The sequence below is a fragment of the Ruegeria sp. AH7 genome (assembly GCF_056541325.1).
Genome location: NZ_JBQFYF010000002.1, coordinates 507,402 through 562,011, shown reverse-complemented (window position 1 = coordinate 562,011; position 54,610 = coordinate 507,402). Strand labels below are relative to the sequence as shown.

The 54,610-nt window shown below is 59.0% G+C and carries 60 protein-coding genes (1 of these 60 running past the window's edge); 24 read left to right on the top strand and 36 right to left on the bottom strand.

Annotation, left to right across the window (positions count from 1 at the left end; genetic code table 11):
- The first annotated feature begins 302 nt into the window (after positions 1–302).
- The 3 genes from purF to ACR0JX_RS07375 all read left to right on the top strand — a co-directional run bounded on the left by purF (position 303) and on the right by ACR0JX_RS07375 (position 3,013).
- Positions 303–1,826: an amidophosphoribosyltransferase gene (purF, locus tag ACR0JX_RS07385; protein ID WP_480497799.1), complete on the top strand. Its 1,524-nt coding sequence runs from the start codon at positions 303–305 to the stop codon at positions 1,824–1,826.
- Positions 1,827–2,078: 252 nt separating this feature from the next.
- On the top strand, positions 2,079–2,327 hold the full coding sequence (locus ACR0JX_RS07380) for a hypothetical protein (RefSeq protein WP_480542708.1): 249 nt from the start codon (positions 2,079–2,081) through the stop codon (positions 2,325–2,327).
- 41 nt (positions 2,328–2,368) lie between these two features.
- Positions 2,369–3,013 (top strand): SDR family NAD(P)-dependent oxidoreductase, encoded by a 645-nt coding sequence (locus ACR0JX_RS07375; RefSeq protein ID WP_480542706.1) that lies wholly within the window; start codon positions 2,369–2,371, stop codon positions 3,011–3,013.
- Positions 3,014–3,074: 61 nt separating this feature from the next.
- On the opposite strand, the gene ACR0JX_RS07370 is transcribed toward ACR0JX_RS07375, so the two are convergent.
- From ACR0JX_RS07370 to ACR0JX_RS07355, 4 genes are all read right to left on the bottom strand, one after another.
- Positions 3,075–3,917, bottom strand: a complete 843-nt coding sequence (locus ACR0JX_RS07370; protein ID WP_480542704.1) for an ATP-binding protein — start codon at positions 3,915–3,917, stop codon at positions 3,075–3,077.
- Positions 3,918–4,034: 117 nt separating this feature from the next.
- Positions 4,035–4,910, bottom strand: coding sequence for a twin-arginine translocase subunit TatC (gene tatC, locus ACR0JX_RS07365; RefSeq protein WP_480542702.1), 876 nt, complete (start codon positions 4,908–4,910; stop codon positions 4,035–4,037).
- Complete coding sequence (tatB, locus tag ACR0JX_RS07360; protein WP_480497793.1) at positions 4,907–5,365, bottom strand: Sec-independent protein translocase protein TatB; 459 nt, start codon at positions 5,363–5,365, stop codon at positions 4,907–4,909. The genes tatC and tatB overlap by 4 nt, the downstream gene beginning before the upstream one ends.
- A gap of 6 nt (positions 5,366–5,371) precedes the next feature.
- Complete coding sequence (locus ACR0JX_RS07355; protein WP_170373887.1) at positions 5,372–5,587, bottom strand: twin-arginine translocase TatA/TatE family subunit; 216 nt, start codon at positions 5,585–5,587, stop codon at positions 5,372–5,374.
- 221 nt (positions 5,588–5,808) lie between these two features.
- On the opposite strand from ACR0JX_RS07355, the gene ACR0JX_RS07350 reads away from it, so the two are divergent.
- Both ACR0JX_RS07350 and ACR0JX_RS07345 read left to right on the top strand, forming a co-directional pair.
- The gene (locus tag ACR0JX_RS07350) at positions 5,809–6,114 is read left to right on the top strand and encodes a hypothetical protein (protein ID WP_480542699.1); all 306 of its coding nucleotides are present in this window, start codon (positions 5,809–5,811) and stop codon (positions 6,112–6,114) included.
- 21 nt (positions 6,115–6,135) lie between these two features.
- Positions 6,136–6,807, top strand: coding sequence for a helix-turn-helix transcriptional regulator (locus ACR0JX_RS07345; protein WP_480542697.1), 672 nt, complete (start codon positions 6,136–6,138; stop codon positions 6,805–6,807).
- A gap of 63 nt (positions 6,808–6,870) precedes the next feature.
- On the opposite strand, the gene ACR0JX_RS07340 is transcribed toward ACR0JX_RS07345, so the two are convergent.
- The 9 genes from ACR0JX_RS07340 to ACR0JX_RS07300 form a co-directional block, all read right to left on the bottom strand.
- Positions 6,871–8,052: a peptidoglycan DD-metalloendopeptidase family protein gene (locus ACR0JX_RS07340; RefSeq protein WP_480542695.1), complete on the bottom strand. Its 1,182-nt coding sequence runs from the start codon at positions 8,050–8,052 to the stop codon at positions 6,871–6,873.
- A 64-nt stretch (positions 8,053–8,116) separates the two neighbouring features.
- Complete coding sequence (locus ACR0JX_RS07335; RefSeq protein ID WP_353006871.1) at positions 8,117–8,767, bottom strand: protein-L-isoaspartate(D-aspartate) O-methyltransferase; 651 nt, start codon at positions 8,765–8,767, stop codon at positions 8,117–8,119.
- Complete coding sequence (gene surE / locus ACR0JX_RS07330) at positions 8,764–9,546, bottom strand: 5'/3'-nucleotidase SurE (RefSeq protein WP_480542693.1); 783 nt, start codon at positions 9,544–9,546, stop codon at positions 8,764–8,766. The genes ACR0JX_RS07335 and surE overlap by 4 nt, the downstream gene beginning before the upstream one ends.
- A gap of 112 nt (positions 9,547–9,658) precedes the next feature.
- Positions 9,659–10,702: an ABC transporter ATP-binding protein gene (locus tag ACR0JX_RS07325; RefSeq protein ID WP_480542691.1), complete on the bottom strand. Its 1,044-nt coding sequence runs from the start codon at positions 10,700–10,702 to the stop codon at positions 9,659–9,661.
- 121 nt (positions 10,703–10,823) lie between these two features.
- Entirely contained in the window at positions 10,824–11,873 is a 1,050-nt protein-coding gene (locus ACR0JX_RS07320) for a methyltransferase domain-containing protein (protein WP_480542689.1), read from the bottom strand.
- Between the two features lie 96 nt (positions 11,874–11,969).
- Complete coding sequence (locus ACR0JX_RS07315; RefSeq protein WP_480542687.1) at positions 11,970–13,082, bottom strand: DNA alkylation repair protein; 1,113 nt, start codon at positions 13,080–13,082, stop codon at positions 11,970–11,972.
- Positions 13,083–13,084: 2 nt separating this feature from the next.
- A complete protein-coding gene (locus ACR0JX_RS07310) occupies positions 13,085–13,864 on the bottom strand; it encodes an SDR family oxidoreductase (RefSeq protein WP_480542685.1) in 780 nt (259 codons plus the stop codon).
- A gap of 55 nt (positions 13,865–13,919) precedes the next feature.
- Complete coding sequence (locus ACR0JX_RS07305) at positions 13,920–14,387, bottom strand: hypothetical protein (RefSeq protein WP_480542682.1); 468 nt, start codon at positions 14,385–14,387, stop codon at positions 13,920–13,922.
- 279 nt (positions 14,388–14,666) lie between these two features.
- Entirely contained in the window at positions 14,667–15,029 is a 363-nt protein-coding gene (locus tag ACR0JX_RS07300) for a SnoaL-like domain-containing protein (protein ID WP_480542681.1), read from the bottom strand.
- Between the two features lie 110 nt (positions 15,030–15,139).
- Between ACR0JX_RS07300 and ACR0JX_RS07295 the strand changes: the two genes are divergently transcribed.
- The 4 genes from ACR0JX_RS07295 (at position 15,140) to ACR0JX_RS07280 (ending at position 20,021) form a co-directional block, all read left to right on the top strand.
- Positions 15,140–16,747, top strand: coding sequence for a peptide chain release factor 3 (locus ACR0JX_RS07295; protein ID WP_480542680.1), 1,608 nt, complete (start codon positions 15,140–15,142; stop codon positions 16,745–16,747).
- Between the two features lie 49 nt (positions 16,748–16,796).
- Positions 16,797–17,552, top strand: coding sequence for a hypothetical protein (locus ACR0JX_RS07290; protein ID WP_480542679.1), 756 nt, complete (start codon positions 16,797–16,799; stop codon positions 17,550–17,552).
- Positions 17,549–18,478 carry a glycosyltransferase family 2 protein gene (locus ACR0JX_RS07285; RefSeq protein WP_480542677.1) on the top strand — a complete coding sequence of 310 codons (930 nt, stop codon included), beginning with the start codon at positions 17,549–17,551 and terminating at the stop codon, positions 18,476–18,478. Before ACR0JX_RS07290 ends, ACR0JX_RS07285 begins: the two co-directional genes overlap by 4 nt.
- Positions 18,479–18,662: 184 nt before the next feature.
- On the top strand, positions 18,663–20,021 hold the full coding sequence (locus tag ACR0JX_RS07280; protein ID WP_480542675.1) for a DEAD/DEAH box helicase: 1,359 nt from the start codon (positions 18,663–18,665) through the stop codon (positions 20,019–20,021).
- Here ACR0JX_RS07280 and ACR0JX_RS07275 read toward each other — a convergent pair.
- The 3 genes from ACR0JX_RS07275 to ACR0JX_RS07265 are packed head-to-tail and all read right to left on the bottom strand — an operon-like array spanning position 20,018 to position 22,040.
- Positions 20,018–20,920 carry an EamA family transporter gene (locus tag ACR0JX_RS07275; RefSeq protein WP_480542673.1) on the bottom strand — a complete coding sequence of 301 codons (903 nt, stop codon included), beginning with the start codon at positions 20,918–20,920 and terminating at the stop codon, positions 20,018–20,020. The genes ACR0JX_RS07280 and ACR0JX_RS07275 overlap by 4 nt on opposite strands.
- Positions 20,921–20,941: 21 nt before the next feature.
- Positions 20,942–21,844, bottom strand: coding sequence for a fatty acid desaturase (locus ACR0JX_RS07270; RefSeq protein ID WP_480542671.1), 903 nt, complete (start codon positions 21,842–21,844; stop codon positions 20,942–20,944).
- The gene (locus ACR0JX_RS07265; protein WP_480542669.1) at positions 21,837–22,040 is read right to left on the bottom strand and encodes a DUF2061 domain-containing protein; all 204 of its coding nucleotides are present in this window, start codon (positions 22,038–22,040) and stop codon (positions 21,837–21,839) included. Before ACR0JX_RS07265 ends, ACR0JX_RS07270 begins: the two co-directional genes overlap by 8 nt.
- Positions 22,041–22,148: 108 nt before the next feature.
- On the opposite strand from ACR0JX_RS07265, the gene ACR0JX_RS07260 reads away from it, so the two are divergent.
- On the top strand, positions 22,149–23,021 hold the full coding sequence (locus tag ACR0JX_RS07260; RefSeq protein WP_480542667.1) for a helix-turn-helix domain-containing protein: 873 nt from the start codon (positions 22,149–22,151) through the stop codon (positions 23,019–23,021).
- A gap of 85 nt (positions 23,022–23,106) precedes the next feature.
- The gene (locus ACR0JX_RS07255) at positions 23,107–23,289 is read left to right on the top strand and encodes a hypothetical protein (protein WP_353006831.1); all 183 of its coding nucleotides are present in this window, start codon (positions 23,107–23,109) and stop codon (positions 23,287–23,289) included.
- A gap of 6 nt (positions 23,290–23,295) precedes the next feature.
- Here the strand turns inward: ACR0JX_RS07255 and ACR0JX_RS07250 are convergent, their stop codons facing one another.
- The 3 genes from ACR0JX_RS07250 to bcoG all read right to left on the bottom strand — a co-directional run bounded on the left by ACR0JX_RS07250 (position 23,296) and on the right by bcoG (position 26,552).
- On the bottom strand, positions 23,296–24,057 hold the full coding sequence (locus ACR0JX_RS07250) for an SDR family oxidoreductase (RefSeq protein WP_480542665.1): 762 nt from the start codon (positions 24,055–24,057) through the stop codon (positions 23,296–23,298).
- The gene (locus tag ACR0JX_RS07245; RefSeq protein WP_480542663.1) at positions 24,054–25,517 is read right to left on the bottom strand and encodes a carnitine 3-dehydrogenase; all 1,464 of its coding nucleotides are present in this window, start codon (positions 25,515–25,517) and stop codon (positions 24,054–24,056) included. Before ACR0JX_RS07245 ends, ACR0JX_RS07250 begins: the two co-directional genes overlap by 4 nt.
- Before the next feature lie 117 nt (positions 25,518–25,634).
- Positions 25,635–26,552, bottom strand: coding sequence for a 3-dehydrocarnitine:acetyl-CoA trimethylamine transferase BcoG (bcoG, locus tag ACR0JX_RS07240; protein WP_480542661.1), 918 nt, complete (start codon positions 26,550–26,552; stop codon positions 25,635–25,637).
- Between the two features lie 131 nt (positions 26,553–26,683).
- Between bcoG and ACR0JX_RS07235 the strand changes: the two genes are divergently transcribed.
- The gene (locus tag ACR0JX_RS07235; RefSeq protein WP_480543007.1) at positions 26,684–27,670 is read left to right on the top strand and encodes a GlxA family transcriptional regulator; all 987 of its coding nucleotides are present in this window, start codon (positions 26,684–26,686) and stop codon (positions 27,668–27,670) included.
- Positions 27,671–27,739: 69 nt separating this feature from the next.
- Here the strand turns inward: ACR0JX_RS07235 and ACR0JX_RS07230 are convergent, their stop codons facing one another.
- Genes ACR0JX_RS07230 through ACR0JX_RS07220 form a run of 3 tightly spaced genes read right to left on the bottom strand, consistent with a single transcriptional unit; the run spans position 27,740 to position 30,749 of the window.
- A complete protein-coding gene (locus ACR0JX_RS07230; protein WP_480542659.1) occupies positions 27,740–28,786 on the bottom strand; it encodes an aldo/keto reductase in 1,047 nt (348 codons plus the stop codon).
- 34 nt (positions 28,787–28,820) lie between these two features.
- Positions 28,821–29,279, bottom strand: coding sequence for a DNA polymerase III subunit chi (locus tag ACR0JX_RS07225; RefSeq protein WP_480542657.1), 459 nt, complete (start codon positions 29,277–29,279; stop codon positions 28,821–28,823).
- A 3-nt stretch (positions 29,280–29,282) separates the two neighbouring features.
- Positions 29,283–30,749 (bottom strand): leucyl aminopeptidase, encoded by a 1,467-nt coding sequence (locus ACR0JX_RS07220; RefSeq protein WP_480542655.1) that lies wholly within the window; start codon positions 30,747–30,749, stop codon positions 29,283–29,285.
- A gap of 229 nt (positions 30,750–30,978) precedes the next feature.
- Between ACR0JX_RS07220 and lptG the strand changes: the two genes are divergently transcribed.
- From lptG to rsmA, 5 genes are all read left to right on the top strand, one after another.
- Positions 30,979–32,079: an LPS export ABC transporter permease LptG gene (gene lptG / locus ACR0JX_RS07215; protein ID WP_480543005.1), complete on the top strand. Its 1,101-nt coding sequence runs from the start codon at positions 30,979–30,981 to the stop codon at positions 32,077–32,079.
- Positions 32,079–34,238 carry an LPS-assembly protein LptD gene (locus ACR0JX_RS07210; protein ID WP_480542653.1) on the top strand — a complete coding sequence of 720 codons (2,160 nt, stop codon included), beginning with the start codon at positions 32,079–32,081 and terminating at the stop codon, positions 34,236–34,238. Before lptG ends, ACR0JX_RS07210 begins: the two co-directional genes overlap by 1 nt.
- Complete coding sequence (locus ACR0JX_RS07205) at positions 34,229–35,482, top strand: peptidylprolyl isomerase (protein ID WP_480542651.1); 1,254 nt, start codon at positions 34,229–34,231, stop codon at positions 35,480–35,482. Before ACR0JX_RS07210 ends, ACR0JX_RS07205 begins: the two co-directional genes overlap by 10 nt.
- Entirely contained in the window at positions 35,479–36,444 is a 966-nt protein-coding gene (gene pdxA, locus ACR0JX_RS07200) for a 4-hydroxythreonine-4-phosphate dehydrogenase PdxA (protein ID WP_480542649.1), read from the top strand. The genes ACR0JX_RS07205 and pdxA overlap by 4 nt, the downstream gene beginning before the upstream one ends.
- 84 nt (positions 36,445–36,528) lie before the next feature.
- Positions 36,529–37,371, top strand: a complete 843-nt coding sequence (gene rsmA, locus ACR0JX_RS07195) for a 16S rRNA (adenine(1518)-N(6)/adenine(1519)-N(6))-dimethyltransferase RsmA (RefSeq protein ID WP_480542647.1) — start codon at positions 36,529–36,531, stop codon at positions 37,369–37,371.
- 200 nt (positions 37,372–37,571) lie between these two features.
- Here rsmA and ACR0JX_RS07190 read toward each other — a convergent pair whose 3' ends face one another.
- The 4 genes from ACR0JX_RS07190 to prfA all read right to left on the bottom strand — a co-directional run bounded on the left by ACR0JX_RS07190 (position 37,572) and on the right by prfA (position 41,094).
- The gene (locus tag ACR0JX_RS07190) at positions 37,572–37,898 is read right to left on the bottom strand and encodes a hypothetical protein (protein ID WP_480542645.1); all 327 of its coding nucleotides are present in this window, start codon (positions 37,896–37,898) and stop codon (positions 37,572–37,574) included.
- Between the two features lie 466 nt (positions 37,899–38,364).
- Complete coding sequence (locus tag ACR0JX_RS07185) at positions 38,365–38,955, bottom strand: DUF4167 domain-containing protein (RefSeq protein WP_480542643.1); 591 nt, start codon at positions 38,953–38,955, stop codon at positions 38,365–38,367.
- A 241-nt stretch (positions 38,956–39,196) separates the two neighbouring features.
- Complete coding sequence (gene prmC / locus ACR0JX_RS07180; protein WP_480542641.1) at positions 39,197–40,042, bottom strand: peptide chain release factor N(5)-glutamine methyltransferase; 846 nt, start codon at positions 40,040–40,042, stop codon at positions 39,197–39,199.
- Positions 40,039–41,094 (bottom strand): peptide chain release factor 1, encoded by a 1,056-nt coding sequence (gene prfA / locus ACR0JX_RS07175; RefSeq protein WP_480543003.1) that lies wholly within the window; start codon positions 41,092–41,094, stop codon positions 40,039–40,041. Before prfA ends, prmC begins: the two co-directional genes overlap by 4 nt.
- A 63-nt stretch (positions 41,095–41,157) precedes the next feature.
- Between prfA and ACR0JX_RS07170 the strand changes: the two genes are divergently transcribed.
- Positions 41,158–41,439 carry a hypothetical protein gene (locus ACR0JX_RS07170; protein WP_480542639.1) on the top strand — a complete coding sequence of 94 codons (282 nt, stop codon included), beginning with the start codon at positions 41,158–41,160 and terminating at the stop codon, positions 41,437–41,439.
- 7 nt (positions 41,440–41,446) lie between these two features.
- Here the strand turns inward: ACR0JX_RS07170 and ACR0JX_RS07165 are convergent, their stop codons facing one another.
- The 4 genes from ACR0JX_RS07165 to ACR0JX_RS07150 all read right to left on the bottom strand — a co-directional run bounded on the left by ACR0JX_RS07165 (position 41,447) and on the right by ACR0JX_RS07150 (position 45,086).
- Positions 41,447–41,842, bottom strand: a complete 396-nt coding sequence (locus ACR0JX_RS07165; RefSeq protein WP_480542637.1) for a DUF1499 domain-containing protein — start codon at positions 41,840–41,842, stop codon at positions 41,447–41,449.
- Positions 41,843–41,898: 56 nt separating this feature from the next.
- Positions 41,899–42,846: an agmatinase gene (gene speB / locus ACR0JX_RS07160; protein WP_480542635.1), complete on the bottom strand. Its 948-nt coding sequence runs from the start codon at positions 42,844–42,846 to the stop codon at positions 41,899–41,901.
- A gap of 89 nt (positions 42,847–42,935) precedes the next feature.
- Positions 42,936–43,910, bottom strand: coding sequence for an agmatinase (gene speB, locus ACR0JX_RS07155; RefSeq protein WP_480542633.1), 975 nt, complete (start codon positions 43,908–43,910; stop codon positions 42,936–42,938).
- A 12-nt stretch (positions 43,911–43,922) separates the two neighbouring features.
- Positions 43,923–45,086: a M20 aminoacylase family protein gene (locus tag ACR0JX_RS07150; RefSeq protein WP_480542631.1), complete on the bottom strand. Its 1,164-nt coding sequence runs from the start codon at positions 45,084–45,086 to the stop codon at positions 43,923–43,925.
- Between the two features lie 66 nt (positions 45,087–45,152).
- Between ACR0JX_RS07150 and mazG the strand changes: the two genes are divergently transcribed.
- From mazG to ACR0JX_RS07130, 4 genes are all read left to right on the top strand, one after another.
- The gene (mazG, locus tag ACR0JX_RS07145; RefSeq protein WP_480543001.1) at positions 45,153–46,010 is read left to right on the top strand and encodes a nucleoside triphosphate pyrophosphohydrolase; all 858 of its coding nucleotides are present in this window, start codon (positions 45,153–45,155) and stop codon (positions 46,008–46,010) included.
- Between the two features lie 61 nt (positions 46,011–46,071).
- Positions 46,072–47,013 (top strand): nucleoside hydrolase, encoded by a 942-nt coding sequence (locus tag ACR0JX_RS07140; RefSeq protein WP_480542629.1) that lies wholly within the window; start codon positions 46,072–46,074, stop codon positions 47,011–47,013.
- Complete coding sequence (locus ACR0JX_RS07135) at positions 47,010–47,459, top strand: GNAT family N-acetyltransferase (RefSeq protein ID WP_170530469.1); 450 nt, start codon at positions 47,010–47,012, stop codon at positions 47,457–47,459. Before ACR0JX_RS07140 ends, ACR0JX_RS07135 begins: the two co-directional genes overlap by 4 nt.
- Positions 47,460–47,618: 159 nt before the next feature.
- Positions 47,619–47,900 carry a hypothetical protein gene (locus ACR0JX_RS07130; protein WP_480542627.1) on the top strand — a complete coding sequence of 94 codons (282 nt, stop codon included), beginning with the start codon at positions 47,619–47,621 and terminating at the stop codon, positions 47,898–47,900.
- A 50-nt stretch (positions 47,901–47,950) separates the two neighbouring features.
- Here ACR0JX_RS07130 and eno read toward each other — a convergent pair whose 3' ends face one another.
- The 5 genes from eno to ACR0JX_RS07105 all read right to left on the bottom strand — a co-directional run bounded on the left by eno (position 47,951) and on the right by ACR0JX_RS07105 (position 53,077).
- Positions 47,951–49,225 carry a phosphopyruvate hydratase gene (gene eno / locus ACR0JX_RS07125; protein WP_480542626.1) on the bottom strand — a complete coding sequence of 425 codons (1,275 nt, stop codon included), beginning with the start codon at positions 49,223–49,225 and terminating at the stop codon, positions 47,951–47,953.
- Between the two features lie 138 nt (positions 49,226–49,363).
- Entirely contained in the window at positions 49,364–50,242 is an 879-nt protein-coding gene (locus tag ACR0JX_RS07120) for a DMT family transporter (RefSeq protein WP_480542624.1), read from the bottom strand.
- A 137-nt stretch (positions 50,243–50,379) separates the two neighbouring features.
- On the bottom strand, positions 50,380–50,793 hold the full coding sequence (locus tag ACR0JX_RS07115) for a Fur family transcriptional regulator (protein ID WP_480542622.1): 414 nt from the start codon (positions 50,791–50,793) through the stop codon (positions 50,380–50,382).
- A gap of 84 nt (positions 50,794–50,877) precedes the next feature.
- A complete protein-coding gene (locus tag ACR0JX_RS07110; protein WP_480542620.1) occupies positions 50,878–51,582 on the bottom strand; it encodes an endonuclease/exonuclease/phosphatase family protein in 705 nt (234 codons plus the stop codon).
- Positions 51,583–51,658: 76 nt separating this feature from the next.
- Complete coding sequence (locus ACR0JX_RS07105) at positions 51,659–53,077, bottom strand: protein adenylyltransferase SelO (protein ID WP_480542618.1); 1,419 nt, start codon at positions 53,075–53,077, stop codon at positions 51,659–51,661.
- Positions 53,078–53,163: 86 nt separating this feature from the next.
- Between ACR0JX_RS07105 and ACR0JX_RS07100 the strand changes: the two genes are divergently transcribed.
- Both ACR0JX_RS07100 and ACR0JX_RS07095 read left to right on the top strand, forming a co-directional pair.
- A complete protein-coding gene (locus tag ACR0JX_RS07100; protein ID WP_480542616.1) occupies positions 53,164–53,583 on the top strand; it encodes a cupin domain-containing protein in 420 nt (139 codons plus the stop codon).
- A gap of 4 nt (positions 53,584–53,587) precedes the next feature.
- The gene (locus tag ACR0JX_RS07095) at positions 53,588–54,478 is read left to right on the top strand and encodes a fatty acid desaturase (RefSeq protein ID WP_480542614.1); all 891 of its coding nucleotides are present in this window, start codon (positions 53,588–53,590) and stop codon (positions 54,476–54,478) included.
- Positions 54,479–54,542: 64 nt separating this feature from the next.
- Here the strand turns inward: ACR0JX_RS07095 and ACR0JX_RS07090 are convergent, their stop codons facing one another.
- Positions 54,543–54,610, bottom strand: partial view of a phage holin family protein gene (locus ACR0JX_RS07090; RefSeq protein ID WP_480542612.1) — the end only. It continues 394 nt past the right edge of the window; 68 of the gene's 462 nt are visible here — the last part of the coding sequence; its start codon lies off the right edge, out of view; the stop codon is at positions 54,543–54,545.

The following is a 54,610-nucleotide window of genomic DNA, read 5'->3' as shown; positions in this document are numbered from 1 at the left end:
TTCATATGTCATCAGACTTGCTGCGCGGTCGAGACAGCACAAATCTCACCTGCGGCATTGTGTAATTGTGATCCTTTGATGACAGGGGCGTCCTAAGGCAGTATGTGAGGGCCAACCCGCCACGGAATCGGAGCTGCCGGTCTTGTTCTTTGTGTTTTCATCTGCGTGCGTCGCATCGATGATTGGCCATTTGGCTTATGAAACACAGACAATCGCGCGCAAGATGCAGGTAGCATCCCCTTATCGATCCCGACAGTCGGTCAAACCTCTCGTCACAACGCCATAGGAATTGGAGCCCGTACATGTGTGGGATTTTGGGGATCGCAAGCCGGACACATGATGTGTTTGCGGAAATTTATGATGGCTTGCTGATGCTGCAACACCGGGGCCAGGATGCCTCGGGGATCGTCACATATAACGGTGAATTCTTCCGCGAGAAAAAGGCCAACGGTCTGGTCAAGGATGTCTTCAACGCCACGGATGCTGAAACCCTACTGGGTAAAGTCGGCATGGGGCATGTACGTTATCCAACCGCCGGTTCACTCAGCGCGGCTGAGGCGCAGCCCTTCTTCGTGAACGCGCCTTACGGGATCTATCTGGTCCATAATGGCAACATCACCAACACCGCCGAGCAGCGTGAGAAGGTGACAGGCAAATACAGCCGCCACCTGCGCACCACGTCGGATTCCGAGATTCTGCTGAACGTGCTGGCTGACAAGGTGGCCGATGCGATCAAGGTCAACGGCAATGTCGAACCCATCCGCAACATCTTCGCGGGCGTGAAGATGACGATGGAGCGGGTGCAGGGTGCCTATTCCGTCATCTGCCTGATTGCTGGAGTCGGGATGTTGGCCTTCCGTGATCCATACGGTATCCGCCCGTTGTCTGTCGCCGTTCGTGAGACCGAAGGCGGCGGCAATGACTACGCCTTTGCGTCCGAGGATGTAGCCTTTGGCATCAACGGGTTCGACAAGCTGCGCGATCTGCGCGCCGGTGAGGCGATCCTGATCGATCTGGATGGCAACATGCATGAATTCCAGGCGGTCGAGGGCAAGCTGACGCCCTGTATCTTCGAATATGTCTATCTGGCCCGCCCGGATTCGCTGCTGGATGGAGTATCCGTCTACAAAACCCAGATGCGCATGGGTCAGACATTAGCCAAGCAAATTCAGGACTCGGGGCTGGATATTGATCGGATCATTCCAGTACCGGACAGCGCCCGCCCTGTGGCGCTTGAGGCCGCGAAAATCACCGGCATCCCTTATCGCGAGGGTCTGGTCAAAAACCGTTATGTCGGCCGCACCTTCATCATGCCGGGTCAGGAAGAGCGACAGAAATCCGTGCGCCGCAAGCTAAATGCCATACCGCTGGAATTCAAAGACCACAATGTTCTGCTGATCGACGATTCAATCGTGCGCGGCAATACGATCAAGAAGATCGTACAGATGTGTCGTGAGGCCGGTGCCAAGAAAGTCTATATCGCCAGCGCGTCTCCTCCGGTCAAATACCCCAATGTCTACGGCATCGATATGCCCACAAAACATGAGCTGATCGCCAACGGCAAAGAGATCGAAGAGATTCGCGAAGAGTTGGGCGCAGATGCTCTGTTCTACCAGCATCTTGATGATCTGGTTTGGGCCGCCAAGGAAGGCAACCCCGAGATCGAGGCCTTCGATTGCTCGTGCTTCAACGGCGATTACATCACCGGCAGCGTCAGTGATGATTACCTCGACAGTCTGGAAAACAGCAGCCGTGTCAGTAAGAAGCGCGAGGATATGGAGGTTGTGGGCGGATCGTGGAACGGGGCCAAACTGGCCTCAGGCTAACCCGACGCTTCGAATCAGATGGGTTGGTTGAGACATCGCGTTTCGCGTTTTTCGCCAGCTCGCTATCATTCATGAAAACGTGACGCACGGACGTGATCGCGAAATCGTAGCGAATGCAAAGACTTCGCGAACCCTGAGTTTCATGTCAGGCCATGCGACGTTGCGGCAGTCTTTTGTTCCTTTCTGGCCTTTGTTAACCAACCCGCTGCTACCACTCACCAAAGGGGTTTGGGCCCTGCCCGACCGCAGCTTATGTCCAATGTCACCGTCAAAGGCGCGGCAACGCAAAAAGGCGCGCTCAAGAAAAACTCTGTGTCTGTGCTTGGGGTTTTTGGTCCCAAGGCGGAATTGCGCGCGCTGATGCGAATGTCTTCTGGTCGCGTTAAAGAGGTGAAAACCGGCAGCCGCCTTGGATCGGGCACCATCGTGGCGATAGACGAGCACGGTGTGATGCTGCGACAAAGCGGCCAGACCCGGCGGATCGCGATCCCTGGGGGCTGACGCCTCTTGACGGCCTGCACGATGGGGTCCAAACCGCAGCCATGACCGATCAGACCAAAATCGCCCTCATCACCGGGGCCTCACGCGGGCTGGGCGCAGCCCTGGCCGAGGCGCTGGCCCCCGAATATCACATCGTCGCTGTTGCCCGTACGACAGGCGGGCTGGAAGAGCTGGACGATCGGATCAAGGCCAAGGGCGGATCTGCAACCCTGGCCCCGATGGACATCACTGATCCCAATGCCATGGCCACCCTATGCCGGGGAATACATGATCGCTGGGGCAAAGTGGATCTGTGGCTGCACACAGCCGTCCATAGCTCGGCCCTGACACCCGCGCATTTTGTCGACCCGAAAGAATGGGCCAAGGCGATGAACACAAACGCCAATGCCACTTCGGTCCTGATCCCCTATGTGACGCCTTTGCTGGGCGAGGCGGGTCATGCGGTGTTCTTTGACGACCCCAAAGCGGGTGAGAAGTTCTATGGCATCTATGGGGCCACCAAAGCCGCGCAAATGGCTTTGGCCCGCAGTTGGCAGGTCGAGACCGAACGCACCGGGCCGCGCGTTTCGATCGTGGAACCCGCGCCGATGGCCACCGCCGTACGCGCGCGGTTTCATCCCGGTGAAGATCGGGATGTGTTGACCAGCACCTCGGATGAGGCTGCGCGGATTGTGGCGCTGCTTTAAGAAAATGGCCCCTTTGGGCCATGCCTCCGGCGGCGATATTTTTAGCCAGATGAAGCTGGGATCAGGCGATATGAACGCCGTTGCGCCCTGCCAGATCGACGAAGAATTGCCAGGCTACGCGGCCCGAGCGCGCGCCTCGGGTGGCCTGCCATTCAATGGCTTCGGCACGCAAGGTTTCCGGATCGACTGAAACCCCGTAGGCACCGCAGTAGCGGTCGATCATGGCCAGGTATTCATCCTGATCGCACGGGTGGAAGCCCAACCACAGACCGAACCGGTCAGAAAGGGAGACCTTTTCTTCGACTGCTTCCGACGGGTTAATGGCGCTGGAACGTTCGTTTTCAATCATATCCCGCGGCATCAAGTGGCGGCGGTTTGAGGTGGCGTAGAACACTACGTTTTCAGGTCTGCCTTCGATGCCGCCATCCAGCACGGCCTTGAGGGACTTATAGTGCTGGTCATCGTGGCTGAACGACAGGTCATCGCAGAACAGGATGAACCGATGCGGCGCCGCGCGCAGGTGATTCAGCAGGCGCGCGACCGAGCCCATGTCTTCACGCTGCAGCTCGACCAGTTTCAGGTCTGGGTGATCATCCTGAAGCGTGCCGTGCACGGCCTTCACCAGACTGGATTTCCCCATCCCGCGCGCGCCCCAGAGCAGAGCGTTATTGGCTTTGAAGCCTTCAGCAAAGCGACGGGTATTGTCCAACAACGTATCGCGGGAGCGGTTGATACCTACCAGCAGGTTCAGATCGACCCGGTTGACCTGTCTGACAGGCTCTAACCGATCCGGGCCGACATGCCAGACAAAGGCGGGGGCCGCGTTGAAATCCGGGGCAGCCAAAGGCGCAGGGGCCATGCGGTCCAGTGCGTCGGCGATACGGTTCAGGGCTTGGTCATCCATCGGGGCCTCCGGATCTTGGTGTGGCGCTGTCAAACCATGATCCGAGCGATGCAACAAGGGCCTCAAACGAAAAAGGCGCGCCGAACCCGACGCGCCTATCTTTGTCTTCAGAGCGGGTTACTTGCCCTCTTCCTCCTGAATGATCTCCTCATCCGCATCAGCCTCGTCATCATAGTAACCATCGGCGCGCAGCTGTTCTTCGCGCTTCTTCTCGACACGGGCGACAAGGAAGATCGATATCTCGTAGAGGCCATAGACCACGACGAACAGGATGACCTGAGTGATCACATCGGGAGGCGTGACCAGCGCCGCGAGTACCAAGATTGCGACGACGGCGTATTTGCGGACGGAACCAAGCCCTTCGGCGCTGACCAATCCGGCTTTACCCATCAAGGTCAGTAATACGGGCAGCTGGAAGCAGAGACCGAAGGCCACGATGAACTTGATCGTCAGGTTCAGGTATTCCTGCGCCGAGCCCTGGAACACCACGCTGAGCGGTGCGGCTGTCGCTCCATCGGTTACCGCCTCGCCCTCGGCTCCGAACTGCTGGAAGCCTAGAAAGAAATCATACGCCAAGGGTGTGACGACATAAAAAGCAAAGCTCGCGCCCAACAGGAACATGAACGGCGAAGTGATCATGAACGGCAAAAACGCGTTCTTTTCGGTTCGGTAGAGCCCAGGGGCAACGAACCGCCACATCTGCATACCGATATAGGGAAAGGCCAGGATGAACCCACCCAACAGCGAAACCTTGATGGCAACAAAGAAGCCTTCTTGCGGCGAGATAAAAATCAGCCCGCAATCCTGTCCCCGCTCATTCAGCACCTCGCACAACGGGTGCGTCAGGAAATTGAAGATCGGCGTGGCCACGGTGAAGCAAATGATCATACCGATCAGAAACGCCACAACGCAGTGGATCAGACGCGTGCGTAGCTCGGCCAAATGTTCGATCAATGGGGCCGAGCTGTCTTCGATTTCATCGGTCTTGCTCATGTCTTGCTTTCAGTCTTCAGCGCGGCTTCGGCCTCTTCGGCCTTGGCCAAAGCATCTGCGGCTTCTTTGGCTTTGCGCTCGGCCGTCGCGCGCGCGCTTGTTGCCTGAATCTTCTTGGCTTGTTCGGCCCGTTCAGCGGCCAACTTGCCCGTCTCGCTCTCAGGATCGAACTTGGTGGGATCGATGCTTTTACCCAGATCCTGAGCCGCCTGTTTCACGCCATCCATTGCGGTATTCACCGGATTGGCGGCCGCATTCAAACCCTTTTTGATCTCGTTCACGCCTGCCTGGTCCGCAGCTTCGTTCATCGCACTGCTGAACTCGCGCGCCATACCGCGGGCCTTGCCAACCCAGCGGCCAACATTGCGAAACAACACGGGCAGGTCCTTGGGACCTACAACGATCAGCGCAACGATGCCGATGACCAGAAGCTCGGTCCAGCCCAGATCAAACATCTGCGCTTAGACCTTGTCTTTTTCGGTTTCCGGTGTGACGTCCTTGGCAACTTCGGCTGCATCCTGCTCCAGCTCGTCTGCGCCTTCCTTGACGCCTTTCTTGAACGACGTGATGCCTTTGCCAACTTCGCCCATCAGCGAGCTGATCTTACCACGACCAAACAGCACCAGCACCACAACAGCAATCAGCAGAAGGCCGGGAAGGCCGATATTATTGAGCATGTTTCTTCTCCTTTGACGTCGGCGCAGCACGCCGGGAATATGATCTGGCCTCGTGTTTACGCCCCAAACCCCCAACACAAAAAGGGGGCTTTCACGGTGGCGCCTCCAAAATCCGGTCCAAACTTGCGATTTTACAGGGCTCGCCTTTCACAACTGACAGGTTTATGTCAGTTGTACTTAACTACAACGGCGATATCGCAACCTGGTCAACGGAGACTCACATGACCCATGTCGCAGAAATCGTTACTTTCACATTGAACGACGGCACCTCGCCCGAGGCGTTTGTCGCGCTTAGCCAATCTACCGAATCCTTTGTACGCGCGGCTCCCGGCTTTGCCCATCGCCAGCTCAGCCAGGGCGATGACGGGCGCTGGACCGATTATGTGGTCTGGCAGGATATGCAGGCGGCGCAAAACGCCGCCGCGCAGTTCCCGGAACAAGACTTCGCCCCCGCCCTGATGGCAGCCATCAACCCAGACAGCCTACAGATGCGGCACGAGAATGTACTATGGAACATGACAGCCTAGTCGCGATCAGAATGGCGTGTCATGCGCCGCACTGATCGCTTGTTCGATATCATCCAGATCCTGCGCGACGGCAAACTACACCGCGCGCAGGACATCGCGGACCGGCTTGAGGTGTCGGTCCGCACGATCTACCGCGATATGGACACGCTGGTGGCTTCTGGCGTTCCGGTCGAGGGCGAGCGCGGCGTGGGCTATATGGTGCGCGAGCAGATCACCCTGCCCCCCTTGAACCTGACCCCGTCCGAACTGGAGGCGCTGAATCTTGGCATGGCCATCGTCGCCGAAGCCGCCGACCCGGACCTCAAAGCCGCCGCCGAGTCCCTGGCCGAGAAAATCGACGCCGTCCTGCCGACGCAGGTCGTAGCCGAGGCCGATGCCTGGAAATTCGCCGTCTACCCCTTTGCCGATGCCGCGCGCGGTTTGGCCCATATGGCCCCAATCCGTGCTGCGATCAAATCACGTCAGAAACTGCACCTGTCCTATCGCCGTATCGACGGCACGTTGACCGACCGCACGATCCGCCCCCTCCATATGGAATACTGGGGCCGCGTTTGGACATTGACCGCCTGGTGCGAGCTGCGCGATGGCTTTCGCGTTTTCCGTATTGACCTGATCAAAACGGTCACGCCCCAGCCCGAACTTTTCACGGATGAACCCGGCAAACGGCTTAGTGACTACGACCCCCACGCGTGATCCCAGCTTCATCTGGCTAAAAATATCCCGGCCGGAGGCATGGCCCGGTACGGGCCATTTGATTCACTGCAGATAGGGCTCTGGGTTAACGGATTCGAACCCTTTGCGGACTTCGAAATGCACATAAGCATTATCCCCACCCCGCAACGCGGCAATCTGCTGTCCACGCTTGACCCGATCACCTTTCTTAACCGTGATATCGTCGACATTGGCATAGACGGTCAGCAAGTCGTTTTTGTGCTTGACCACAATGATCGGCACCTGATCTGCATCTGCAGTGATCGCGGCAACGGTTCCGGCTTCCGCGGCCTTTACAGGCGTGCCCGGCGCAGCTGCGATGTCGATGCCCTCGTTCTTGCCCTTTTCGTAGGTGCGAATGGTTTTGCCCGTCACCGGCAGGGCCAATGCGGAACGGCTTGCGTTGCTGGGGGCCTCTGCTGTTACATCAGGGGCCTCCGGTGCTTCGCTGCGGGGTTCGACCTGTTCGTCCGGCAAGGGTTGCGTGGCGCTCGGGGGCGTTGGTGTTGGGGAGCCTTCTCCTGGCTGCGTAACATTGGTCGCACCCGCCGCTGGCGCTGCCGGAGCGGCCCCGCGAGGAGCTGGCTGGTTCTTGACCGGGATAAGAAGATACTGACCCTCGCGGATTGCGAAATCCGGACCCAGCCCGTTCCACTCGGCAAGCGATTCAACAGGTACTTGGTACAGACGCGAAATCGTATAGGCCGTCTCGCCCCGCTTCACCTTATGCTGAATTGGTTCGGGCCCGGTCGGCGCAGGTGCCGGGGCTGCTGCCGGTTTGGCAGGTTCCAGTGTTGTAGTCTGCACGCCGCCCGTTGCGGGGGCCTGATCGATGGCGGACCCGGCGATCGAGGCGATGTCGACCCCACTAGCCGCACCCACCGAACGCGGCAGCGCGAGGATCTCACCCTCGCGTAGTGTGTCGGTGGTTTGCAGGCCGTTGAACCGCGACAGCTCACCCTCCGGCAACCCCACTCGGGCAGCCACATCACGGACGGTATCGCCGCGTCGGGCAACAGCCACCTGATAATTCGGATAGCTGATGACACCACGCGCATCGGGCGTCGGGCGACTGGCGGTGGCGGATTGCGCCGCCCCTGTGGTCGAAAACCCGCCAATCTGACCGCGCAGGTCATAGTCCAGTGGTCCTTCGCACCCAGCCAATATGGCCAGAGCGGCCACCCCGGTCGCACAACGGCGCATTGCCGATTTGGAAACTGCTCTCATCACGTTTGCCCTCAACACCTGCCCCTGTTTTCCGGGGTTCCGGTGACCAAACTTTCAATACCTGTTATGTCTCATCCTTCCCGAGCCCCTCAAGCAGGGGTACGAAACGGACGGACGACAATTCGTTGTAGTCCAGACCATCCTCAGTGCGCGTGACCTTGATCAACTGCTGCACCGCATCCGACTGTCCTACGGGTAGCACCATAATACCCCCGATTTTGAGCTGCGCCAAGAGCGGTCCCGGAGGGTCCTCTGCCGCGGCTGTCACAATGATCCGATCAAAGGGGGCTTGTTCGGGCAAACCAAAGGACCCATCCGACAGCATCGCCGTCACATTGGTCAATCCCATCTCGCGAAACAGCTGGCCGGTTTCGTTCACCAGCCGCCTGTGGCGTTCAACCGTATAGACCCGTCGCGCCAGTTTCGACAGAACAGCGGCCTGATAGCCTGAGCCTGTCCCGACCTCCAGAACCGTATCGCGTGGGCGCACGTCCAACGCCTGCGTCATCAGCCCCACGACCGAGGGCTGGCTGATCGTCTGACCACAGGCGATGGGCAGTGGCATATCCTCATAGGCGCGATCCGCGAACAGTCCGGTGACAAAGCGGCCCCGATCCACTTGCTCCATCGCAGCCAGCACACGCGCGTCCGTCACCCCCCGTTTGCGCAGGGCAAACAGGAATTGCATGACGGTTTCCGGGTCCAGTCCGCTCATTCGATCGACTTCAACGCCTCTAGCGCATCATAGGCCGTCAGATCCGCCCGCATCGGCGTGACTGAGATATATCCGGCCAGATTGGCCGCCGCATCGGTGCCCGGCTCGGTCGGTTTGTCCTGCGGCCCACCCCGGACCCACAGAAAACGCCGACCCGAAGGTGATGTCTGTGGCTCAACCGTATGGCGTGTCTCGCGTCTGAACCCTTGGGCACAGACCTGAACACCCAGAACCTCATCCGCAGGAACGGGCGGGAAATTCACATTGTAAAACAACCGGTAATCCGTCTGATCCGCGGGGTTGGCCGCCAATATCTTGCGCACCACATCGGTGCCGTGTCGTACGGCGGCCTCAAACGGATCGGCCAGATCCCGGTTGCGCGGGCCATAGTATTGCGACAATGCAATCGCGGGCACACCCTGCAACGCAGCCTCCATCGCGCCACCAATTGTGCCGGAATAGACGGTATTCTCGGCCGAGTTGTTACCCCGGTTGACGCCAGAAAGCACCAGATCAGGCGGCGCGTCTTTCATCACGTCATGCAACCCAGCCAATATGCAATCCGCAGGCGAGCCTTCGGCGGCATAGCGACGCTCGCCCAGCTTGGCCACCATGGTCGGATGCGTATAGCTGATGCAATGTCCGACGCCGGATTGTTCGAATGCCGGGGCCACGACCCAGACCTCGCCATCTGGCCCTGCCACTTCGGCAGCAATCGCTTCAAGCACCGTCAGACCCGGCGCGTTGATCCCGTCATCATTGGTTAGAAGTATACGCATCTGCCCGATCATCCCCACGTTTGGCCCTTGATAGACGGGCCCTTGCGTTGCGGCAAGCAAGGCGCGCACGCATTCTGAGGCTTTCGCGCACCACTTTGGCGGAAACTGAGCGTCAGAGAGGGAAAACGAAGCAGCGATCGCGGCGGATCGTCAGCCACATAACCCGCCCCGGATTGGGGACAAATACATTGGGCACCGTAGCTTTGAGGATCGAACCGTCGTAGTCCATGCGAAACTCGACCAGGCTTTCATTGCCTAAAAAGCGGGCACGTTCAACAACGCCGCGCGCGGCAACCCCTTCGGTGGGCGTGGGCGATGGGCCTTTGCCATTGCGGTCGAAGTCCAGTTTGATGTGCTGCGGGCGGAACACGATCTCGACCTCCGTCCCGTCGGGAATGCCGGGGGCCAGGAACTGACCAAACGGTGTTTCTGCCAGGGCGCCGTTCACATTGGACCGCAAGACATTGACATCGCTAAAGAAGGCCACCGCCTCTTTATCTGCGGGTCGGGTGTAAACGTTGTAGGGCGCGCCCTGTTGTACGATCTTGCCCCGGCGCATGAGCGCAATCTCATCCGCCATCCGCATTGCTTCTTCCGGCTCATGTGTGACCAGCAATACCGCAGCATCTTCCTCTTTCAGGATCGCCAGCGTTTCATCCCGGATACCGTCGCGCAACCGATTGTCGAGCCCCGAAAACGGCTCGTCCATCAGCATGATCCGGGGACGCGGTGCCAGCGCACGGGCCAAGGCAACCCGTTGCTGCTCACCCCCTGACAGCTGATGTGGGTAGCCATCGATAAAGCGCATCAGATCAACTTTGCGCAGCAGCTCTTCGACGCGGGCGCGTTTCTGGTCTTTGCTGCCAGTCAGGCCAAAGGCCACATTATTGGCGACGCTCAGATGCGGAAACAGCGCAAAATCCTGAAACATCAGACCAATTTCACGCCTTTCCGGCGGCACCCGAAACACCGTATCGCATATCAGCTTGCCATCGACGTAGATTTCGCCGGAATCCTGCATCTCGACCCCGGCAATCATCCGCAGCGTGGTTGATTTGCCGCAACCGGACGGCCCAAGCAGACACGTAACCTGCCCCGCCTGTACGCTGAGCGAGACGTCATCCACCACAACCCGCCCGTCGAACCGGCGGGTCATGTTGCGAATTTCCAAACGTGGTGGAGTTGCCTCTGCTGTCACCGATGACCCCGTAACCTTTCCCGATCAAAACCATCGGGCTTGGGCGGGGATAGCAACCCCGCCCCTTGGGCGCAAGGGATCAGCAGCAGCCGCCGGACGCGGGTGCAGCACCGGTTGCTTCAAACGGGCTTTCGCCGCCACAGCCTTCGAAAATGCCATAGTGAGTCGAGAAATCGCCGATAAAGTCGAAATGGCGGGCAAAACGGGTGTCTTCTAGCATCATCCATGTATTGCCGCAGACCGGAAAGACCTTGCCGGCTTCAATCGCGTGATGGTCGTCCAGTTCGAACAGATGGGGCGCGTTGGGGATGGTACCCTTGTAGATCACGGCCTGACCGTAGTCTTCGCAGGCAGGCTCCAGCGCGGGCAGTTTGAATAAACGGTACGTGGCCGACAAAAAGTTCAACGGGGCAACGCGTTCTTCGAGCACCGGGTTTTCGATAGTTAGGGGCCGGTGTGTCACGCGGCGCGGATCACCAAAGCCCGCCTTGCGCGAAATGGACAGGAAATCGTTCCAGTACAAAGCGCCCGACAGGCACTCCCCATACAAAACCTCATCCTCGGCCATGGCTTGCGGGATACGGCGATCCGCATAGACGTCCGAGAAGTACATCTCGCCGCCCTCTTTCAACAACCGATGTGCACCGCGCAAAACCGCCTCTTTATCAGTCGCCAGATTGATCACGCAGTTCGACACGATGATATCGAAAGAGCCCGGTTCCAGATCCAGCTCATCCAGTTTTTCGATATAGCCGTGGTGGAATTCAACATTGCCGGTGGCATAGCCAAAGACCTTGGCGTGGTAGTCCTGATGCGCACGAGCCACATCCAGCTGTTCTTGGGTCATATCGACGCCGACCACGCGTCCGCTCTCACCCACCATCGCAGACAAGGCATAGACATCCCGGCCAGCGCCGCAGCCCAGATCAAGGATATGCATCCCCTCAAGGTCAAGCGGCGCGATCAGGCCGCAGCCGTAGTAGCGGGTCAGCACCTCATCATGCAGTTTCGAAAGGATTTTCTTCAGATGATCCGGCATGTCATCGGGGGTGCAGCAGGCATTGGTCTGCAAATCCGCACTGCTTTGCAGCACTTCGCCATAGTAGTTCTGCACCGATTCATGCTTCATCGCGGATGTCCTCTATTCGATATCTGCCTAGCAGCTAGTTCAACTTTTCGGCCCGGACAATCCACCCGGCCCGACTTGACAAAACTGTGAGAGGTCTCAGCCCAGCAGGTCGAAATCAACACCCGCCCGCACCTTGCCATTCACCTGAATCTCAAGCCGATGTGCACCGGGAACAAGCTGGAACGTGCTCGCGTTGGCCTTTAGCTTATGGCGCTTTTCCAAACGCAACGCCCCGTCCTTCAAAGCAGCTTGTTTCAGCTTGTGCACTTTAGCTGAGGTCTTCCCTCCAGGTCTCTGAAAGTGAATGATATAATCCACAAGAACCGGCTGCGTACCCTGGCCTGTCAGATCCACGGAAAACTCCAGCGCCTCTCCAATCCGCGCGTCTGCCAGCAGTTCAATGGTAACGGCCAGTTCGGCGTCAGGATCATAGCCCAGCATGGCCATCGCGCCCGGATGTCCAGCCTTCACAAGGCCACGCAGCGTGTGTCCGATCATCCAGTCCAGCTCATCCGCGTTCTGCTTGCCCGCCCCTTGCCAGGCCTTGAGCTGCGCCAGAACCAGATCGGGCTGTTTCTTTGAGATATCGTTCAGATGGTTGGCAACCGAGCGGGTGACATAGCGTGTTTTGTCGCCATGCAACCGATCAAGCAAAGGCATAGGATCATTCAGCTCCAACCCAATCGCCTGCCCCCAAGGTAGGCGTGGTCGCGTGCCTTCGCTGACCAATCGGCGGACATGATAGCTGTCATGTGCGCACCAGTCCTGCATCCGGTTCAGAACCAGATCGGGCCAACGATTCAGAAACGGACGGATCGCCCACTCCATGGAAAACCTCTGGGTCAGTTCCTCAAACAGGTCCAGAGCATCCTCCGGCGCGTCCAGCCCAATCGCGGCCACCCATTGGCCCAGGGGGGCAAAGATGAAATCTCCGAAGTCATCATCCATTTTAGTCGGGTCCAACGGTGGCGGCAGCGCGCGCAGGATCACGGGCGCGACGTCGGGCAGTTTACCCGGCAGGGCCGATTGCAGACAATCTGCAATCCAAGTCATGCGCTCTTTCAGCTCCAGCTCGGTGAGGCGAGACATCACCTGCCCATGAAAGGCATCCGCATCAAAAGACGGGTCCGCCTGGGCAAAAAGCCCGGCCAGATACAGGGTTTTCTCATCATTAAACAGCTGATCTTTCAGCGAATATCCTTGTGACATGGCTACATCGTCAAGTTGGTTGCGCCGCCATCCAGCAGGATGTTCTGCCCAACGATAAACCCGGCCTGTTGCGAGCACAGAAAGGCGCAGGTGGCGCCAAATTCAGCCCGCGTGCCATAGCGACGCGCCGGGATTGTTGCGGCCCGCGCAGCTCGTGCTTCGTCGATCGAAATGCTCTGCTGTGTGGCAACGCCGCTGTCGAGCGCATCTGCGCGATCCGTTGCATGAATACCCGGCAGCAGGTTGTTGATGTTAACCCCATGAGGGGCCACCTGCCTTGCCGTCCCCGCCACATAGCCGGTTAGACCGGTGCGCGCGGCATTCGACAGGCCAAGCACGGCAATGGGTGCGCGCACAGATTGCGAGGTGATATTGACCACCCTGCCCCAGCCCTTGTCCATCATCGCAGGCAACAGCGCTTTCATGAAGGCAATCGGTGTCAGCATATTCGCGTCCAGCGCCTTGATGAAATCATCGCGATCCCAATCCGACCACATCCCGGGAGGAGGACCTCCGGCATTGTTGACCAGAATATCGACGCCTTGCGCCGTGTCGATCACCCGGGCCTGCCCTTCCGAGGTTGTCACATCACAGGCGACGGTCTGAACGTTCACACCATACATAGAACGCAACCGCGCAGCCTCGGCCTCCAGCGCATCAACACCGCGCGCATTCATCACCAGATCGACACCGGCCTCGGCCAGCGCCTCGGCACATCCCAGACCCAACCCCTTGCTACTGGCACAAACCAAAGCACGTTTTCCGCGAATTCCTAGATCCATTAACTTCCCCTTTTCGCATCGACCAGCGGTGTCACATAGATTCAGCGCGAAAAGCTCACGCTTTTTCAAGCGATGTCAGTATCTCAGACAATGCGTTGAGTTCAGCGCTCTCGCCTGTCCAGTCACCCTGCTGATACAGATTTTGCACAACCTCCGCACACTGCGTGCTGCTACATGCATCAACGTCAGCCAGTTTCGCTTCATGATCGGCGAGATAAGTCTCGCGGGTATTCAGATGCGCAAGGCGCATATCCAGACTATTGCGTACATCTGGCGTCAGGTCTGCCGAGTATACTTTCAGAAACAATTCCAATTCACTGATCAGTTGCTCGGTCGCGCGACGAGCTGAACGCACCGACCGCAAAACCTGTTTGCGCGCTGAGTCCTTAAGCTCTCCGGTGCTTTGAAAGGCCTGAGCAGATTTCGTGACACGGGTGTCGACCGTTGCAATCCGACGTTGCAACAGAGCGCTTTTCTTCACCAGATCCTCGGCATCCGCTGAAAGACGCTGAGCCTTAGTCATAAGCCTGTCGCGATCGCTTCCATTCCGCTGAGGACCCGCCGAGGTCGAGCCACCTCGCGATAAACCCGGTCGGTCAGGAGGGCCGTGACCCGGATGGGCAAGAACTAAATCTGATTGATGGGCAATGAATATGATAATGGCCATGAATGCCATCGCCAGTTTATTGAAAACACTGCTCATTTCCAGGCTTGGTCCTTGATGATCTGATCTGTTCGGAAAAAGGGTTACTGAATTCGATAACAACGTTTCGCCTGAACAGATCAGAAATGTCGCCCGGCGTCAGTAGAAAAACTCCTCTCTCACGATTTTTCCATTCGCGACGTGATAAATCGCCACTTCGCGCATGTCGAAGCTTTCACCGGTTTCCTTTACTTTGCCCTGGACTTCGAAGACTACGGCAAAACGGTCTTCACCGTGCAGGAATGGATCGCTCACTGACGCGCCCGACACCTCGTGGGCGTTTTCCCACCAGTCATGCTTGCCACCAATGCCATCGAGGCCCTGCGTTTCGCGGCCCATGCCTTGCATATCTTGTGCTTCGACGGATACGGCATCAGGCGCATAAAGCTTGGTCAGGTTTTCCTTAGCCCTGTTCTCGCGGCAGCCTGCAACCAGTTCGTCAGCAATATCTTTCAAATTCATCGGTCAGCTCCATCATTTTGTTCACTATTTGTTCTTTTTGCCACAAGCAGCCGATTCGTGCCACCCCGTTTGTCTTGCCTCGGCGGGTTTCCCCGCCTATACGCGCGCTCATGCTTGATACCGCCTCGAACCAACCTAGCCTGCCGCCCGAGATCGCCCGGCGCCGGACATTCGCCATCATCTCGCACCCGGATGCGGGTAAAACGACGCTGACCGAGAAGTTCCTTCTGTACGGCGGTGCGATCCAGATGGCGGGACAGGTGCGGGCCAAGGGTGAGGCGCGGCGCACGCGGTCGGACTTCATGCAGATGGAGAAGGATCGGGGTATCTCGGTCTCCGCATCGGCAATGTCGTTCGACTACGGGGATTTCCGGTTCAATCTTGTCGACACCCCCGGCCACAGTGATTTCTCGGAAGATACCTATCGCACGCTGACTGCGGTGGATGCCGCCGTGATGGTGATCGACGGTGCGAAAGGTGTGGAAAGCCAGACGCAGAAACTGTTCGAGGTCTGTCGCCTGCGCGATCTGCCGATCCTGACCTTCTGTAACAAGATGGACCGCGAAAGCCGCGATACGTTCGAGATCATCGACGAAATTCAGGAAATGCTGGCCATCGACGTCACGCCTGCCGCATGGCCCATCGGAGTGGGCCGCGACTTCATCGGTTGCTATGACATGCTGCGCGACCGGCTTGAACTGATGGACCGCGCCGACCGCAACAAAGTAGCCGAGAGCATCCAGATCGACGGTTTGGACGATCCTAAACTGGCGGAACACGTGCCCGAACACCTGCTGGAGAAGCTGCTGGAAGAGGTCGAAATGGCGCGCGAGTTGCTGCCTGCGCTCGACCCTCAGGCGGTGCTTGAGGGGCATATGACCCCGATCTGGTTCGGCTCGGCGATCAACTCGTTCGGAGTGAAGGAACTGATGGAAGGCATCGGCGCCTATGGCCCGCAGCCCCAGATCCAATCGGCTGAGCCACGCCAGATCTCCCCGGACGAAAAGAAGGTCGCCGGTTTTGTCTTCAAGGTGCAGGCCAATATGGACCCAAAGCACCGCGACCGGGTGGCCTTTGTGCGCATGGCCTCGGGGCATTTCAAACGCGGCATGAAGCTGACCCATGTGCGGTCGAAGAAGCCTATGGCGATCTCGAACCCTGTGCTGTTTCTGGCATCCGACCGGGAACTGGCCGAAGAAGCCTGGGCCGGCGATATCATTGGCATCCCGAACCACGGGCAACTGCGCATTGGCGATACGCTGACCGAAGGCGAAGCGATCCGCGTGACCGGTATCCCGTCCTTTGCACCGGAACTGCTGCAGACCGTCCGTCCAGGCGATCCAATGAAGGCCAAGCATCTGGAAAAAGCCCTGATGCAGTTTGCCGAAGAAGGTGCGGCCAAGGTGTTCAAACCCTCGATCGGCTCTGGCTTTATCGTCGGCGTCGTTGGCGTGTTGCAGTTCGAAGTGCTCGCCAGCCGGATTGAGATGGAATACGGCCTGCCTGTGCGGTTTGAGGCGTCTCAGTTCACCTCGGCCCGCTGGGTCAGCGGTGAGAAACCCGAGGTTGAAAAATTCGTCAACGCCAACAAACAGCACATCGCTCATGACCACGACGGCGACATTGTCTATCTGACCCGCCTGCAATGGGATATCGACCGCGTCGTGCGTGACTATCCGGCGCTGAACCTGACGGCCACCAAAGAGATGATGGTTTAAGACAAAGGGTTGATTGCACAGCAGACTCAGGCTGTGCAATCCTGCAGGCATGAGCGATGACGATCTGACCTTTCCCGGCGGCCTACCCGACATGCTGGATGGCTATGACAAGCGCCGGACCCCGTTTGAGTTCGGCGCGAACACGCTGCCCCCGCTGGAAGCAGACCTTGAGGCTCTGGCCGGACAAACCGTTCTGCAAAGCGCAACCGAATTGCCGCCCTTGGACATCCAGTCATCTTGGGATCGCAAACGCGTGAAAATCGCGGAAGAGTTCATAGGACGGTCAGAACTCGCCTTTCTGAACGCCCAACTGGTTGCAAATCTGCGCAAACGGTCGTTCCCGCGCCAGGCCCCCGATCTGTTTCAGCGGCTCTGGGCTGAACAATCCGAGCATCTTCTGGCAGCGCTGGACCTGCGCTGGCTCGTCTCCTCGGTCCAGACCTTCGCCGATCACGGGCAAACCCAAACACAGCGCGAGGTCGGGCAGGCCCTGCGCATGCTGTTTGGGTTGATGAAGATTTACGAATACGAACGCCTGTTTTCCGGCACGGCGCCGGAAACTGCCTATGGATCGCGCAACAAGAACCACACGCCTTTGCCGCTGCAGATGAAATCCTTTTCGTTGGATTCCGGCGGGCTGGATACCAATCTGATCGCGCCTATCTGGACCAAAGCCCTGAATGACCCGACAATCGCGCCGCTCGCCGATCACTTGCTGAGCGCGTTAAACGCCGATCCCGGCACCGTGTTCCGTCGACTAAAACACATGCGCACCCGCCGCGCGACGCTGCGGTCCCGCACATGACCCGTTGGGGTATCGTCTCGATGGTACGTGGCCGGGCCGAGGATATCCTCGGCTTTGCGGCGCATCACCTCGGTCTGGGGGCCGATCGGCTCTACATCTTTCTGGACGAACCGAACCCGGCTGCCTTTCAGGCGCTCAGCCAGCATCCAAAGGTGCAGGTGCAGTCGTGCGATGATGCATTCTGGTCAAAACGCACGCGCGGACGCCCGGACAAGCACCAGATTCGCCAGACCTTTATCGCGACCCATACCTATCGACGTGCGGATTTGGACTGGCTGGCCCATATCGATGTGGATGAGTTTTTGTGGTCGTCAGTGCCGGTCGCGGATGTGCTGGCTACAGTCCCGCAAGATATCCCTGCGGTCCGCGTGCGGCCGTCAGAGGCGATGTCAGGCGGCGATGACCTCTATAAGGCGCATATCCCCAAAAGCCCCACCCGCGAGGCGCTTGTGCAAGAGATCTACCCAACATACGGCGCCTTTGTGCTGGGCGGGTTCCTGAGTCATGTGCAGGGAAAGTTGATCGTGCGTACAGGGCTGGAAAACCTGAGCTTTCGGATACACAACCTGTTTCAGAACAAGAAACTGCTGCCCTGCAAACACGAGCAGCCTCAGTTTGAGCTCTGCCACCGTCACGCACCGGATTGGGATCACTGGATCGCGCATTATGATTTTCGGATGACCAGAGGGTCTTACCAACCCGGCATGTCGCCCAACGTACCGCGCGAAAAAGGTGGCTTGAACAAGAATGAGTTGTTCAGCTGGATCAAGGACGAACAAGGCATGGACGGTCTGCGCGCCTTCTATGCCGAGATCAGCGGTCAGGACCCTGACGTGCGCACGCGGTTGGAACGTTACGGCCTGATCCGGCACAGGCCATTGAACCTGAGCCAGAAAATCGCAGAACATTTCCCCGGAAGTGGCTGAATTGTTGCGTAGAATCCCGCATTGACGCCTTGCATGTGCGACAGGCTGGTCTTTGTTTGACCCTGACCTACCTTTTTGTTATGTCCGCGCCCAAGCCGAAATGCGCAAAAAGCGCATGGCCATCCGGGCCCGGCATTTTTCAGACGCGCGGGCCAGGTCAAGTGTCCGCATGAACCGGACATACATGACAAAGTTTAACGAACTGAACCTGAACCCGAAGGTCCTCAAAGCCATTGAGGAAGCCGGATACGTAAGCCCCACTCCGATCCAGGAAGGCGCGATACCACCTGCGCTTGAAGGGCGCGATGTTCTCGGGATTGCTCAGACTGGTACGGGCAAGACCGCCAGCTTCACGCTGCCTATGATCACCCTTCTGGCCCGTGGCCGCGCCCGTGCGCGCATGCCGCGCTCGCTGGTTTTGTGCCCGACGCGTGAGTTGGCCGCGCAGGTGGCTGAAAATTTCGACACCTATGCCAAGAATGTAAAGCTGACCAAGGCGTTGCTGATTGGCGGTGTCAGCTTCAAGGAACAAGATGCGCTGATCGATCGGGGCGTTGACGTTCTGATTGCAACTCCGGGCCGTTTGCTGGACCATTTCGAACGCGGCAAGCTGCTGCTGACCGGCGTGCAGATCATGGTGGTGGATGAGGCCGACCGGATGCTGGATATGGGCTTTATCCCTGATATCGAACGCATCTTCTCGCTGACGCCATTCACGCGCCAGACGCTGTTCTTCTCGGCCACCATGGCCTCCGAGATTGAGCGGATCACCGACACGTTCCTGTCCGCCCCCGCCCGGATCGAGGTTGCCCGCCAGGCCACCGCGTCCGAGACCATCGAACAGGGTGTCGTCATGTTCAAAGGCGGTCGCCGGGATCGCGAGGCCAGCGGCAAACGCAAGGTTCTGCGCGCGCTGATCGACGCCGAAGGTGACAAGTGCACCAACGCGATCATCTTCTGCAACCGCAAGACGGACGTGGATATCTGCGCCAAGTCACTGAAGAAATACGGCTATAACGCCGCTGCGATCCATGGCGATCTGGATCAGTCACAGCGGATGAAAACGCTGGATGGCTTCCGTGATGGGTCTTTACGCCTGCTCGTGGCCTCTGATGTCGCCGCACGCGGCCTGGATATTCCGTCGGTCAGCCATGTGTTTAATTTCGACGTGCCCGGTCATGCCGAAGACTATGTTCACCGCATTGGCCGTACAGGCCGAGCCGGACGCGAAGGCAAGGCCGTCACGATCTGCTCGGGTCGTGACGAAAAGGCTCTGGATGCGATTGAGAAGCTGATCCAGAAGGATATTCCGCGTATCGACAATCCGGTGAAGGAAGAGCCCAAGCCAGAGGTGTCAAAGCCCGAGAAAAAGACCAGATCCTCAGACGACAAAAAGCACGACCGCAAGAAGGATGAGCGCAAGCAAGACAAGCCTGCCAAAGGGCGTGGCCGTCGGGACGACCATGGCCCAAAGGTTGTCGGCATGGGCGACCATCTGCCCAGCTTCATCGCGCTCAGCTTCGACGAGCGTCGCGCCAGCTAGATCGCCAGCACCAGCGCCAGTATCGAGATACCCAGCAAGCCCATCCCGGCGATTTCGCGCCGGCTGATTGTCTCACGGAAGAACAGGATCGAAGCCAAAAGGCTGAGGATTAGCTCTACCTGCCCTAGTGCTTTGACATAGGCCGCGTTCTGCAGCGTAAAGGCCAGAAACCAGCAGAACGACCCGCCTAGGCTGGTCAATCCAACGAAGACGCCGGTAGATCGTGTCTCCCAGACGGCCAGCAACTCGGCTCGATCCCGCCAGAGCAGCCATAGCCCCATGCTGAGAAACTGAAACGTGACCACCGCCGCCAGAGTGATCAGGGCGCGGAACCACGCGTCGATGTCACCAAGCTCCAGTGATGCACCGCGATAACTGACGGCCGAGAATGCGAACAGAACGCCTGAGCCAAGGCCAAGTTGCGACGCGCGGTTGGTCAAATGACGCCACCACGCTCCGTCCCCGCCCGGTGTTTTGGACAGCACCAGAACCGCCAACAACCCCAGCAGGATCGCACCAAGCGCCCCGGCAGAAACCTCATCCCCAAGCACCAGAAACCCGACGATTGCCGTTTGAATCACTTCGGTTTTCTTAAAGGTGATCCCAACTGCAAAATTGCGTTGTTTGAACAGGGCCACCACGCAGATGGTCGCCAAAATCTGCGCCGTCCCGCCAATGGCTACGAATAGCCAGAACTGTGCGGTCAGGGATGGTATCGCAGCCTGCGTCACCCACAGCGTGACGAGCAGCCCTAAAACCGCCAATGGCATCGAATAGGCAAACCGTGCAAAGGTTGCGCCGGCGGCGGATAGTTTCACGCTGCTGAGCGACTTCTGCAGCATGAACCGCACCGTCTGGAACGAAGCGGCGGCGATGGTAACGGGAATCCATAAACTCATGGCGTCCCTTCTGTCGTGAAATCAGGGCTTTGGCCAGAGCGGATGCGCCACCGGATCTTTCGCGCGCCAGAAGTATTCTTTGAAAATCTGCGCGTATGAGCGATAGACATAGGCTTCGTTGCAAGCCTGATATCGGTCTTTCCCTGCCTGATAGAGTGCAGGCAGACGGTACCATGGGGCCGAAGGGTTCATGTGATGAACAACGTGCAGGTTGTTGTTCAAAAACAGAAAGGCTAGCAGCCCGCGGTCTTCGACAATCACCGTCCGAGCGCGAGATTTCTCATGCGCACGGTGTTCCAGAAAGGTCCGGATTTTGACCAGACCCAGCCCGATGTAGGCTGATAGGACAAAGGCCCAGATCGGCATCGCCGATTGCGCGACCACCCACAAAACCACCGCTACGCCGGGGATATGCATCGCCCAAGCCAGAAGTATCGCTCGGTCCCCTCGGATCATCCCCTGCCATTCATCGCGCAGAAACATTACTTGTCCGATTGCGGGTCCCAGCACGATCCGGCCCAGAAGCGTATTGTTGGTCACAAACAGCCGCTTTTGCCACCACGACAATCGCGCCCAAACTTTAGGGTCCAAATAGTTCGTTTCGGGGTCGTCATAGGGGTCTGTCAGGTTGGCATCCTGATGATGCGCCAGATGCAGATCGCGGAAGCGGTTAAAGGGGATGAACAAAGTCAGCGGCAGGGTCATCAGCGCCTCGTTCAGCCATTTGGCGCTAAACGGATGCCCATGCAATGCCTCATGCGTCAGTGAGGAATGCAAGGCAGCAACCAGACCTAAGGCCGGGATGGCCAGCCATAGGGACCAGGCGGCCAGCCAGAACAAACCCGCCAACCAGGTGGCGTAACAGGCTACAATCAGCGCAAATGTCCCCCATTCAGGCGTTTTAGGCAGCGTTGGTTCAGCCATTGCGGCCCCACGTAATCCCTGCCCAGACCCGTTCATACGCGACATACATCGTCACACCGATGGCCGTATTGACCAGTGCCAACGCGCCGCCAACAGCCGCTGACCCGGTGGCTATCAGACCGACCACAGTCATGACCGCCAACCCCATCACATTCCAAATCAGTGCCTTCACGACCGATCTTTGCCGCGTCTCCATTCCGGACCCCGTTTTTATTGTTCTCACAAAAGCGTTACCTACGGGGTGGCCTGTTGGGAATTCTGAATATGATTAACAAAATTCATCAAATGTGATATTTTCGAACACATGGATGAAAAACTCGACAAACGCGTGCGCGCTGCGCAGTTTCGCCTACGCTTGGCCCGCGCGATGGAAGACCGCCAAACCAGCCAAAGCGCCCTGGCCCGCAGCATTGGCGTGGACCGGTCTACCGTCTCGCAACTGCTGGCGGATGACGGCGCGCGCCTGCCCAATGCCCATGTGATTGGTGGCTGCGCAGCAGCACTGGGGGTTTCGGCCGATTGGCTTCTCAGCCTATCAGACCGACCCGAAAGCGCGGCGGAACTGTTGGCCGGGTCCCTCAGCATGACAGAGGCCCCGCGCGCATTGGTGGATGAGCGGATTTTCCAATGGCATCAAGAGGCTGCGGGCTACAAAATCCGCTATGTCCCGGCCACCCTGCCCGATATGCTCAAGACCCGCGCCGTGCTGGAATGGGAATACGCCCCGCATCTGGGCCGCACGGCGGATCAGGCAATTGGGGCCTCCGAGGATCGGCTAACATGGATGCGCAGTGCGCAATCGGACTATGAGATCGCAATGCCCTTATTCGAAATCCGCAGCTTTGCCCTTGGTGAAGGCTATTACGAAGGCCTACCGCTGGAAGTTCGGCTGGAGCAGATCGACCATCTTCTGGCTTTGTGCGCGCAGCTTTACCCGCGTCTGCGTATCTATCTGTTTGACGCAAAACGTTTGTATTCTGCGCCGGTTACGATCTTTGGCCCACTACTGTGCGTCTTCTATGCCGGCAGCCATTATATGGCGTTCCGCGACCGGGATCGGATCGAGGTGTTTACCCGCCACTTCGACACTTTGATCCGAGAAGCCGATATGACCGCCCGTCATTTCCCCCAGCATCTGCGCGAATTGCGGGCCGAAGCTGAAAAGGCAACTGTTTAAGGGAATCCCCCAATCGTGCGATCCGACTGGCCGTGTAGTATAGTGACTGCGCGAACCCTCAGACATTCCACGGAGGATGACCGAAATGGACGCACTCAAAACAGCGCAATATGCACGTGCATTGTACTCGGTTCATGGAGACCGGGCCGAGGCGGAAGCCGCTCAAAAGATGCGCGAATCTGAAGCTGCTGGAAACGCACAGCAAGCCAAAGACTGGCAAGCCGTCCGCAGCACGATCCGCCAGATCAGAGGCCCGAATCAAGGCTGATCCAAGTCAGAGTTTCGGGTCGGGATTGACCGTATGTCCGTCCACGGCGATGACCTGACCCGAAACCAGCCGTGCCGCATCCGAGGCCAGAAATACCGCCATATCAGCAATATCCCGCGCTTCAACAAAACGACCCATCGAGGTGCCCGAAGCATAGCCCTCGTAGACCTGATCGCGCGTCATGCCCTTGGCGGCGGCCTCGCGCTGCAAGACCCCTTCCATGCGTGGACCTTCGACAGAACCGGGGCAGATCACATTGCAGCGTATACCGTGCGGGCCAAGCTCCATCGCCAGCGTCTTACCCAATCCAACCATGGCCCATTTCGCGGCAGCATAGGGCGAACGGTTCGGATAGCCATACTGTCCAGCCGTCGATGACGTGATCAAAACAGCCCCTTGCGTTTGTTTCTTGAGCATCGGAACGGCGTATTTCGAACACAAAAACGCCCCTTCAAGATTGACCGAAAGACAATTTTTCCAATCACTTAAAGACACATCCTCAACCAAGGCCGTTGGCCCGGCAACACCTGCGTTAGCACAGAGGACATCCAGCCCGCCCCACGCCTTGGTAATCTGGTCGAACAAATCAGCCACCTGCGCCTCATCCGAGACATCGGTTTTGCATGTCTGCCAGTTTTCCGGGCAGCTATTCAGCGCCGCATCGTCGATATCGACAACCCAGACCTGTGCTCCTGCTGCATCAAATGCCTCGGCCATCGCGCGCCCGACGCCCGAGGCACCCGCCGTGATCAGAACCCGCTGCGTCATACGGGTTTCCGGATCGCGGCACCTGCCCCCTCGGGATAAGGCAGATCGGCTTGCGCCTGGGTAATCCGCGCCATCGCATCCTCGATCTGATCCGAAGGTGCTGAGGGGCGTCGTGTTTCAAGGTCGACATGCAACAGGAAACTCTCGCCCGTCGCCAAAAGCTTGTCGCCCTCATACATGCTGTGGAACACGTGAAGTTTCTTGCCTTGGCCCAACAGCATCTGGGTGCGCACTTCGATCCGGGCTCCGGCATGGGTTTCGTCCAGATACCGGATATGGTTCTCGGCGGTGAAGTAGCTTCCGCCGGAGGTGATGTACTCCATGTCACATCCGATGATTTCCATGAAGCGGTCCGTGGCGGCGGCAAACGCCTCCAGATACTTCGCCTCATTCATATGGCCGTTATAGTCGGTCCAGTCCAAAGGAACCGCGCGCGACAGGGTCAGGATCGGCTGGCTCAGGTCAGCCTGATCCAGTGTCGGCAAAGCACCGGGTTTCAGCGCCGCGTCGTGCTGGTTTAGAACGGCCCCTGCGCCGTAATTTTGCGCCTTAAGCGCGCGCATCATGCCGACAAGGTTGTTATCGCGGATACGCTCCAGCTCACGGATCGAGTGCATCCCCGACTGCGCATCGGACTGATCGGCAATCAGATCGACCAATTCATCGGTAAACTCAGGCACGTCCATGAGTTTGGTCCAGGGCCATTTCAGCGCGGGCCCAAACTGCGCCATGAAGTGCCGCATGCCAGCTTCGCCACCTGCCACGCGATAGGTCTCGAATAGTCCCATTTGCGCCCAGCGAATGCCAAAGCCCATGCGGATGGCCTCGTCGATCTCTTCGGTTGTGGCGATACCATCCTTGACCAGCCACAGCGCCTCGCGCCAGACCGCCTCCAGGAAACGATCCGCGATATGCGCGTCGATCTCTTTTCTGACATGCAGCGGGAAGAATCCGACCGATGTCAGTACATCCTTGGCCTTGGAAACCATCTCGGGCGGGTTCTTGTCGGTGGGCACCAGTTCGATCAATGGCAGCAGATAGACCGGGTTGAACGGATGCGTCACCACGATCTGCTCGGGGCGCAAGGCGTCGTCCTGCAATTCCGAGGGTTTGAACCCGCTGGTCGACGAGCCGATGATCGCCTCAGGATCACAGGCCTCTTGTAGGCTTTTGTAAACCTTCAGCTTAAGGTCCAGCCGCTCTGGCACGCTCTCTTGAATCCAAGTGGCATCCCGAACAGCCTCCGCAATGTCCGCATGAAACGTCAGCGCGCCTTCAGGTGGCAGCGGCACATCGCTCAGCCCCGGCAACGAGCGCCGTGCATTGTCCAGAACCTCACCGATTTTACGCTCGGCCTCGGGGTCCGGGTCAAACACACGCACGTCCCAGCCATTCAGCAAGAACCGCGCGGCCCAGCCGCCGCCAATAACTCCGCCACCAATGATCGCTGCGGTTTTCATTGCCCTGTCCTCCAAATTTCCCGCCGGGTTCGCACCCCGAACCCGGCCGCGCCCGACCCTCCCCACGGGAGGGCGCATTCGCACCCTCCTAGGATCGGTCGCGGCCTGGTGTTGTACCTACTTCGTCACCGGTGCCCGTTTCACCAGCCCTAACTTCTCACGCACTTCTTCAGGTCCAATCACCCGTGCGCCCATATTTTCGATGATCGACCCGGCCCGTTCGACCAACTGCCAGTTCTCAGCCAACACACCCTTCTCGAGCCACAGATTATCTTCCAACCCGACACGCACATTTCCGCCCGCCAAAACCGAGGCCGCCACATACGCCATCTCGTTCCGACCCAGCGAGAAGGCGCTGAAGGTCCAGTCATCAGGGACGTTGTTCACCATCGCCATGAAGGTGTTCAGATCATCCGGCGCGCCCCAAGGCACGCCCATACACAGTTGCACCAGAGCATTCGGCTCCAGAACACCCTCTTTCACCAACTGCTTGGCAAACCAGAGATGGCCGGTATCAAAGGCTTCGATCTCGGGCTTCACACCCAGATCGGTCATCATCCGCCCCATTGCCCGCAGCGCGCCGGGCGTGTTGGTCATGACATAGTCTGCTTCGGCAAAATTCATGGTACCGCAGTCCAAAGTGCAAATCTCGGGCAAACATTCAGCCACATGCGCGACCCGTTCACTCGCACCAACCAGATCGGTTCCGGCCTCTGCCAAAGGCAGCGGAGTCTCAACACCGCCAAACACCATATCACCACCCATACCCGCAGTCAGGTTCAGAACGGCATCAACCTCGGCATCCCGGATGCGGTCCGTCACCTCGCGATACAGCGCCAGATCGCGTGAAGGCGCACCGGTCTCGGGATCGCGCACATGGCAATGCACCACTGCGGCCCCCGCCTTGGCCGCCGCAATCGCGCTCTCGGCAATCTGCTTGGGCGAGCGCGGCACATGCGGGCTGCGATCCTGCGTTCCGCCCGAACCGGTTACAGCACAGGTGATAAAGACCTCGCGGTTCATTTCCAAAGGCATGTTGTTTTCCCCACGTTATACCGGGTTTCACGCCAGGTTTTCCCCAGACTTCTCCCCGGTTATCGATTTGCGTTGCGCGCAAGTCTGGCGCAGCTTTGGAAAAATACTTGCCAGAATACGAATCGAACTTGATGAAATCCGCAAAAAACATCTTGGAACCTGAGCATCGTGCCCTGAAAACAGCGGTGCTGGTGCTGGACGAATGCAACACGCTCAGCTTTGCCTCGGCTGTCGATCCGATGCGCGCGGCAAACCGACTGGCGGACCGGCCTGCTTTTGACTGGGACTATGTGACCGCAACATCGGACCCTGCGATGCTGACCAGCGCGCTGCACGTCCCGGGCACCCCGTTGGCCCGCCTGCAAAGCTGCGATCTGATGATCGTTGTGGCCGGGTTCCAACTGGCTCGCCATGCGACACCCAGCCTGCTGGCCGGTCTGCGTCGCATCGCAGGCACCGGCGCGGCTATGGCCGGGATTGATGGCGGGCCGTGGCTGCTGGCCGAGGCTGGCCTTCTGAATGGTCACGCCGCCACCACCCATTGGGAAGATCTGGATAATTTCGCCACCCGTTTCCCTGACATCGACGTCCGCCCAGACCGCTTCACCGTGTCCGGCAATCGGCTGACCTCGGGTGGCGCAATCCCTGCGGTCGAGATGATGCTGCACATTATAGCGGCACGTCATGGCGCGGGTTTCGCTGCGCGCGTTTCGGGCCTCTTCCTCTACGAGGGCGCACCCGAACCGACCAAACCCCAAAGCCGCACCGGCGCCCCGCACCGCCATACCCCACTGACATCAAAAGCAAACAGCTTGATGCAGGCCTCGCTCGATGACCCGCTGCCACTTGCATCAATCGCAGATCAGCTGGGCACCAGCCCGCGCACATTGCAACAACAGTTCCGCCTGCGCCTGAACACCACGCCACAGGATCACTACCTGCAACTCAGGCTGGCCGAGGCGCGCCGTCTGGTCTCCGACACTGACATGCCCTTGATGGATGTGGCACTGGCGACCGGCTTCGCTTCGCAATCCAGCTTTGCCCGCGCCTTCCGCACAGCCCATGGCCTGTCGGCCCGCGACCTCAGGCACGAGCGTGCGCCCCACTCCCATCACTGACCGGATCCCTTTCATCTGGCCAAATATATCCCGGGGGAGTCGCGCGCAGCGCGGCGGGGGCAGAGCCCCCTAGAACGGCATGGGATGTGAGCGATGCGCTTTGCCGATCGCCTGCACCACCTCATCCGAAAGCCGCAAATCTTTCGCAGCCAAAACATGCTCCAGCTGAGCGACCGACGTGGCCCCGAATATCGCCGACATCATAAAGGGCCGAGTCCGGCACCAGGACAGCGCCATATGTGTCGGGTCCAGCCCGTGTTCCGCTGCAATCTCAAGATATGCGGCCACGGCATCGTAGACGCGATCCGAATCGCGCCCGCCCAGATCCGAAGAAATCGATTTGCGCGATCCTTCCGGAACGGAACCATCCTGATACTTGCCGGTCAACAACCCCGTACCAAGCGGCGAAAACGCCATCAGCCCCACGTCTTCGTGCATGCAAAGCTCGGCCATATCCGTATCGAACAGGCGGCACAGCAAGGAATACTCATTCTGAACCGACGCGACGCGCGGCGTCCCCATCTGTTCGGACAACCGCAACCACTGTGCGGTGCCCCAGGCGCTTTCGTTCGACAGGCCAAAGGCCCGGATATTGCCTTTGTCCACCTGCTCCTGCAGCGCCGTCAGGCAACCCTGCATATTTTCAAGCACGTCACCAGTGTTTTGCCCCGAAGGCACATAATCCCAGTTCTGGCGGAACATATAGCTGCCTCGATTGGGCCAATGAAACTGATAAAGGTCGATATAGTCGGTCTGCAGCCGCCGCAGTGATCCCTCGATAGCCTCGGGAATGGTCTGAGCCGAAATCGGCGCGCCATCACGGGCATGGGCAAAGCCTGCACCTGAATGCTTAGTCGCCAGAACATAGTCACCCCGCCGCGCGGCATTTGCGGCGTTCCAGTTCCCCAAAATCTCTTCGGTTCGGCCCACAGTTTCTTTTGAGATCGGGTTGACCGGGTACATCTCGGCGGCATCCACAAAATTGATCCCCGCACCCAGCGCCAGGTCCATCTGCGCATGCGCCTCGGGTTCTGAAGTCTGGGTTCCAAAGGTCATTGTTCCCAGACACAGGTCAGACACCATGATGCCGGTCCGGCCCAAAGGCTTCATTTCCATTCGTCACTCTCCTGATTTCTGCAATCGCCTTGCGCTAGGCTTCGGCTTTCTTTTCCCAACGGCCCGACTCCTCGGACCAATATTGCGCTGAACAGCCCGCCTGAGTCAGCGTCTTCCACTGGTCGCGCGCATGTTGAACAGCCTGGTCGTCATTGCCGTCGAACAGGATACAGACACGCTCCAGCGCGGTGACCTCATCCGGGGCCACTTCGGCCCCGTCCACCGACATCACGCAGGTGGCCTCATTGCCCGCCTGTTTGTCCGAGGTCAGCAGGATCGGCTGCATCCCATCATGCGGCCCGCCTGCCCGGCCATGGGGCAAGAACCCTTCCTCCGGGCCCAGCCAAAGCTTTTCGTCCAGCCAGTCTAACCGGGCGGGATCAGTACCCCGCACCGCAATCCGCCACCCGGCCTGCTGCGCCTTATCCAGCAGCACCGGCAAAGTGTGCTCCAGCGGCCTTTGGGTCAGATGGTAGAAATAGACGGCGCCCATAGTTTACTCGAAATTGTCCTGCACAAAGCGGCTGAGCGCACGAACACCCCAGCCAGTGGCCCCTTTCGGCGCGTAGGAGGTCTCGGACGCGACCGAGGCCACCCCGGCGATGTCGAGATGAATCCACGGCGTCTCCTCTTTGACAAACCGCTGCAGGAATTGCGCTGCAGTGATCGAACCCGCAGGTCGACCGCCCACGTTTTTCATATCCGCGATACGCGATTTCAGCAGCTTGTCATAAGCATTCCCCAACGGCATCCGCCAAGCGCCTTCATCCTCGGCCTTGGCCGACTTCAGGAAGGCATCACAGAAGGTATCGTTGTTCGAGAATACGCCTGCGTTCTCATGCCCCAGCCCGATGATGATCGCCCCGGTCAGCGTGGCCAGATCGATCATGCCGACGGGTGCGAACCGTTCCTGCGCGTACCACATGACGTCACATAGAACCAAACGCCCCTCGGCGTCGGTGTTGATGATCTCGACCGTGTCGCCCTTCATCGATTTGACCACATCACCCGGCCGCGTGGCGTTACCCGAAGGCATGTTCTCGACCAGACCTACAAGCCCGACCACATTGGCTTTGGCCTTGCGCTTGGCCAGCGCGCGCATCGTGCCGGCGACAACGCCTGCACCGCCCATATCCATGGTCATGTCTTCCATGCCGCCAGCAGGCTTGAGCGAGATACCCCCCGTGTCGAACACAACCCCCTTGCCGACCAGAGCCAGCGGCGCATCGTCCTTGTCGCCCCCGTTCCACTGCATCACCACCACTTTGGACGGGCTGTCTGAACCCTGCCCCACGCAAAGCAAAGTACGCATGCCCAGCTCAGCCAGTTTGTCTTCGTCCAGCACTTCGACCTCAAGGCCCAGTGATTTCATCTCGTCCAGACGGGCGGCAAATTCGCTGGTGGTCAGGACATTTGCAGGCTCATTGGTCAAATCACGGGTCATCCGCACCCCATCCGCAACCGCATACATCGGTGCAAACTGGGCCTCGGCCTCTTCGGGCTTGTTGCAAGAGATTGTGACCGAGCCCGCGGCGTCGCTATCCTTTGTTTTATGCGCATCAAAATCATAGCTGCGCAGGGCGATCCCCATCGCCAGATCCTCGGCCCGTGCCTGATTGCCCGCCATCACCAGCATATCGCGCCCGCCCGCCAGTTTGGCCAATGCGGCACCAACCTTGCGCGCCTCATCCGCCTCGGGGCGGCGGGGCAGGACCAGAACATCCAGCGCCTCGGCAGCCATTCCAACCGGCCAGGCCAGCGAGATGACATCGCCGGTTTTTGCCTTGCCAAACGCATCGCTTTCAACCAGCCGGGCAACGGCCCCTTTGGTCAGGCGATTGGCGCGTCGGGCTGCCGGGCTCATCTTGCGGTCCGCAGGAACCACGATGGCAACGCGCCCTTCGGCCTGCGCCATAGCTTCCACGTCGAAGGCTTGAAAACGGATTGGGACTAGACTGCTCATTGCGCGCTCCTGAAACTGTGTTCCCCAAGACCTAGCCCGCGCCGCCCGGCTTGACCAGATAGCAGTTTTCCCTGACCGCCAATTGCATTAAGGTCCCCCAAAAATATCCGGCAGGCTCGGGGGAGACGACAGTGGCACGACAGGGCAGGCATAGACCGTCGCGCATGGGTTTATGCAAGAGCGATATTGGCCTGAGCGCCAACGCTGCAAACCCAGCGGGGTCACGCTTGTGATTTTGGACCGCTATTTTGCCCGCCGCTTTATGCAGAGCTTTCTGGTTATCGGCGGCATCTTTCTAACCCTGATGATTCTGATTGACCTGATCGAACAAGTGCGCCGGTTCGACGAGGTTGATCTGTCTTTTGGCCGCCTGTTGCAGCTGACCTTGCTGAACACACCTGCCGCGATCAGCGAAATGCTGCCCCTGCTGGTGATACTGGCCACCATAGCGCTGTTTGTCGGGTTGGCGCGCACCTCGGAACTCGTGGTAACCCGCGCGACTGGCCGATCCGGCATACGCGCGCTGGTAGCGCCGGTCTTGCTGGCGCTTGTGATCGGGGCCCTGGCCGTGACCCTTCTGAACCCGATCGCAGCAGCCACCTCGGAAGAGTACAACCGCCTTTCTGATTCCTATCGAAACAATGGCAGCTCAGCGCTGTCGATCAGCGGCGAGGGTCTATGGCTGCGACAAAGCACCGAGACGGGCCAGGCCGTGATACACGCGCGCGGCACAGCAAATGGCGATGAGTTGAAATTGAGCGATGTGACCATCGTTTCATTCAACCCGGACGGAAAACCAACGCAACAGATTGCCGCTGAACAGGCCCGATTGATCGACGGCAGCTGGGTTCTGAGCAACGCCAAAGTCTGGAACCTTGAAGACGGCCAGAACCCCGAGACACAGTCGGTTGAGCATGCTCAGCTTGACCTTCCGACGACGCTGACCCGCCAACGCATTCTGGATACGCTGGGGCAGCAGGATTCTGTGTCGGTCTACGATTTGCCCCAATTGATAGCGGACCTGCGCGAGGCCGGCTTTTCGACCAAACAATATGAGGTCTGGCTACAAGTCCAACTCGCTCGCCCGATCTTTCTGGTTTCGATGGTTCTGATCGGCGCAGCCTTTACCATGCGCCATGTACGCTTCGGCGGCACCGGCGTTGCGGTTCTGACCGCGGTATTGTTGGGGTTTGCCATTTATTTCGTGCGCAACTTTGCGCAAATACTCGGGGAAAACGGACAATTGCCCATCTACGTCGCTGCCTGGGCACCGCCCGTTGCTGCCATCTTCCTGTCGCTCGGCCTGTTGCTACATGCGGAGGACGGCTGATGCCGCGCATTCTGTTTGCGCTGATGGCAAGCGCCCTGGCTGTCACAGCCCCTGCTGCGCTGCTGGCTCAAACTTCACCAGCACCCGCGACCAATCAGGCCACCCAACAGGATGAGCCCGCCCTGTTGGTCGCGGATAAGATATTCATCACGCCCGAACGCGTGCTGGTCGCCGAAGGCAATGTCGAGGCGTTTCAGGGCGATGCCAAGGTCAGCGCGCAGCGTATCACCTTTGACCGCGAAACCGGAAAACTGTCGCTTGAGGGACCCATTCGGATCGATCAGGGCGGGCGGACAACCTTGCTGGCAGATTCAGCCGAGCTGGATGATGGCTTGCAAAACGGGTTGTTGATCGGTGCACGAATGGTGTTCGATCAGCAGGTTCAGGTCGCCTCGGTTCAGGCGCGGCGCGCTTCGGGGCGCTACACACAGTTCAGCAAGGTCGCTGCCACCTCCTGCCATGTTTGTGCAAATGGCAAACCTCCGCTTTGGCAAATCCGGGCGCGCAAAGTGACCCATGATCAGCTAGAGCGGCAGCTTTACTTTGAAGGCGCGCAGCTGCGCGTGCTGGACTACCCGGTCTTCTATTTTCCATATCTGCGCCTGCCCGACCCGACGCTTGAACGCGCGACCGGGTTTCTGGCACCATCCTTCCGCAGAACCTCACAGCTGGGTCTTGGTCTGCAAGTGCCATACTTCATCAAGCTGGGCGACAACAAGGACCTGACGCTGACACCGTTTGTCTCGGCCAGCACCCGAACGCTGGGCTATCGCTATCGGCAAGCCTTCGTGAACGGGCGCATCCAGTTCGAAGGTGCCTATACCCGCGATGATGTGCAGCGCGATCAGGATCGTGGCTATCTGTTTGCCAACGGCTTCTTCAATCTCAGGAATGACTTCCGGCTGACATTCGATCTCAAGACCACGTCAGACGATGCCTATCTGGCAGATTACGGCCTGCCCGATCTCGACCGGCTGCGCAGTGAGATCGCGCTGACCCGGATAAAGCGCGACACCGCCTTCAAGACCAGCCTGATCCACTACAAGACACTGCGCGACAGTGAGGAACAGGATGAGATCCCCTCGCGTGTGTTTGATCTGAACTACGAGAAGCGGTTCTTCCCAAACACGGTTGGGGGCGAAATGCGGCTTGGCTTTGTGGCTCATGCCCATGAACGCACCAGCGACGAGAATGTTGTCGGGCGCGATATCGCGCGCGCGACGTTTGATGCGGAATGGCTGCGCAGCTGGACCTTTGCATCGGGGCTGCGCGCGGATGCCCGGATCGGCGCTGCAATTGATACGTTTAACATCCGCAATGATGACGCTTTTCCCAGCAATGTGACGCGCACCACGCCCCGCGCGGCGCTGACCCTGCGTTATCCCATGACACGGCGCGAACAAACCGGTGCGACCCAGTTTCTGGAACCAATCGTGCAATTCGGCTGGACCGATGCTTCGGACACGGATGTTCCGAACGATGAAAGCACGTTTCAGGAATTCGATCAGGGCAATCTGTTGTCCCTGTCTCGCTTTCCGGCCGAAGATCAGCGCGAAGACGGGGCAACAGCGGTGGTTGGCGTCAATTGGGCGCGTTACAAATCGAACGGATGGCAGGCCTTGGCCACAATCGGTCAGGTCTTTCGCGCCGATGCTGACCCGAATTTCAACCTGACCTCGGGCCTGCAGGGTACCAAATCCGATCTGCTGGTGGCTGGCCAGATTAAAACCGCCAATGGCTGGTCGCTGGCCGGGCGCGGCTTGATCGAAAGCGATTTCAGTTTTACACGCGCCGAGCTGCGCGGCGCCTGGACAGGCGAGTTCAGCGCAATATCAGGCAGCTATGTCTGGCAAGAGCCTGATCCGGCTGAAAATCTGGATGAAGAAGTGTCCGAGATCTGGTTGCGCGGGCGGCACCAAATCGATCAGAACTGGCTGACGCGTGCTTCGGCCCGCTACGATCTTGCCAATTCCGAACCCATCCGCCTGGGGCTGGGTGTGACTTATCAGAACGAATGCGTTCAGTTTAACATGTCCGTAAACAGACGATTTACCTCAACAACCACTATTGAGCCTTCGACCGAATTCGGGTTTACCGTTACGCTGACAGGATATGCCGTTGAAGGCGGCGGAAAGACGTACAAGAGAAAATGCAGTTGATTTCAGGTTTCTTCAGGTTCCTCCGGGGCGGATGCGCCCGTTCGATCTCATCGGCGTTGGCTATCGCTGTTCTGGCAGTCTCTGTCCCGCAGGCCAGTGCGCAAAGCCTGTTTTCCCCTGCGATCCGCGTCAATCAGGATATCATCACCTGGTTTGAGCTTGAGCAACGGCTGGAGTTCCTGAACGCGCTGGGTGTGCCGGGTGGAACCGAGGCAGAAGTGCGTCAGGCCCTAATCGACGACCGCCTGCGCCAGCAAGCCATGCGCGAGGCTGGCGTTCAGGCCGCGCCTGAAGATGTCCAGGTGGGTATTGACCAGCTCGCCGCCCGCGGCCAGTTCAGCACTGAACAGTTCCTGCAACTGCTCAGCGAAGCCGGTATCGAGCCTGAAACCGTTCGTGATTTTGTTGCGGATCAATTGTCATGGCGCGACTATATCAGCGCACGCTTCCTGTCGCAGGCCCGCCCCAGCGAAGACGAGATCAACCGGGCCCTTGGTCAATCCGGTGGTGGTGGTCTGCAGGTTCTGCTCTCCGAAATCATTATCCCGGTGAATCAGCAAACCGTTGCTCAGGCGGAGCGGCTGGCAGAAGAAATCTCGCGCCTTGAAGGGTATGACGCCTTCTCGGCAGCGGCAGCGCAATATTCAGCCGCTGACACCCGCAACAATGGCGGTCGTCTGGACTGGTTGAACATCAGTAACCTACCGCCCGCGCTGCAACCCGTGCTTCTGGGCCTCAAAAACGGTGAGATAACGGAACCACTGACCTTGCCGAACGCCATTGCGCTGTTCCAGATGCGCGGCGTGCGCGAAGTCGCAGCTGGCGCCCCCAGCTATTCGAAGATCGATTATGCAATCTACTACTTGCCTGGTGGTCGCAGTGCGGACGCGCTGGCGCAGGCCGCGCGCCTGAGCGAAGAGATTGACACCTGCGATGATCTTTATGGCATTGCCAAAGGACAACCCGCCGACGTGTTGGAGCGGACCGAAGCCGCCCCCTCCGATATCCCGCGCGATATCGCCGTTGAACTGGCCAAGCTGGACCGGAACGAAGTATCGACCACCCTGACCCGCAACAACGGTCAAACGCTGGTGTTTCTGATGCTGTGCAACCGCACCCGCGACCTGGGCGAAGATACCTCGCGCGTCGACGTGGCCAACGCCTTGACGCAGCAGCGCCTGCAAGCCTTCTCAGAAAGCCTTCTGGAACAGCTGCGCGCCGACGCCACTATCGTCGAACAATGATTGCGCCCATCGCGCTCAGCTGTGGCGACCCGGCTGGAATAGGTCCGGAGATCGCCGCTAAAGCCTGGGCAGAATTGCGCGATGACTGCCCGTTTTTCCTGATTGGCGATGCCACCCACCTGCCCCCAGGTACGCCGGTCACCCGGATCGCCGATCCGGCTGATGCGCTGGACGCAAGCGCCCAAGCACTGCCCGTTCTGCACGTGGATTTCCCGGTCTCCAACATCCCGGGCCAACCGGAACCGGCCAATGCACCCTCGGTTATTGACGCAATCGAGCGCGGCGTTTCTTTGGCTCAATCGGGCGCTGCCTCGGCTCTCTGTACGGCGCCTATCAACAAAAAAGCGCTGATCGACGGGGCCGATTTCGCTTACCCCGGCCATACCGAGTTTCTCGCCGCTCTGGCCGGGTGCCAACATGTGGTGATGATGCTGGCCAGCGCGCAGCTCCGCGTCGTGCCGGCCACGATCCACATCCCGCTCGCGCGTGTGCCACAGGAACTGACGCCGGATCTGTTGACCCAAACCATCGCGCTGACCGCGCACGGCCTGCAACAACAGTTCGGCATCACACATCCCCGGATCGCCGTCGCAGGGCTGAATCCGCACGCAGGCGAAGGCGGCAAGATGGGCACAGAGGAGCTGGACTGGATCGCTGCGCTACTAGAAAGCTTAGACAGCCCCGACTACACCGTCACCGGCCCGCACCCGGCGGATACGCTGTTCCACGCCGCCGCCCGCGCCCGTTATGACGCCGCCATCGCCATGTATCACGATCAGGCCCTGATCCCGATCAAAACGCTGGATTTCGACCGGGGCGTGAATGTAACGCTGGGCCTGCCTTTCATCCGCACCTCGCCCGATCACGGCACCGCGCTGGATATCGCCGGGCAAGGCATCGCCAATCCCACCAGCCTGATCGAGGCCCTGAAACTCGCCCAACAGATGGCACGCACACCTTGATCCTTCACCTGGCTGAAAATATCCCCGCCGGAGGCAAAAAACCTCTGGCGCTGTCCCATCAATCCGCGCGACGGTAACCGGATCATGAGCACTATCGACAGCCTGCCTCCGCTGCGTGAGGTCATCGCCACCCACCAGCTTTCAGCCCGCAAATCGCTGGGCCAGAACTTCTTGCTCGACCTCAACCTGACCGCCAAGATCGCACGCCAGGCAGGGGATCTGACCGAATGCGATGTACTGGAAATCGGCCCCGGCCCCGGCGGCCTGACCCGTGGGCTGCTTTCTGAGGGCGCGCGCAAGGTAGTCGCGGTGGAAAAAGACACGCGCTGTATCGCAGCGCTGAACGACATCGCCGCCGCCTATCCCGGCCAGCTTGACGTGATCAACGGTGACGCGCTGGAAATCGACCCGCTCGAACACCTGACCCCTCCGATCCGCATCGCCGCCAACCTGCCCTATAACGTGGGCACCGAGCTTCTGGTCCGCTGGCTTACGCCACCCCAATGGCCACCCTTCTGGCAAAGTCTGACCCTTATGTTCCAACGCGAAGTGGCCGAACGCATCGTCGCCCAACCCGGCAGTAAAGCCTATGGCCGCCTCGCCATCCTGGCTCAATGGCGGGCCGAAGCGCGTATTGCCATGTCCCTGCCCCCTGGCGCGTTCACGCCGCCACCCAAGGTCTCCAGCGCCGTGGTCCACCTGAGTGCCCTGCCCGAACCACGCTACCCCGCAGACGCCGCAACCCTATCCCGCGTGGTCGCAGCCGCGTTCAACCAACGCCGCAAAATGCTGCGCGCTTCTCTGAAAGGTGTGGCCCCGGATATCGAAGACCGCCTGATCGCCGCCGGGATCAAACCCACAGAGCGCGCAGAACAAGTGCCGTTAGAGGCGTTTTGTGCCTTAGCCCGAGAAATCCGTAAAGGCTGACAATGAGAACCTAACCTGTAAGGTCATGCGAACTCGGAAATCGGTCTTTTTCATCGTCGGGTAAATCGACATTCACCGCGAAACGCATATTGCCGCTATGCGAGAGAAAGCAGCTATTCGGTTCGCTGTGACAAAGGCTGACGTTTCAACGGAATTGGTCGCTCTTTGAGCCCGCAAGTGTTCGTTCTGCCCGAGCGAAACTAATAGTTTTCAAACGTTTCCTCATAGGGCACCCCAACGGCCCGTATTTTATCAACCAACCAAGACAGGCTGACGCCGGAGAATGACCTGAGTTGGATCGGATCCCGCTCATGGAAATGCACCCAGTACTGACGCTCATCCATGTCTTCATGTTTTTGAATGGTCTTGAATTCTATCCGCTCGATCTCAGTTAACGGCGCGGCGAAACCTTGCTCTTTGCCATGTGCGTGGTCAGGGACCTGCCAAAGCAGATCGCGGTCGGTAAGCCGAAAATGCCACTCGCCCGTCGTTGACCGCGCGCGCAGCGCAAAGACCAGTTCCTTCAACAGCCTGTAAATCCCGGTGCCTATCATTATAGCGCCGAAAAAGGACCAAACGGTCCAAGCTTCGACTGCGTCAATATCGAGGGATTGGATCTTGTCTTCAGACAGCAGACGCATCCCGAACCAGATTAGACCCACTGCAAACACCGGAGCTATGATGAGCCGTGTTCGGTTTCTTCCCCGAACGGATTGACGCACATCGAAATATGGCTTGTCTTCGGCAACTTCTGTCACTCTGCCCCCAAGGATGGATTAAGAGAACGGCACAGGCGCCATCCTGCGGAAATGCGCATAAACTCTCAATACGCGACGGCCCTGCTATCAAAGCTTTCCCGACGTTCAAACGCATTGCGGCTTGCGTTGGTTTCGGCCCGGCCGCACCCCCGGCTGGTAGTATAGTCAAAATGATAACATCTAACAAAAAAGCCCTGCGTTTAACGGCAGGGCTTTTTCGGATTTTGTCGCTAACTCACTCCGCCGCTTCGGGCGTGTCGCCGCCGTTTGCCGCTGGCTCATCGCCGGTTTCAGCCGCTGGCTTTGGCTTGCGTTGACGCGGGCGACGCGGGGCTTTTTCCTTGCGCTCTTTCGGCTCAGGGGCTTCGGCATCACTACCTTGATTTTCAGGTGTTTCCACCAGACCCGATTCCGGAGAAGCTGCGGGCGCGTCAAAACCCATGACATCGGGCTGAGGTGCCTCGGCAGGGTCCGCCTGACGGGCCGCTTCGCGTTCCTGGCGTTCGGCGCGTTCGCGATCTCGCTCGGCCTGACGTTCGCGATTCTGGCGTTCCTGCTCTTCGCGGCGGGCTTCGATTTCACGCTGCGCTTCGCTCAACATGCGCAGATAATGCTCCGCGTGTTGTTGAAAGTTCTCGGCCGCAACACGGTCGTTGGACAGTTGCGCATCGCGCGCAAGCTGGTTGTATTTATCAATGATCTGCTGCGGGGTACCGCGCACTTTGCCTTCGGGGCCCGAGCTGTCAAAAACACGGTTAACGACGTTACCGCCGGAAGGACGATTGCGGTTGTTCTTTGCCCGCGAGCGGGATTTGGAAGATCTCATCTTACTTTTCGTCAGCCTTATACATACGCTGTCGATCAACCCCGTTTTTGCACTGCTCTTAGGCGTTTGCCGCGACGGAATCTCGACTTTTTGGGCTTGGCGTCAGGGGTGCGCTGCAACAGCGTCAACCTCGCCGACTAATCTTGAGTAAACATGTCCAGCACCGGCAGACAAGAGGATTCTCAGAATTTTCGCAGGTTTTTTACATAAACCGGCGTTTTTCGGCCTCAGTTTCTGATTCTCACCCAGGCAAACGGGCCCCAACCACGCGGTCACGGCCGTCCAGATCGGGGATAATGCGGATGTCAGACAGGCCAGACGCATCAAACAACGCTGAAACCTGTTGGGCCTGTGTCGGACCAATCTCAACCAGAATGCGCCCGCCGGGCAGTAGAAAGTCGGGCGCATCCGCTGCGATATGACGATAGGCGTTCAGCCCGTCACCTTCATCGGTCAGCGCCATCCGGGGTTCGTGTTCGCGCACTTCGGGCGACAGCCCGGTCATTTCGGAGAGCGAGATATAGGGGGGGTTGGACACGATCAGATCGAACTTGCCCTGAATGGTCGAGAACCAATTGGATTGAACCACCTGCACCCGATCCTGCACCTTGTGCTGCACGGCGTTGGCGCTGGTTTGCAGGCAGGCAGCCTCACTCAGATCAGCGCCAACGCCGGTGGCGCTGGCGCGTTCGGCCAAAAGCGTGATCAGAATGCAGCCAGAGCCGACGCCAAGATCCAGAACATGATCAAATGGCTCGCTGAGCGCGGCTTCGATCAGCGCCTCGGTTTCGGGGCGCGGGTCCAGCACATCGCGGCTGACGCGGAAACGACGGCCATAGAATTCACGCTCGCCCAGAAGATGCGAGACCGGGACCCGGATTGCACGGAGTGAGATCAGTTGATCATAGCGTTCGGCAATATCGGGGGCTAACTCCTCGGGCGCAATCAGAGTCACGCGGCTGGCTTCGATCCGGGCGGCATGCGCCAGCAAGACACGGGCATCGCGCGCCGGATCTTCGACCCCCGCCGCCCGCAGGCGTGCCGTTGCGGTCACCATGGCCTGCGCTGCCGTTTGTGCGCCGGTCATTGCGCCATCTCGGCCAGCAGCCGGGCCTGATCGTCCGCCGTCAGCGCATCGATCACCTCATCCAGGTCGCCCTGCATCACCTGATCCAGCTTGTAAAGCGTCAGGTTGATGCGATGGTCGGTCATCCTGCCCTGCGGGAAGTTATAGGTTCTGATCCGCTCGGACCTGTCCCCTGACCCCACCTGACTGGCCCGATCGGCCGAGCGTTCACTGTCAATGCGTTGGCGTTCCAGATCGTAGAGGCGTGTCTTCAGCACCTGCATCGCGATTTCGCGGTTCCGGTGCTGGGATTTCTCTGAGCTGGTCACAACCAAACCTGTTGGCAAGTGGGTGATCCGCACCGCCGAGTCGGTCGTGTTGACGTGCTGCCCGCCCGCGCCCGAAGACCGCATCGTGTCGATGCGGATGTCATTGGCGTCGACTTGGATGTCCACATCCTCGGCCTCTGGCAAAACAGCGACCGTCGCGGCGGAGGTATGGATACGGCCCCCGCTTTCAGTTTCGGGCACACGCTGAACGCGGTGAACACCGGATTCGTACTTCATCCGTGCAAAGACGTTGTCGCCCTTGATATGGGCCACCACCTCTTTGATCCCGCCAAGGTCCGAGGCCTGTTCCTCGATGATCTCAAACCGCCACCCCCGTGCCTCGGCATAGCGTTGATACATCCGCAGAAGGTCCCCGGCAAACAGCGCGGCTTCATCCCCCCCTGTTCCGGGACGAATTTCCAGCATTGCCGGACGTGCATCGGCGGCATCCTTTGGCAACAGCGCCAGTTGCAGTGCATGTTCCGCCACGGGGATTCGGGCCTTCAGCTCGGGGATTTCCTCTTCGGCCAGCTCTTTCATATCCGGGTCGGCCAGCATCGCCTCGGCTTCGGCCAAATCCGCTACCAGCTGCCGCCATCCCATGATCTGATCGACCACCGGCATGAGGTCGGAATACTCTTTAGCCAAAGCCGCAATATCCCCGCCCGAGGCACCATCGGCCATGGCCGCTTCGAGGTATTGGAATCGCTGGGTTATCTGCTCAAGGCGTTCTTCGGGGATCATCCGGGCGGTGTCTATCATCCGGGGGCTTTGGTCAAGGGCCAGCCTTGTGCTAAGCTGCCCTGCATGAAGGGGTTGATTATCGTTTTATCGCTGTTCGCTGCACCCGCAATGGCCGACTATGTCGGTCCCGACGGCAAGGTTCGCGATTGCTACTGCACCGACAAAGCCGGTTCACGCGTGGAGCTGGGCGAGATGATTTGCCTGCAAGTCGATGGTCGCATGTTCATGGCGCAGTGCCAGATGTCGTTGAATGTGCCGATGTGGCGCGAGGTGCAGGAGGGGTGTTTGTCCTCGGGTTTGGACTGGCCCGATCTGGATCATACCCTCAAGAGTTCCGAGTCATAACTGCCGCCTACATCTGCCCCAACCACGCATCAACGCGGGCCTTGTTCACCCCGAAATCCTTACGGCCAAAGCGTAACCGGCCATGGATTCGCAGCGTGTCTCCGTCCTGCTGGACTGTAGTGTAATCGGGAAAGCCAAACACCTTAGTGCGGGTGATGTAGGTGATCATCCCTTCGCTCACTGAACCGGCTAGAACGCGGGTACGCGGCGTTGCACCAGCGATACTGTGAAGCCGCGCCAGCCCATCAGGACCGGTCTCGACGATCCGAACTACACCACCCGGCAGATCTCTCTCCGCGCCTTCAGGGGCCACGTGCCAGCGCGCAGGGTCTGAAGGCGCAAGACGGATATAGGCGCCCATTGCGACACCCATCGCAATCAATAACCAAAACACCATCTTCATCTGTCCGCTCAATCCATTTGCGTCCAGCCTATCGACATCGCGCGTCGGCCACACCCCTACCGTGACGTCACGCCCGGCAGGATGCAAAGCAACTCAAACAAAAGGTTTGCTGCCGTAAGTGCCGTATTACCGGAGGGGTCATAGGGCGGTGAGACCTCGACCAGATCACAGCCCACCACATTGGTCCCCTGCAAGGCGTGGATCAGTTGCAGCGCCTGTGGTGTGGTCAGACCGCCGATCTCGGGCGTGCCTGTTCCGGGGGCATAAGCCGGGTCAAGGCTGTCGATGTCATAGGTGATATAAACCGGGTGATCCTCAACCGTCTTGCGGATTTGCGAGCCGATCTGTGTCAAGTTCTGTTGCCACAACTCCCATGCGGGAAACTGACGGAACCCCCAGTCCTTGGCCTCGGTAAAATCGGTGGCGGCATAGCCCGAGCCGCGAATACCGATCTGAAAGGTCTTGTCAGGGACAATCAGCCCCTCTTCGTAAGCACGGCGAAAAACGGTGCCGTGGGTTTCGCGTTCGCCAAACATCTCATCGTTTACATCCGCATGGGCATCCACATGCACCAGCGCCACCGGCCCGTGTTTCGCGGCAATCGCCCTTAGGATCGGCAGGGTGATGGAATGATCGCCACCCATAGCGACAGGGGTCACGCCCTGAGCCAGTATTCCGTTATAACTGTCTTTGATGATCTTCAGGCTTTCAGACAGCGAGAATGTGTTGATCGCCAGATCGCCGATATCCGCAATCTGCATGCTGTCAAACGGGGCGGCCGTTGTGGCCATGTTATAGGGTCGGATCATCGCGCTTTCGCTACGGATTTGCTTGGGCCCGAACCGCGTGCCCGACCGCCACGAGGTCCCGATATCCATCGGTATCCCCAACACCGCCACATCCAGCCCCGACAGCGAGGTCGCCTGCGGCAGCCGCATGAACGTGTTCGGCCCGGAAAACCGCGCCAGATCGTTGCCGCTAATGGGTTGATTGTATTCAGTCATGCGCGTTTGGGTCCCATCCCGTCCATTCACTTGCTTAAGCACATACCGGAAGTATGGCTAATCATCGGTTAACGCGCGCCGTTGCACGTTTACTTTTTGTCAGCCATAAGCCTGTTCCACCCCAGCAGGCAAATAATCTGCGTCGCCACGTGGGCCCCGGCAATCGCCGTTGCCCCAGACGTGTCGTAGGGCGGAGAGACCTCGACCACATCCCCGCCCTTGATGTTGATCCCGGCGATATCACGCAAAATGATCTGTGTCTGGATTGAGGTCAGACCACCCCAGACCGGCGTTCCAGTGCCGGGGGCAAAGGCAGGGTCCAGACCGTCGATATCGAAACTCAGATAGACGGGGCTGTCGCCAAGGATACCCTTGATCTTCTGCGCCACGGCGGCAGGTCCGGATTCGTACACCTCACGCGCGTCAATGATGTTGACGCCCAGCGTGTCCTCGTTATGGGTGCGGATACCCACCTGGACCGAGCGTTTGGGGTCCACGATCCCCGATTTCACGGCCTTGTAGAACATCGTTCCGTGATCGACGCGAGACATGTCGTCATCGGCCCAGGTGTCCGTATGAGCATCGAATTGCAGCAGGGACATCGGCCCGAATTTCTCGGCATAGGCTTTCAGGATCGGAAAGCTGATATAATGATCGCCCCCCAGCGTGACCGAGGCCACATCAGCCGCCAGAATGGTGCGGATATGATCGGTCAGTGTATCGGGAAAGGCGGGAATATTGGCATAGTCATAGGCCATATCGCCATAATCCACGATGGCCAGCTCGCTGAGCGCATCGAACGGCCAGCCATAGGGCGCATCAGGCGATTGCAGCGCGCTGGCCTCGCGGATTGCGCGCGGGCCAAGCCGGGTGCCCGGACGGTTGGTGACGGCCTGATCAAAGGGCACGCCGGTCACTGCAATATCCACACCTTTCAGGTCTTTGGTATAAAGCCGCCTCAGGAACGAGGTCGCACCGCCAAATGTGTTCTCATAAGACAGACCTTTCAGATCCGGGTTGGTAAACGCCTCGTCCACCTGATTTTTTGCGTCTTCCAGTGCCATTCCTGTTCCCCGTCAGCCCAAGGGCTGCGCCATTTCCACGAGCCGCGCAAAGAACGAGGCCCCAACCGGCGCGATATCGTCGTTGAAATTGTATTTTGGATGATGCAGCCCTGCGCCTTCACCCTGCCCCAGAAACAGATAAGCCCCCGGACGCACCTGCAGCATGTATGAGAAATCCTCGGCCCCCATATCGCGGCCCATAGTGTCGACAACACGGTTGTCGCCCGAAACCTTGCGCGCGACATCTGCTGCAAAGGCTGTTTTTTCAGCGTCATTGATCGTTGCCGGATAGCCAATCTGATAGTCTATCGTCGCCTCAACCCCATAAGAGGTCGCCTGCCCTGCCACGATCTGCTCCATCCGCTCCATCACCATCTTTTGCACCGACGAGTCAAAGGTACGGACTGTGCCGTTCAGATAGGCGGTATCAGGGATCACGTTGTTCACGGTCCCGGCATGGATTTGAGTAACTGAGACCACCAAATCCTCGACTGCATAATGGTTTCGGCTGACGATCGTCTGGATCGCCTGTGCGATCCCACAGGCCGCCATCACCGGGTCCTTGGTCTGATGCGGCAACGCCCCGTGGCCACCAACGCCCTGTACATGAATCTCAAACGTATCGACAGCAGCCATGATTGGCCCGGCCGTAGTGTAAAATGCGCCCTCGGGGTTTCCCGGATCGTTATGGATGCCATAGACCTGAGAGATATCGAACCGATCCATGATGCCTTCCTGCACCATCACGTCAGCACCGCCGCCCTCTTCCTCGGCCGGTTGGAAGATCAGCGCAACGCGACCTGCGAAATTCCGCGTCTCGGCCAGATAGCGTGCAGCCCCCAGCAGCATCGTGGTGTGCCCGTCATGCCCGCAGGCATGCATCTTACCGGGGTTCTTCGAGGCATATTCAACGCCCGTCTCCTCGGGGATCGGCAGCGCGTCCATGTCGGCCCGCAACCCAATGGTCGGTCCTTCGCCCTGTCCATTGATGATCGCCACCATCCCGGTCTTGGCGATGCCTTCGTGCAGCTCATCCACACCGAACTCGCGCAGACGCTCTGCCACGAAAGCGGCCGTCTCGTAGCATTCGAACTCCAGTTCAGGGATCGTGTGCAAGTGCTGGCGCCAATTGGCCATATCAGCGGCAAAATCGGCAATTCGGTTGACGACGGGCATCTGGGGTGGACTCCTGATCGGGACTGCGGAATGGATGCATCTGACACCGGAACGAAAGGGTTCGCAATGGCTGAAAATCCACTGATCCATGACAGCGATGCGGGTATAGAACGCCTGCTGGAAATCATGCGCCGCTTGCGCGACCCGCAAAGCGGTTGTCCGTGGGACATCGAACAGGATTTCGCCACCATCGCCCCCTACACGATCGAGGAGGCGTATGAGGTCGCCGACGCCATCGAACGGCAGGCTTATGATGAGTTGAAAGGAGAATTGGGCGACCTGCTGTTTCAATCCGTCTTTCACGCCCAAATGGCTGAGGAAGCGGGACATTTCACCTTTCAGGACGTTGTCCGCACCATGTCCGACAAGATGGTCGCCCGTCACCCGCATGTCTTTGGCGACGAATCCCGTGAAAAATCCGCTGATCAACAAACCAAGGATTGGGAAACGATCAAAGCTGCCGAGCGCGCGGGCAAGGAACAGAAAGGCGCGCTGGATGGTGTGGCCGCCAATCTGCCCGCCCTTCTGCGGGCCCAAAAACTGCAAAAACGCGCTGCCCGCGTGGGATTTGACTGGCCCGATGCCAGCCATGTGCTCGCCAAAATCACCGAAGAGGCTGCCGAACTGGAAGAAGCGCGCGACAGTATGGATGCAGATGCGCTCGAGGATGAGTTTGGCGATCTGTTATTCGTCATGGTGAATCTGGGCCGTCATTTGGGCATCGAGGCCGAAACCGCTCTGCGTCGCACCAATGCGAAATTCACCCGTCGCTTTGAGAAGGTCGAGGCGCGGCTGGCCGACCGCGGCAAAACCCCCGCTCAAAGCGATCTGGCCGAGATGGATGCGCTATGGGATGAGGTGAAAACCGAAGAACACCGTGCCAACGGCAAAGTTCTGCCTGCGGATGCCAAGATCGGGGCCTGAATCCGCTGGACAAGCGCAATGACACTTGCGAGTGTCCGCGCTTCAAGACACCGGAGGCACAATGGCACCCCGCAAGATCATCATCGACACCGACCCCGGACAAGACGACGCCGTCGCCATTCTGCTGGCGCTGGCCAGCCCGGAAGAGATCGAGGTTCTGGGCATCACCGCCGTTGCCGGAAACGTCCCGCTGGAACTGACGGCGAAGAACGCCCGCATCGTTTGTGAGCTGGCAGGGCGCACGGATATTCCGGTTTATGCGGGGTGCGATTGCCCGCTCAAACGCCCGCTGGTCACTGCGGAACATGTCCACGGCAAAACCGGTCTGGACGGCCCGGTTCTGCCGGACCCACAGATGCCTCTGGCCGAGGGGCACGGCGTGGACTTCATCATCGACACCCTGCGCGCGCATGAGCCTGGTACGGTAACGCTCTGCCCATTGGGGCCGCTGACCAATATCGCCACAGCGTTCCGGAAAGCACCCGATATCATTGACCGGGTGCAAGAGATCGTTCTGATGGGCGGCGCGTATTTTGAAGTTGGGAACATAACACCAGCCGCCGAATTCAACATTTATGTCGATCCGGAAGCTGCTGAAATCGTGTTTAAATCTGGCATTCATATTGTTGTGATGCCGCTGGATGTTACCCATGATGCGCTGGTCACACCCTATCGCAACGATGCGTTCCGCGCGCTCGGCAGCCAGGTTGGCCATGCGGTGGCCGAAATGACCGATTTCTTCGAACGCTTCGACAAGGAAAAATACGGATCAGAAGGTGCCCCGCTGCACGACCCCTGCGTGACCGCCTATCTGATCCAGCCAGAGCTGTTCTCGGGCCGTCACATCAACGTTGAAATCGAAACACAATCAGAACTGACTTTGGGCATGACCGTCGCGGATTGGTGGGGCGTAACCGACCGTACACCAAACGCCATGTTCATGGGCGACGTCGACGCGCATGGCTTTTTCACGCTTCTGACAGAAAGGCTGGCCCGTCTATGACCGCCGCGCTCCGCCTGGCCCGCCCTGAGGATCTGGATCGCCTGATGACGTTGGTTTCGGCCTTCCATGGCGAAGAGGGTATCGAACAGGACGACCAGAAACGCCGCGCCGCGCTAACCCCCTTGCTGGAGGGTATACCGCATGGATGTGTTTACCTGATCGGCCCGGGCCGCGCGCCGTTGGGCTATGTCATCCTGACCTTCGGCTGGTCGGTCGAGTTTGGCGGCATGGACGCGTTTGTAGATGAGATTTACATCCGCCCTGCCGTTCGGGGTCGAGGCATCGCAACTGAAGTTCTGCTGGAACTGCCCAAAGCCCTTGCCGGGGCCGGCCTGACCGCCCTGCATCTTGAGGTCGACCGCACGAATGAGGCAGCGCAAAAGCTATATCTGCGCACCGGCTTCAAAGCGCGTGAGCGGTACATGCTAATGAGCAAGATTCTCTGAGCGCTCAACTCTTTGCATTCCGAACCCCTTGTGTCCGCTTGGCCCAGCTTTCAGGGCTACAATGGTTGTTTTTGATCCATCTTTCCCCGTGACCGCGCCTCTCTCTGACATTTAGACAGCGCGGCACAATCAAAAGCAGACATTTAAAGGGATGCGCAGATGGAACAATTGATCGGACAATTGATCGGCGGCGCAATTGGCGGCTCGGGTGGCGGCAAGATCGTCAAAGGCTCGGATATGGGTAATCTGGGCAACATGCTCGCCGGGGCCGTGGGCGGCGTTGGCGGTGGCCAGTTGCTAAGCGGCCTAATGGGTGCTGGCGGCGCGGCGGCAGGCGGTATGGATATTGGTGCGCTTGCTGCAAACTTTGTCGGCGGTGGGATCGCCGGGCTGGTTGTTCAAGTCGTTGTCGGCATGATCATTAAGAAGATCAAGGGCTAACACCTTTTGCGCCAGCAAAAACGGGGGCGAGAGGCCCCCGTTTTTTTTGTTTATTTCAGGATCGACGCGCCCGCGTATTCGGCAACTTCGCCCAGAGATTCCTCGATGCGGATCAACTGGTTGTACTTGGCCAACCGGTCCGACCGCGCCAACGAGCCGGTTTTGATCTGACCGCAGTTCGTCGCAACTGCCAGATCGGCAATCGTGGCGTCTTCGGTCTCGCCTGAGCGATGCGACATCACGTTGGTGTACCGCGCGCGGTGGGCCATTTCGACGGCGCGCAGTGTTTCGGTTAGGGATCCGATCTGATTCACCTTGACCAGCATCGAGTTTGCGCAGCCGCGCTCGATCCCTTCGGCCAGACGCGCCGGGTTGGTCACGAACAGGTCGTCGCCCACCAGTTGCACCTTGTCACCAATTGCGTCGGTCAGAGCTTTCCAGCCGTCCCAGTCATCCTCGGACATGCCGTCTTCGATCGAGATGATCGGGTAGTCATTGACCAGCGCCGCCAAATAGGCCGCGTTTTCCTCGGAGGATAGCGAAATCCCTTCGCCCGTCAGCACGTATTTGCCGTCTTTGAAATATTCAGTCGCCGCGCAATCCAGCGCCAGATGGATTTCCTCACCCGGTTTGTAGCCTGCCTTCTCGATGGATTTCAGGATGAAATCCAGCGCCTCGCGGGTGCTTGCGATGTTCGGAGCGAACCCACCCTCGTCGCCCACACCAGTCGCCAGACCAGCGGCAGACAGTTCTTTCTTCAGCGTATGAAACACTTCGGACCCCATGCGCACGGCCTCGCGGATATTCGCGGCCGAGGTCGGCATGATCATGAATTCCTGAATGTCGATTGGGTTATCGGCATGTTCGCCGCCATTGATGATATTCATCATCGGTACCGGTAGAACGCGCGCCGAGGTGCCGCCGACATAGCGGTACAAAGGCTGCGTGGTGAAATCCGCCGCCGCCTTGGCGGTTGCCAGCGAGACACCCAGAATGGCGTTGGCACCCAGACGGCCTTTGTTCTCGGTCCCGTCCAGTTCGATCATCGCCTGATCGATGGCCACCTGCTCGGTCGCGTCAAACCCAACCAGTTCCTCGGCGATTTCACCGTTCACCGCAGCGACAGCCTCTAGCACGCCCTTGCCCATGTAGCGGGACTTGTCGCCGTCACGCTTTTCGACCGCCTCATATGCTCCGGTCGATGCGCCCGAAGGTACGGCGGCGCGGCCCATGGTGCCGTCTTCCAGAATCACGTCCACTTCGACCGTCGGGTTGCCCCGGCTGTCAAGAATTTCACGTGCATGGATGTCGATGATGGTGCTCATGAGGCCCGTCCCTGTGGCTGAAATCAGTTGCACGCCTCATAGCAGCAACCAGCAAAAAGTAAACCTATCACGTTACCGCTAACACCCATATTCTCTGGCCTTTAGGGCTAACAGTTTGCTGTTTGCGCCAACAAGCGATCAGGCTGGAACCATCTGCCGCGCCAGCCGACGCTCACGGACAAAGGTGTAAAGGCCCGAACCGATGATCAGCGTGGCGCCTGCCAGGGTCAGTGCATCCGGGCGCTCGTTGAACATCAACATGCCTGCGATCATTGAGAACACAAGCCGGGTATAGCGGAAGGGCATCATGGCCGATGCCTCACCCACCCGCATTGCAGCCACGATGCCGTAATAGCCCAACATGCTGAACACAAAGGCAGCTAGGTATGGCACAACCTGAGTCGATTGCACCGGAGCATATGTTTGCCCGGTGGTCAGCATCAACACGCCACCGGCGATGATCGCGGCGATATAGGCTTGCATCGCAACCACGGTCGAGGCGACCCGAACGTCCAGCCTGCGGGTGATCAGATCCCGCGCGGCAATCAGAAAGACAGTTGCAACAACCAGCAAGGTTTCGGGCTGGAACCCCTCCAGCCCCGGGCGGATGATCATCAGAACGCCGATGAATCCGACGCCAATGGCGCTCCAACGGCGCCAGCCTACCTGTTCGCCCAGAAAAAGCGCGGCCCCCATCGTCACAGCCAAGGGCAGCGCCTGAAACACCGCTGCCACGGTGGACAGATCGATCAGAGACAGTGCGGTCACAAACAACACTGCGCCCAGCCCTTCAGAGGCCGCGCGCGCAAGCGGCAAGAGCCCCCATGCAGCCGGATCAAAGATTCGCTTACGCGATGCAACCGACAAGATGGCAAAACTACCACCACAGACAACGCCCAGCGCAATCAGGATCTGCCCGGTCGGCACAGTGGCTGACAGGTGTTTGATAAACATATCTTCGATTGCAAAGGCTGCCATCGACCCGATAAGCAGCAAGATGCCGTTTACGTTGTTCATGCGCGTTTCCATTGGATCGGACCGCAAACCAGCAGGCCCAATGGTCACCAGAACCGAAACGCCTGCGACGCCGCAAGCAAAATTGCTTCAATGCTCAATGAATTCCCGTGCGCCGACCAATCGCTTTTTGTGATATGTCAGTCTTTGTCCAACGGCACACCGTAAAGTTCCAGCCGATGGCCTTTCAGCTTGTAGCCCAGTTTGGCAGCGATTTTTTCCTGCAGAACCTCGATCTCGGGATCAACAAATTCAATCACCTCGCCCGATTGCATGTCTATCAGATGATCATGGTGATCACGTTCTGCATCTTCATAGCGGGCGCGCCCGTCACCGAACTCAAGCCGTTCGAGAATCCCCGCCTCTTCAAACAGCTTGACGGTGCGGTACACCGTGGCGATCGAAATACCGGAATCCAGTGCCGAGGCACGGGTATACAGCTCTTCCACATCGGGGTGATCGGCGCTCTGTTCCAGCACCTGCGCGATGATGCGCCGCTGGCCTGTCATGCGCAGGCCCTTGGCCTCACAACGCGAGATAATCGTATCCGACATGATGCCCCTCAGCCGCTTCTTGGGTTGCTGTCATAACCGGTCTGAACGCCCAGCGCTACAGGGATTCGACGCCTCAGGCTAAGATCATCCCGCGCGCTGCAAATCCGCCCAGATCGGCAAATGATCCGAGGCGATATGGGCTGGTCGATCCTGATGCGCCCCGTGATCCAGTGCGGTGATCCCCTGCCCCAAGGCGATCCGATCCAGCGCGCCCAGCGGCTGCGCAGCGGGAAAGCTGGCAACCGGTGGCAAAAACCGCATCTCGGGCACCAGCTTGTCCAGCACGGGCTGGCGCGACCATTCGTTAAAATCCCCGGCCCATACGGTGGGCATTTCATCCAGCCCGTCATCACACCGCCGTATATGCGTGATCTGCTGACGCCGGGACGCAGGCAGCAACCCCAGATGCACCCCCATTACCCGCAGTGGCCCGATTTGCGTCTCGAATTCGACCCGAACAGCACCGCGCGGCTCGAACCCCGGCAAATCGTGGTGACCTGTTGTGCGAACCGAGATCTGGTCGCCCCGCCAGATGACCGCATTGCCATGCCAGCCCAGGCTGCCTGCCCCGCCCAGATCAACGATCTGCCAGCCCGCTTCATCCAACATGAAATGTGGCAACGCCGCAGGGCGCGGTGGCAGGCGTTTGTCAGCCTCTTGCAACACAACGATATCCGCCTGTATCCCGTCCAAGACCTGCATGATCCGTTGCGGTTGACGCCGGAAATCCAGCCCGACGCATTTCTGGATATTGTAACTGGCAAGACGCAGGGTCTGGGCTGATGTCATAATCGCAGTCTAAACGGTTGTGCCAACGGTCATTTTATGTAGCGACAAAGCCAGACGCGAGACAAGCCCAAGGCGCTCATGTCCCGCAGAACGTTGCCTGCACAACCTCACTGGACATTGGCGGCCGGGCCAGGTCTGCCGCCTCGGGCTGATCCTCATAAGGCTGCGCCAAAACCGTGTTTAGTCGATGGAACGGGGCATAATCGCCCTTTACAGCGGCCTCGATCATCTGCTCGACGCGATGATTGCGTGGAATGAAAGCGGGGTTCGCGGCGATCATCACCACTCGTGGATCGTCTTCCCTATCCAGTCGCGCGGTCCAACCGTCCGCCCAGCCGTCAAAGGCGCTCGGGTCGGTGAACTGGTCCTGCGCAGCATCGCCTGCCAAAGCACGGAACGTATTGGTGAAATCCGCCTGGTTTTCAGCCATGCGCTTCAACAGGTCCGAGATCAGGTCCCGATCCGCCTCTTCCGCGCGCGTCAGACCAATCTTTGCGCGGAACCGCGTCAGCCAGTGCTCATGCAACAGATCGGGCATCGCATGCACAATCTCGGTTGCCTCTTCGACGGCGGCCTCTTTATCTTCCATCTGCTGGATCAGAGCGGTCGCCAGCTGCGCCAAGTTCCACACGGCGATATCCGGTTGGTTGGAATAGGCATAGCGCCCCATCCGGTCAATCGAGCTATAGACGGTATTGGGGTGATAGCTGTCCATGAAGGCGCAAGGGCCATAATCAATGGTCTCACCGGCTATCGAGGAATTGTCGGTGTTCATCACCCCATGAATAAACCCAACGCTCATCCAATGCGCAATCAGCCGCGCCTGCGCATCGCGCACCCCGCGCAGCAGGCCCATTGGCCCGTCGGCCTGCGGGTAGTGGCGTTCGATGGCATAGTCGGTCAGCCGTCGCAGGTTTTCCAATTGCCCGCGCGCCGCAAACACCTGAAACGTGCCCACTCGCAGATGGCTGCGCGCCACGCGAGTCAACACCGCACCCGGCATTGCCGCTTCGCGATAGACAGGCTCACCTGTTTCCACGGCCGCCAGTGCCCGGGTGGTTGACACGCCCAGCGCATGCATCGCCTCGGAGACCACATATTCGCGCAGAACCGGCCCCAACCAGGCGCGCCCGTCCCCTCGCCGCGAAAACGGCGTGGGCCCCGAGCCCTTGAGTTGGATATCCCGCCGCGCGCCATCGGCCCCAATGGTCTCACCCAGCAACACGGCGCGTCCATCGCCCAGTTGCGGATTGTAGGTGCCAAACTGATGCCCGGAATAAAGCTGTGCCAAGGGTTCAGCCCCATTTGGCAGCGCATTTCCGGCAAAGACTTCGGCCATTTCTTGCGCTTCGCCAGGCGATATCTGCAGCAGCCGCGCCAGATCTTCGTTGAACGCGATCAGCGTTGGTGCCCGCACGGGCACAGGCGCTTGCCGGGAAAAGAACGCATCGGGCAAACTGGCGTAACTGTTGTCAAACGGGATCGTCAGGGTCATGTCGCAAACATATGAGCTGCGCCGACAATTGCCATAGCAGATCGCGCGCGCCCGTGCATAATCCAGACAGAAACGCCGAGGATACCATGACCGCCGACGACATCATCACCCACCTGAACCTACAGCGCCATCCAGAAGGCGGCTGGTTCAAGGAAACTTGGCGCGCCGATAATCCCGGCCGCGCCACAGGCACCTGTATCTACTTTCTACTGCAAGCCGGAGAGAACAGCCATTGGCACCGCGTCGACGCCACCGAAATCTGGCTCTACCACTCCGGTGCGCCGCTGATCCTGTCCCTCAGCGAAACGGATCAGGGTCCGGCCACCGATCACCTGCTGACCCCCGACCTGACCGCAGGTGCGCCGCAGTTGATCGTGCCCAAAGACCATTGGCAAGCCGCGCGCAGCACTGGCGATTTCACTTTGGTCAGCTGTACCGTTTCACCGGGGTTCGAGTTCGAAGGCTTCGAACTGGCCGCGCCCGGGTTCGACATTCCAAAGGCGTGATCTGATGGACCACCGCGCCCTGATCGCAGCGATCCCGACCCAGACCAAAGAGCAACTGCAACAAAGGTCTGACCGTGCCGGGCTGCGCCATCTGGCGCTCTATGTCGTTTTGCTGGGGGTGAGCTCAGCTGGGATCGCGGCGCAGGTCCCGCTCTGGCCGCTCTTGCTGATCCCCCAGGGGCTGCTGCTGGTGTTCCTCTTCACGCTCAGCCACGAATGCACCCATAAAACCCCATTCAAATCCGCCTGGATCAATGAAGCGGTCGGACATCTGGTCTCGGTGCCGATCATCCTGCCCTTCACATGGTTTCGATATTTCCATCTGGCCCACCACAAATGGACAAACCACCCCGAAAATGACCCGGAACTTGCAGGCAAACCCCGCCCTGAGGATTGGACTAGCCTGCTCCTTTATCTCAGCGGCTGGCCCTATTGGCTCGGGATGGTCAAAACACTGCTGCGCAATGTGAGGGGGAGGATCGACGCCCCCTATCTGCCCGCACGCCAAAATGGCGCGATCCGCACCGAAGCCCGCATTCTGCTGGGGCTCTATGCGCTGGCGATATTCAGCCTGTTCTTCACGCCAATCCTGCTCTGGCTCTGGATTTTACCGGTGCTGATCTGCCAGCCAGCGCTGCGCCTCTATCTGCTGGCCGAGCATGGCCTCTGCCCCGCCGTGACAAACATGCTTGAAAACTCGCGCACCACATTCACCAACCGGATCATCCGGTTTCTGGCCTGGAACATGCCCTATCACGCAGAACATCACGCCTTTCCGAACGTGCCCTTCTACCAACTTCCCGCGCTTCACAGCTGGGCCAGAACCCACCTGAAATCCACATCAAACGGTTACACCGAATTCACCAAGGACTACGCCCGAAGCCTCAATTCCTAGGATCCAGTCTTCATCTGGCCATAAATATCCCGGGGGAGTCGCACAGCGACGGGGGCAGAGCCCCCTACTCCTTGCTGCGGGACTTCAGCAGCAGGCTGATCAGGGGAACCAACACCGCAGTGAGTGACCCCA

What these genes read in the sequence shown, in the direction of transcription:
- ACR0JX_RS07150 (WP_480542631.1), bottom strand. Translation starts at nt 45,086, where the DNA reads ATGCCCGTCGTCAACCGAATTGCCGATTTTGCCGCTGATATGGCCAAT.
- ACR0JX_RS07235 (WP_480543007.1), top strand. Translation starts at nt 26,684, where the DNA reads ATGAAATCCGCAAAAAACATCTTGGAACCTGAGCATCGTGCCCTGAAA.
- mazG (WP_480543001.1), top strand. Translation starts at nt 45,153, where the DNA reads ATGGCTGAAAATCCACTGATCCATGACAGCGATGCGGGTATAGAACGC.
- ACR0JX_RS07130 (WP_480542627.1), top strand. Translation starts at nt 47,619, where the DNA reads ATGGAACAATTGATCGGACAATTGATCGGCGGCGCAATTGGCGGCTCG.
- rsmA (WP_480542647.1), top strand. Translation starts at nt 36,529, where the DNA reads ATGAGCACTATCGACAGCCTGCCTCCGCTGCGTGAGGTCATCGCCACC.
- ACR0JX_RS07170 (WP_480542639.1), top strand. Translation starts at nt 41,158, where the DNA reads ATGAAGGGGTTGATTATCGTTTTATCGCTGTTCGCTGCACCCGCAATG.
- speB (WP_480542635.1), bottom strand. Translation starts at nt 42,846, where the DNA reads ATGACTGAATACAATCAACCCATTAGCGGCAACGATCTGGCGCGGTTT.
- ACR0JX_RS07140 (WP_480542629.1), top strand. Translation starts at nt 46,072, where the DNA reads ATGGCACCCCGCAAGATCATCATCGACACCGACCCCGGACAAGACGAC.
- ACR0JX_RS07220 (WP_480542655.1), bottom strand. Translation starts at nt 30,749, where the DNA reads ATGAGCAGTCTAGTCCCAATCCGTTTTCAAGCCTTCGACGTGGAAGCT.
- speB (WP_480542633.1), bottom strand. Translation starts at nt 43,910, where the DNA reads ATGGCACTGGAAGACGCAAAAAATCAGGTGGACGAGGCGTTTACCAAC.
- ACR0JX_RS07225 (WP_480542657.1), bottom strand. Translation starts at nt 29,279, where the DNA reads ATGGGCGCCGTCTATTTCTACCATCTGACCCAAAGGCCGCTGGAGCAC.
- ACR0JX_RS07270 (WP_480542671.1), bottom strand. Translation starts at nt 21,844, where the DNA reads ATGGCTGAACCAACGCTGCCTAAAACGCCTGAATGGGGGACATTTGCG.
- ACR0JX_RS07275 (WP_480542673.1), bottom strand. Translation starts at nt 20,920, where the DNA reads ATGAGTTTATGGATTCCCGTTACCATCGCCGCCGCTTCGTTCCAGACG.
- ACR0JX_RS07380 (WP_480542708.1), top strand. Translation starts at nt 2,079, where the DNA reads ATGTCCAATGTCACCGTCAAAGGCGCGGCAACGCAAAAAGGCGCGCTC.
- prfA (WP_480543003.1), bottom strand. Translation starts at nt 41,094, where the DNA reads ATGATCCCCGAAGAACGCCTTGAGCAGATAACCCAGCGATTCCAATAC.
- ACR0JX_RS07300 (WP_480542681.1), bottom strand. Translation starts at nt 15,029, where the DNA reads ATGAATTTGAAAGATATTGCTGACGAACTGGTTGCAGGCTGCCGCGAG.
- prmC (WP_480542641.1), bottom strand. Translation starts at nt 40,042, where the DNA reads ATGACCGGCGCACAAACGGCAGCGCAGGCCATGGTGACCGCAACGGCA.
- ACR0JX_RS07105 (WP_480542618.1), bottom strand. Translation starts at nt 53,077, where the DNA reads ATGACCCTGACGATCCCGTTTGACAACAGTTACGCCAGTTTGCCCGAT.
- ACR0JX_RS07095 (WP_480542614.1), top strand. Translation starts at nt 53,588, where the DNA reads ATGGACCACCGCGCCCTGATCGCAGCGATCCCGACCCAGACCAAAGAG.
- ACR0JX_RS07370 (WP_480542704.1), bottom strand. Translation starts at nt 3,917, where the DNA reads ATGGATGACCAAGCCCTGAACCGTATCGCCGACGCACTGGACCGCATG.
- ACR0JX_RS07335 (WP_353006871.1), bottom strand. Translation starts at nt 8,767, where the DNA reads ATGAGCGGACTGGACCCGGAAACCGTCATGCAATTCCTGTTTGCCCTG.
- eno (WP_480542626.1), bottom strand. Translation starts at nt 49,225, where the DNA reads ATGAGCACCATCATCGACATCCATGCACGTGAAATTCTTGACAGCCGG.
- ACR0JX_RS07350 (WP_480542699.1), top strand. Translation starts at nt 5,809, where the DNA reads ATGACCCATGTCGCAGAAATCGTTACTTTCACATTGAACGACGGCACC.
- ACR0JX_RS07205 (WP_480542651.1), top strand. Translation starts at nt 34,229, where the DNA reads ATGCAGTTGATTTCAGGTTTCTTCAGGTTCCTCCGGGGCGGATGCGCC.
- tatC (WP_480542702.1), bottom strand. Translation starts at nt 4,910, where the DNA reads ATGAGCAAGACCGATGAAATCGAAGACAGCTCGGCCCCATTGATCGAA.
- ACR0JX_RS07285 (WP_480542677.1), top strand. Translation starts at nt 17,549, where the DNA reads ATGACCCGTTGGGGTATCGTCTCGATGGTACGTGGCCGGGCCGAGGAT.
- ACR0JX_RS07325 (WP_480542691.1), bottom strand. Translation starts at nt 10,702, where the DNA reads ATGACCCGCCGGTTCGACGGGCGGGTTGTGGTGGATGACGTCTCGCTC.
- ACR0JX_RS07245 (WP_480542663.1), bottom strand. Translation starts at nt 25,517, where the DNA reads ATGAAAACCGCAGCGATCATTGGTGGCGGAGTTATTGGCGGCGGCTGG.
- ACR0JX_RS07310 (WP_480542685.1), bottom strand. Translation starts at nt 13,864, where the DNA reads ATGGATCTAGGAATTCGCGGAAAACGTGCTTTGGTTTGTGCCAGTAGC.
- ACR0JX_RS07100 (WP_480542616.1), top strand. Translation starts at nt 53,164, where the DNA reads ATGACCGCCGACGACATCATCACCCACCTGAACCTACAGCGCCATCCA.
- ACR0JX_RS07230 (WP_480542659.1), bottom strand. Translation starts at nt 28,786, where the DNA reads ATGGAAATGAAGCCTTTGGGCCGGACCGGCATCATGGTGTCTGACCTG.
- ACR0JX_RS07115 (WP_480542622.1), bottom strand. Translation starts at nt 50,793, where the DNA reads ATGTCGGATACGATTATCTCGCGTTGTGAGGCCAAGGGCCTGCGCATG.
- ACR0JX_RS07375 (WP_480542706.1), top strand. Translation starts at nt 2,369, where the DNA reads ATGACCGATCAGACCAAAATCGCCCTCATCACCGGGGCCTCACGCGGG.
- pdxA (WP_480542649.1), top strand. Translation starts at nt 35,479, where the DNA reads ATGATTGCGCCCATCGCGCTCAGCTGTGGCGACCCGGCTGGAATAGGT.
- ACR0JX_RS07265 (WP_480542669.1), bottom strand. Translation starts at nt 22,040, where the DNA reads ATGGAGACGCGGCAAAGATCGGTCGTGAAGGCACTGATTTGGAATGTG.
- ACR0JX_RS07260 (WP_480542667.1), top strand. Translation starts at nt 22,149, where the DNA reads ATGGATGAAAAACTCGACAAACGCGTGCGCGCTGCGCAGTTTCGCCTA.
- ACR0JX_RS07185 (WP_480542643.1), bottom strand. Translation starts at nt 38,955, where the DNA reads ATGAGATCTTCCAAATCCCGCTCGCGGGCAAAGAACAACCGCAATCGT.
- ACR0JX_RS07320 (WP_480542689.1), bottom strand. Translation starts at nt 11,873, where the DNA reads ATGAAGCATGAATCGGTGCAGAACTACTATGGCGAAGTGCTGCAAAGC.
- ACR0JX_RS07280 (WP_480542675.1), top strand. Translation starts at nt 18,663, where the DNA reads ATGACAAAGTTTAACGAACTGAACCTGAACCCGAAGGTCCTCAAAGCC.
- bcoG (WP_480542661.1), bottom strand. Translation starts at nt 26,552, where the DNA reads ATGCCTTTGGAAATGAACCGCGAGGTCTTTATCACCTGTGCTGTAACC.
- purF (WP_480497799.1), top strand. Translation starts at nt 303, where the DNA reads ATGTGTGGGATTTTGGGGATCGCAAGCCGGACACATGATGTGTTTGCG.
- ACR0JX_RS07355 (WP_170373887.1), bottom strand. Translation starts at nt 5,587, where the DNA reads ATGCTCAATAATATCGGCCTTCCCGGCCTTCTGCTGATTGCTGTTGTG.
- ACR0JX_RS07255 (WP_353006831.1), top strand. Translation starts at nt 23,107, where the DNA reads ATGGACGCACTCAAAACAGCGCAATATGCACGTGCATTGTACTCGGTT.
- ACR0JX_RS07290 (WP_480542679.1), top strand. Translation starts at nt 16,797, where the DNA reads ATGAGCGATGACGATCTGACCTTTCCCGGCGGCCTACCCGACATGCTG.
- ACR0JX_RS07120 (WP_480542624.1), bottom strand. Translation starts at nt 50,242, where the DNA reads ATGAACAACGTAAACGGCATCTTGCTGCTTATCGGGTCGATGGCAGCC.
- ACR0JX_RS07295 (WP_480542680.1), top strand. Translation starts at nt 15,140, where the DNA reads ATGCTTGATACCGCCTCGAACCAACCTAGCCTGCCGCCCGAGATCGCC.
- ACR0JX_RS07165 (WP_480542637.1), bottom strand. Translation starts at nt 41,842, where the DNA reads ATGAAGATGGTGTTTTGGTTATTGATTGCGATGGGTGTCGCAATGGGC.
- ACR0JX_RS07110 (WP_480542620.1), bottom strand. Translation starts at nt 51,582, where the DNA reads ATGACATCAGCCCAGACCCTGCGTCTTGCCAGTTACAATATCCAGAAA.
- ACR0JX_RS07135 (WP_170530469.1), top strand. Translation starts at nt 47,010, where the DNA reads ATGACCGCCGCGCTCCGCCTGGCCCGCCCTGAGGATCTGGATCGCCTG.
- ACR0JX_RS07250 (WP_480542665.1), bottom strand. Translation starts at nt 24,057, where the DNA reads ATGACGCAGCGGGTTCTGATCACGGCGGGTGCCTCGGGCGTCGGGCGC.
- ACR0JX_RS07345 (WP_480542697.1), top strand. Translation starts at nt 6,136, where the DNA reads ATGCGCCGCACTGATCGCTTGTTCGATATCATCCAGATCCTGCGCGAC.
- tatB (WP_480497793.1), bottom strand. Translation starts at nt 5,365, where the DNA reads ATGTTTGATCTGGGCTGGACCGAGCTTCTGGTCATCGGCATCGTTGCG.
- surE (WP_480542693.1), bottom strand. Translation starts at nt 9,546, where the DNA reads ATGCGTATACTTCTAACCAATGATGACGGGATCAACGCGCCGGGTCTG.
- ACR0JX_RS07305 (WP_480542682.1), bottom strand. Translation starts at nt 14,387, where the DNA reads ATGACTAAGGCTCAGCGTCTTTCAGCGGATGCCGAGGATCTGGTGAAG.
- ACR0JX_RS07315 (WP_480542687.1), bottom strand. Translation starts at nt 13,082, where the DNA reads ATGTCACAAGGATATTCGCTGAAAGATCAGCTGTTTAATGATGAGAAA.
- ACR0JX_RS07340 (WP_480542695.1), bottom strand. Translation starts at nt 8,052, where the DNA reads ATGAGAGCAGTTTCCAAATCGGCAATGCGCCGTTGTGCGACCGGGGTG.
- ACR0JX_RS07210 (WP_480542653.1), top strand. Translation starts at nt 32,079, where the DNA reads ATGCCGCGCATTCTGTTTGCGCTGATGGCAAGCGCCCTGGCTGTCACA.